This is a genomic window from Enterobacter cloacae complex sp. 2024EL-00711, from assembly GCF_047529885.1.
Taxonomy (GTDB): Bacteria; Pseudomonadota; Gammaproteobacteria; order Enterobacterales; family Enterobacteriaceae; genus Enterobacter; species Enterobacter ludwigii.
In genome coordinates this window covers 574,441-631,413 of the sequence record NZ_JBLIZC010000002.1, presented here as the reverse complement: position 1 = coordinate 631,413, position 56,973 = coordinate 574,441, and the positions used below count along the sequence as shown (strand labels likewise).

General features: G+C 54.2%; 57 protein-coding genes and 1 riboswitch (1 of these 58 only partly in view). Of the genes, 26 read left to right on the top strand and 31 right to left on the bottom strand.

The genetic code is table 11. The annotated features are described in order from the left end of the window. Window positions 1–125, bottom strand: the 5' portion of a protein-coding gene (locus ACMVME_RS09410) for a YcgL domain-containing protein (protein ID WP_163304973.1). Its footprint begins 151 nt before the window's first position; only the first 125 of its 276 coding nucleotides appear in the window; its start codon is at window positions 123–125; its stop codon lies off the left edge, out of view. 124 nt (window positions 126–249) lie between these two features. Here ACMVME_RS09410 and minC point away from each other — a divergent pair, with 124 nt between their 5' ends. Genes minC through minE form a run of 3 tightly spaced genes read left to right on the top strand, consistent with a single transcriptional unit; the run spans window position 250 to window position 2,066 of the window. After that, a complete protein-coding gene (minC, locus tag ACMVME_RS09405) occupies window positions 250–957 on the top strand; it encodes a septum site-determining protein MinC (RefSeq protein ID WP_020883433.1) in 708 nt (235 codons plus the stop codon). A gap of 23 nt (window positions 958–980) precedes the next feature. After that, window positions 981–1,793, top strand: a complete 813-nt coding sequence (gene minD, locus ACMVME_RS09400) for a septum site-determining protein MinD (RefSeq protein WP_014170584.1) — start codon at window positions 981–983, stop codon at window positions 1,791–1,793. A gap of 3 nt (window positions 1,794–1,796) precedes the next feature. Continuing rightward, complete coding sequence (gene minE, locus ACMVME_RS09395; protein ID WP_008500504.1) at window positions 1,797–2,066, top strand: cell division topological specificity factor MinE; 270 nt, start codon at window positions 1,797–1,799, stop codon at window positions 2,064–2,066. A 78-nt stretch (window positions 2,067–2,144) separates the two neighbouring features. On the opposite strand, the gene rnd is transcribed toward minE, so the two are convergent. From rnd to ACMVME_RS09370, 5 genes are all read right to left on the bottom strand, one after another. Then, the gene (gene rnd, locus ACMVME_RS09390; protein ID WP_123266851.1) at window positions 2,145–3,260 is read right to left on the bottom strand and encodes a ribonuclease D; all 1,116 of its coding nucleotides are present in this window, start codon (window positions 3,258–3,260) and stop codon (window positions 2,145–2,147) included. An 83-nt stretch (window positions 3,261–3,343) separates the two neighbouring features. Then, the gene (gene fadD, locus ACMVME_RS09385; RefSeq protein ID WP_032669980.1) at window positions 3,344–5,029 is read right to left on the bottom strand and encodes a long-chain-fatty-acid--CoA ligase FadD; all 1,686 of its coding nucleotides are present in this window, start codon (window positions 5,027–5,029) and stop codon (window positions 3,344–3,346) included. 202 nt (window positions 5,030–5,231) lie between these two features. Next, window positions 5,232–5,813, bottom strand: coding sequence for a Slp family lipoprotein (locus tag ACMVME_RS09380; RefSeq protein ID WP_121339471.1), 582 nt, complete (start codon window positions 5,811–5,813; stop codon window positions 5,232–5,234). A 37-nt stretch (window positions 5,814–5,850) separates the two neighbouring features. Next, window positions 5,851–6,546 (bottom strand): tRNA (adenosine(37)-N6)-threonylcarbamoyltransferase complex dimerization subunit type 1 TsaB, encoded by a 696-nt coding sequence (gene tsaB / locus ACMVME_RS09375; RefSeq protein WP_251858743.1) that lies wholly within the window; start codon window positions 6,544–6,546, stop codon window positions 5,851–5,853. A 66-nt stretch (window positions 6,547–6,612) separates the two neighbouring features. Further along, window positions 6,613–8,523, bottom strand: a complete 1,911-nt coding sequence (locus tag ACMVME_RS09370) for an ATP-dependent DNA helicase (RefSeq protein WP_014170590.1) — start codon at window positions 8,521–8,523, stop codon at window positions 6,613–6,615. 131 nt (window positions 8,524–8,654) lie between these two features. Between ACMVME_RS09370 and ACMVME_RS09365 the strand changes: the two genes are divergently transcribed. After that, window positions 8,655–8,999, top strand: coding sequence for a RidA family protein (locus ACMVME_RS09365; protein WP_014170591.1), 345 nt, complete (start codon window positions 8,655–8,657; stop codon window positions 8,997–8,999). A gap of 6 nt (window positions 9,000–9,005) precedes the next feature. Here the strand turns inward: ACMVME_RS09365 and ACMVME_RS09360 are convergent, their stop codons facing one another. Then, a complete protein-coding gene (locus ACMVME_RS09360; RefSeq protein WP_020883426.1) occupies window positions 9,006–9,188 on the bottom strand; it encodes a YoaH family protein in 183 nt (60 codons plus the stop codon). Between the two features lie 61 nt (window positions 9,189–9,249). Here ACMVME_RS09360 and pabB point away from each other — a divergent pair, with 61 nt between their 5' ends. The 4 genes from pabB to ACMVME_RS09340 all read left to right on the top strand — a co-directional run bounded on the left by pabB (window position 9,250) and on the right by ACMVME_RS09340 (window position 14,470). Further along, window positions 9,250–10,596: an aminodeoxychorismate synthase component 1 gene (gene pabB / locus ACMVME_RS09355; protein ID WP_251858744.1), complete on the top strand. Its 1,347-nt coding sequence runs from the start codon at window positions 9,250–9,252 to the stop codon at window positions 10,594–10,596. A 6-nt stretch (window positions 10,597–10,602) separates the two neighbouring features. After that, a complete protein-coding gene (locus tag ACMVME_RS09350) occupies window positions 10,603–11,181 on the top strand; it encodes a CoA pyrophosphatase (protein ID WP_223399061.1) in 579 nt (192 codons plus the stop codon). Between the two features lie 184 nt (window positions 11,182–11,365). Next, window positions 11,366–12,730 carry an L-serine ammonia-lyase gene (gene sdaA / locus ACMVME_RS09345; protein ID WP_032680789.1) on the top strand — a complete coding sequence of 455 codons (1,365 nt, stop codon included), beginning with the start codon at window positions 11,366–11,368 and terminating at the stop codon, window positions 12,728–12,730. Window positions 12,731–12,871: 141 nt separating this feature from the next. Further along, on the top strand, window positions 12,872–14,470 hold the full coding sequence (locus ACMVME_RS09340) for an EAL domain-containing protein (protein WP_251858745.1): 1,599 nt from the start codon (window positions 12,872–12,874) through the stop codon (window positions 14,468–14,470). A gap of 6 nt (window positions 14,471–14,476) precedes the next feature. Here the strand turns inward: ACMVME_RS09340 and yoaE are convergent, their stop codons facing one another. Both yoaE and ACMVME_RS09330 read right to left on the bottom strand, forming a co-directional pair. Further along, on the bottom strand, window positions 14,477–16,036 hold the full coding sequence (gene yoaE, locus ACMVME_RS09335; RefSeq protein ID WP_014170597.1) for a CNNM family cation transport protein YoaE: 1,560 nt from the start codon (window positions 16,034–16,036) through the stop codon (window positions 14,477–14,479). Continuing rightward, window positions 16,024–16,182 (bottom strand): protein YoaL, encoded by a 159-nt coding sequence (locus tag ACMVME_RS09330; RefSeq protein ID WP_370874538.1) that lies wholly within the window; start codon window positions 16,180–16,182, stop codon window positions 16,024–16,026. The genes yoaE and ACMVME_RS09330 overlap by 13 nt, the downstream gene beginning before the upstream one ends. 316 nt (window positions 16,183–16,498) lie before the next feature. Here ACMVME_RS09330 and manX point away from each other — a divergent pair, with 316 nt between their 5' ends. The 5 genes from manX to mntP all read left to right on the top strand — a co-directional run bounded on the left by manX (window position 16,499) and on the right by mntP (window position 20,651). Next, window positions 16,499–17,461, top strand: coding sequence for a PTS mannose transporter subunit IIAB (gene manX / locus ACMVME_RS09325; protein ID WP_014170598.1), 963 nt, complete (start codon window positions 16,499–16,501; stop codon window positions 17,459–17,461). A 47-nt stretch (window positions 17,462–17,508) separates the two neighbouring features. Further along, window positions 17,509–18,309 (top strand): PTS mannose transporter subunit IIC, encoded by an 801-nt coding sequence (gene manY, locus ACMVME_RS09320; protein WP_414743414.1) that lies wholly within the window; start codon window positions 17,509–17,511, stop codon window positions 18,307–18,309. A gap of 12 nt (window positions 18,310–18,321) precedes the next feature. Further along, window positions 18,322–19,173: a PTS mannose transporter subunit IID gene (locus ACMVME_RS09315; protein WP_006810994.1), complete on the top strand. Its 852-nt coding sequence runs from the start codon at window positions 18,322–18,324 to the stop codon at window positions 19,171–19,173. A 54-nt stretch (window positions 19,174–19,227) separates the two neighbouring features. Then, entirely contained in the window at window positions 19,228–19,686 is a 459-nt protein-coding gene (locus ACMVME_RS09310; protein WP_414743413.1) for a DUF986 family protein, read from the top strand. Window positions 19,687–19,884: 198 nt separating this feature from the next. Further along, a riboswitch (yybP-ykoY riboswitch) is annotated at window positions 19,885–20,074 on the top strand. Between the two features lie 10 nt (window positions 20,075–20,084). Next, complete coding sequence (gene mntP / locus ACMVME_RS09305; RefSeq protein ID WP_014170601.1) at window positions 20,085–20,651, top strand: manganese efflux pump MntP; 567 nt, start codon at window positions 20,085–20,087, stop codon at window positions 20,649–20,651. On the opposite strand, the gene rlmA is transcribed toward mntP, so the two are convergent. From rlmA to mgrB, 7 genes are all read right to left on the bottom strand, one after another. Then, on the bottom strand, window positions 20,648–21,463 hold the full coding sequence (rlmA, locus tag ACMVME_RS09300) for a 23S rRNA (guanine(745)-N(1))-methyltransferase (protein ID WP_068794729.1): 816 nt from the start codon (window positions 21,461–21,463) through the stop codon (window positions 20,648–20,650). The genes mntP and rlmA overlap by 4 nt on opposite strands. A gap of 67 nt (window positions 21,464–21,530) precedes the next feature. Beyond that, entirely contained in the window at window positions 21,531–23,237 is a 1,707-nt protein-coding gene (gene ftsI / locus ACMVME_RS09295) for a peptidoglycan glycosyltransferase FtsI (protein WP_414743412.1), read from the bottom strand. A gap of 231 nt (window positions 23,238–23,468) precedes the next feature. Then, the gene (cspE, locus tag ACMVME_RS09290; RefSeq protein ID WP_001062678.1) at window positions 23,469–23,678 is read right to left on the bottom strand and encodes a transcription antiterminator/RNA stability regulator CspE; all 210 of its coding nucleotides are present in this window, start codon (window positions 23,676–23,678) and stop codon (window positions 23,469–23,471) included. Window positions 23,679–23,717: 39 nt separating this feature from the next. Then, window positions 23,718–23,834 (bottom strand): DUF2627 domain-containing protein, encoded by a 117-nt coding sequence (locus ACMVME_RS09285; protein WP_032611517.1) that lies wholly within the window; start codon window positions 23,832–23,834, stop codon window positions 23,718–23,720. 526 nt (window positions 23,835–24,360) lie between these two features. Then, window positions 24,361–25,350, bottom strand: coding sequence for an MBL fold metallo-hydrolase (locus ACMVME_RS09280; protein ID WP_068794730.1), 990 nt, complete (start codon window positions 25,348–25,350; stop codon window positions 24,361–24,363). Window positions 25,351–25,373: 23 nt separating this feature from the next. After that, window positions 25,374–25,664, bottom strand: coding sequence for a YebO family protein (locus ACMVME_RS09275; RefSeq protein WP_014170605.1), 291 nt, complete (start codon window positions 25,662–25,664; stop codon window positions 25,374–25,376). Between the two features lie 74 nt (window positions 25,665–25,738). Beyond that, window positions 25,739–25,882, bottom strand: a complete 144-nt coding sequence (mgrB, locus tag ACMVME_RS09270) for a PhoP/PhoQ regulator MgrB (RefSeq protein WP_014170606.1) — start codon at window positions 25,880–25,882, stop codon at window positions 25,739–25,741. A gap of 159 nt (window positions 25,883–26,041) precedes the next feature. Between mgrB and ACMVME_RS09265 the strand changes: the two genes are divergently transcribed. Continuing rightward, the gene (locus ACMVME_RS09265) at window positions 26,042–26,281 is read left to right on the top strand and encodes a YobH family protein (RefSeq protein ID WP_020883418.1); all 240 of its coding nucleotides are present in this window, start codon (window positions 26,042–26,044) and stop codon (window positions 26,279–26,281) included. A 64-nt stretch (window positions 26,282–26,345) separates the two neighbouring features. Here the strand turns inward: ACMVME_RS09265 and kdgR are convergent, their stop codons facing one another. After that, entirely contained in the window at window positions 26,346–27,137 is a 792-nt protein-coding gene (gene kdgR, locus ACMVME_RS09260) for a DNA-binding transcriptional regulator KdgR (RefSeq protein WP_014170608.1), read from the bottom strand. Window positions 27,138–27,315: 178 nt separating this feature from the next. Between kdgR and ACMVME_RS09255 the strand changes: the two genes are divergently transcribed. Then, complete coding sequence (locus ACMVME_RS09255; RefSeq protein WP_068794731.1) at window positions 27,316–28,689, top strand: MFS transporter; 1,374 nt, start codon at window positions 27,316–27,318, stop codon at window positions 28,687–28,689. A 48-nt stretch (window positions 28,690–28,737) separates the two neighbouring features. On the opposite strand, the gene htpX is transcribed toward ACMVME_RS09255, so the two are convergent. From htpX to ACMVME_RS09235, 4 genes are all read right to left on the bottom strand, one after another. Further along, window positions 28,738–29,619 carry a protease HtpX gene (gene htpX, locus ACMVME_RS09250; protein WP_014170610.1) on the bottom strand — a complete coding sequence of 294 codons (882 nt, stop codon included), beginning with the start codon at window positions 29,617–29,619 and terminating at the stop codon, window positions 28,738–28,740. Between the two features lie 193 nt (window positions 29,620–29,812). Beyond that, a complete protein-coding gene (gene prc, locus ACMVME_RS09245) occupies window positions 29,813–31,861 on the bottom strand; it encodes a carboxy terminal-processing peptidase (protein WP_044858513.1) in 2,049 nt (682 codons plus the stop codon). Between the two features lie 19 nt (window positions 31,862–31,880). Continuing rightward, window positions 31,881–32,567, bottom strand: a complete 687-nt coding sequence (gene proQ, locus ACMVME_RS09240; protein WP_032680784.1) for an RNA chaperone ProQ — start codon at window positions 32,565–32,567, stop codon at window positions 31,881–31,883. Between the two features lie 96 nt (window positions 32,568–32,663). Next, a complete protein-coding gene (locus ACMVME_RS09235) occupies window positions 32,664–33,161 on the bottom strand; it encodes a GAF domain-containing protein (RefSeq protein ID WP_014170613.1) in 498 nt (165 codons plus the stop codon). Window positions 33,162–33,293: 132 nt separating this feature from the next. Between ACMVME_RS09235 and yebS the strand changes: the two genes are divergently transcribed. The 4 genes from yebS (at window position 33,294) to ACMVME_RS09215 (ending at window position 39,043) form a co-directional block, all read left to right on the top strand. Next, window positions 33,294–34,577, top strand: coding sequence for a membrane integrity lipid transport subunit YebS (yebS, locus tag ACMVME_RS09230; RefSeq protein ID WP_068794732.1), 1,284 nt, complete (start codon window positions 33,294–33,296; stop codon window positions 34,575–34,577). After that, window positions 34,546–37,179 (top strand): PqiB family protein, encoded by a 2,634-nt coding sequence (locus ACMVME_RS09225; protein WP_020883414.1) that lies wholly within the window; start codon window positions 34,546–34,548, stop codon window positions 37,177–37,179. Before yebS ends, ACMVME_RS09225 begins: the two co-directional genes overlap by 32 nt. Window positions 37,180–37,255: 76 nt before the next feature. Continuing rightward, window positions 37,256–38,698, top strand: a complete 1,443-nt coding sequence (gene rsmF, locus ACMVME_RS09220) for a 16S rRNA (cytosine(1407)-C(5))-methyltransferase RsmF (RefSeq protein WP_068794733.1) — start codon at window positions 37,256–37,258, stop codon at window positions 38,696–38,698. Window positions 38,699–38,803: 105 nt separating this feature from the next. Next, window positions 38,804–39,043, top strand: a complete 240-nt coding sequence (locus ACMVME_RS09215; protein ID WP_020883412.1) for a YebV family protein — start codon at window positions 38,804–38,806, stop codon at window positions 39,041–39,043. A 34-nt stretch (window positions 39,044–39,077) separates the two neighbouring features. On the opposite strand, the gene pphA is transcribed toward ACMVME_RS09215, so the two are convergent. Next, on the bottom strand, window positions 39,078–39,722 hold the full coding sequence (gene pphA / locus ACMVME_RS09210; protein ID WP_068794734.1) for a protein-serine/threonine phosphatase: 645 nt from the start codon (window positions 39,720–39,722) through the stop codon (window positions 39,078–39,080). A 167-nt stretch (window positions 39,723–39,889) separates the two neighbouring features. Between pphA and ACMVME_RS09205 the strand changes: the two genes are divergently transcribed. Next, on the top strand, window positions 39,890–40,831 hold the full coding sequence (locus tag ACMVME_RS09205) for a VirK/YbjX family protein (protein WP_014170619.1): 942 nt from the start codon (window positions 39,890–39,892) through the stop codon (window positions 40,829–40,831). A gap of 406 nt (window positions 40,832–41,237) precedes the next feature. Here ACMVME_RS09205 and ACMVME_RS09200 read toward each other — a convergent pair whose 3' ends face one another. Genes ACMVME_RS09200 through yobA form a run of 3 tightly spaced genes read right to left on the bottom strand, consistent with a single transcriptional unit; the run spans window position 41,238 to window position 42,835 of the window. Next, a complete protein-coding gene (locus ACMVME_RS09200; RefSeq protein ID WP_014170622.1) occupies window positions 41,238–41,576 on the bottom strand; it encodes a YebY family protein in 339 nt (112 codons plus the stop codon). Between the two features lie 16 nt (window positions 41,577–41,592). Further along, the gene (gene copD / locus ACMVME_RS09195; protein WP_068794735.1) at window positions 41,593–42,462 is read right to left on the bottom strand and encodes a copper homeostasis membrane protein CopD; all 870 of its coding nucleotides are present in this window, start codon (window positions 42,460–42,462) and stop codon (window positions 41,593–41,595) included. Between the two features lies 1 nt (window position 42,463). Next, entirely contained in the window at window positions 42,464–42,835 is a 372-nt protein-coding gene (gene yobA / locus ACMVME_RS09190) for a CopC domain-containing protein YobA (protein ID WP_063215247.1), read from the bottom strand. Between the two features lie 137 nt (window positions 42,836–42,972). Between yobA and ACMVME_RS09185 the strand changes: the two genes are divergently transcribed. The 3 genes from ACMVME_RS09185 (at window position 42,973) to exoX (ending at window position 44,650) form a co-directional block, all read left to right on the top strand. Beyond that, window positions 42,973–43,203, top strand: a complete 231-nt coding sequence (locus ACMVME_RS09185) for a DNA polymerase III subunit theta (protein WP_013096102.1) — start codon at window positions 42,973–42,975, stop codon at window positions 43,201–43,203. Window positions 43,204–43,312: 109 nt separating this feature from the next. Next, a complete protein-coding gene (locus tag ACMVME_RS09180) occupies window positions 43,313–43,963 on the top strand; it encodes a carbon-nitrogen hydrolase family protein (protein ID WP_148576286.1) in 651 nt (216 codons plus the stop codon). Between the two features lie 24 nt (window positions 43,964–43,987). After that, window positions 43,988–44,650 carry an exodeoxyribonuclease X gene (exoX, locus tag ACMVME_RS09175; RefSeq protein ID WP_251858748.1) on the top strand — a complete coding sequence of 221 codons (663 nt, stop codon included), beginning with the start codon at window positions 43,988–43,990 and terminating at the stop codon, window positions 44,648–44,650. On the opposite strand, the gene ptrB is transcribed toward exoX, so the two are convergent. Both ptrB and ACMVME_RS09165 read right to left on the bottom strand, forming a co-directional pair. Continuing rightward, complete coding sequence (ptrB, locus tag ACMVME_RS09170) at window positions 44,647–46,707, bottom strand: oligopeptidase B (protein WP_251858749.1); 2,061 nt, start codon at window positions 46,705–46,707, stop codon at window positions 44,647–44,649. The genes exoX and ptrB overlap by 4 nt on opposite strands. Window positions 46,708–46,792: 85 nt before the next feature. Next, window positions 46,793–47,443 (bottom strand): tellurite resistance TerB family protein, encoded by a 651-nt coding sequence (locus tag ACMVME_RS09165; RefSeq protein WP_414743411.1) that lies wholly within the window; start codon window positions 47,441–47,443, stop codon window positions 46,793–46,795. Between the two features lie 170 nt (window positions 47,444–47,613). On the opposite strand from ACMVME_RS09165, the gene purT reads away from it, so the two are divergent. Then, window positions 47,614–48,792 carry a formate-dependent phosphoribosylglycinamide formyltransferase gene (gene purT / locus ACMVME_RS09160; protein WP_251858750.1) on the top strand — a complete coding sequence of 393 codons (1,179 nt, stop codon included), beginning with the start codon at window positions 47,614–47,616 and terminating at the stop codon, window positions 48,790–48,792. Between the two features lie 41 nt (window positions 48,793–48,833). On the opposite strand, the gene kdgA is transcribed toward purT, so the two are convergent. From kdgA to zwf, 3 genes are all read right to left on the bottom strand, one after another. Next, window positions 48,834–49,475, bottom strand: a complete 642-nt coding sequence (gene kdgA, locus ACMVME_RS09155) for a bifunctional 4-hydroxy-2-oxoglutarate aldolase/2-dehydro-3-deoxy-phosphogluconate aldolase (protein ID WP_032680776.1) — start codon at window positions 49,473–49,475, stop codon at window positions 48,834–48,836. A gap of 39 nt (window positions 49,476–49,514) precedes the next feature. Then, window positions 49,515–51,326 carry a phosphogluconate dehydratase gene (gene edd / locus ACMVME_RS09150; protein ID WP_251858751.1) on the bottom strand — a complete coding sequence of 604 codons (1,812 nt, stop codon included), beginning with the start codon at window positions 51,324–51,326 and terminating at the stop codon, window positions 49,515–49,517. Between the two features lie 234 nt (window positions 51,327–51,560). After that, window positions 51,561–53,036 (bottom strand): glucose-6-phosphate dehydrogenase, encoded by a 1,476-nt coding sequence (zwf, locus tag ACMVME_RS09145; RefSeq protein ID WP_020883401.1) that lies wholly within the window; start codon window positions 53,034–53,036, stop codon window positions 51,561–51,563. A 357-nt stretch (window positions 53,037–53,393) separates the two neighbouring features. On the opposite strand from zwf, the gene ACMVME_RS09140 reads away from it, so the two are divergent. Both ACMVME_RS09140 and pyk read left to right on the top strand, forming a co-directional pair. Further along, window positions 53,394–54,263 (top strand): MurR/RpiR family transcriptional regulator, encoded by an 870-nt coding sequence (locus ACMVME_RS09140; protein ID WP_025203851.1) that lies wholly within the window; start codon window positions 53,394–53,396, stop codon window positions 54,261–54,263. A gap of 124 nt (window positions 54,264–54,387) precedes the next feature. After that, a complete protein-coding gene (gene pyk, locus ACMVME_RS09135) occupies window positions 54,388–55,830 on the top strand; it encodes a pyruvate kinase (protein ID WP_020883399.1) in 1,443 nt (480 codons plus the stop codon). Window positions 55,831–55,885: 55 nt separating this feature from the next. On the opposite strand, the gene lpxM is transcribed toward pyk, so the two are convergent. Further along, window positions 55,886–56,857 (bottom strand): lauroyl-Kdo(2)-lipid IV(A) myristoyltransferase, encoded by a 972-nt coding sequence (lpxM, locus tag ACMVME_RS09130; protein WP_068794739.1) that lies wholly within the window; start codon window positions 56,855–56,857, stop codon window positions 55,886–55,888. Between the last annotated feature and the right edge of the window lie 116 nt (window positions 56,858–56,973).

Below are 56,973 nucleotides of genomic sequence, written 5' to 3'. Positions count from 1 at the left end.
ATCGCCAGCTGAGGTCGGCCAAAGTTCTTCATTAATTCTTCAGGTACGCGCGAAAAATCGTCTTTCTTTTCGACATAAAGATAGGTCTGGTCACGACTTGTACTTCTGTAGATCACACAAAACATGTTTTTACTCTGAATTAATGGGTGGTTGCTTGCCTCAATATACTCCTGACTATAACATGCCTGATACTCTTCGGAATATCGCAACGGCGGTGTTGCGGTTAATAGCAAATTGAGTAAGGCCAGGATGTCAAACACGCCAATCGAGCTTAAAGGCAGTAGCTTCACCTTATCAGTGGTACATTTGCATGATGCAAAACCCGAGGTTATTCGTCAGGCGTTAGAAGACAAAATTGCGCAGGCTCCCGCTTTTCTGAAACATGCCCCCGTCGTCGTGAATGTCAGTGGTCTGGATGCACCGGTTAACTGGAAACTTCTCCAGCAAGCCGTGGCCGCGACCGGGCTGCGTATCGTCGGTATCAGCGGCTGCAAAGATGCTGAGCTGAAAGCAGAAATTGACCGGGCAGGTCTGCCCATTCTGACCGAAGGCAAAGAAAAAGCCGCGCGTCCTGCCCCTGCGGCAGTCCAAACGCCCCCTCCTCCGGTGCAAAACGTTACACCTGTCACAAAAACGCGATTGATTGATGTGCCGGTTCGTTCCGGTCAGCGCATTTATGCACCAAACTGTGATCTGATTGTTACAAGCCACGTCAGCGCTGGCGCAGAGCTGATTGCAGATGGCAATATTCACGTATACGGTATGATGCGTGGGCGTGCGCTCGCGGGTGCAAGTGGTGACAGGGATGCGCAAATATTTTGTACTCATCTGACGGCGGAACTGGTGTCCATCGCAGGTGAATATTGGCTGAGCGACAAGATCCCAGCCGAATTTTATGGCAAAGCGGCTCGTCTGCGACTGGCAGACGACGCGTTGACCGTTCAACCGTTGAATTGATCCCTTTTTAACAAGGAATTTCTATGGCACGCATTATTGTTGTTACTTCGGGTAAAGGAGGCGTTGGCAAGACCACCTCCAGCGCGGCCATCGCTACTGGTTTGGCCCAGAAGGGAAAGAAAACCGTCGTTATCGATTTCGATATCGGTCTGCGTAACCTCGACCTGATCATGGGATGTGAACGTCGCGTGGTCTATGACTTCGTGAACGTCATTCAGGGCGACGCCACACTGAACCAGGCGCTGATTAAAGACAAGCGCACCGAAAACCTCTACATCCTTCCGGCTTCTCAGACTCGTGATAAAGACGCCCTGACCCGTGAAGGCGTGGAAAAGGTGCTCGACGAGCTGAAAAAAATGGAGTTCGACTTCGTTGTCTGTGACTCCCCTGCCGGCATCGAAACGGGCGCCCTGATGGCACTCTACTTCGCTGATGAAGCCATCATCACCACCAACCCTGAAGTCTCATCCGTGCGTGACTCGGACCGTATTCTGGGGATCCTCGCCTCCAAATCGCGTCGTGCGGAAAATGGCGAAGAACCCATTAAAGAGCACCTGCTGCTGACCCGCTATAACCCGGGTCGCGTGAACAAAGGTGACATGCTTAGCATGGAAGACGTGCTGGAGATCCTGCGCATCAAACTGGTCGGCGTGATCCCGGAAGATCAATCCGTATTGCGCGCCTCTAACCAGGGCGAGCCAGTGATCCTGGATACAATGGCAGATGCAGGTAAAGCGTACGCGGATACCGTTGACCGTCTGCTGGGAGAAGAACGTCCTTTCCGCTTCATTGAAGAAGAGAAGAAAGGTTTCCTCAAACGCCTGTTCGGAGGATAAGTTATGGCATTACTGGACTTTTTTCTCTCGCGGAAAAAGAACACCGCCAACATCGCAAAAGAACGACTGCAAATCATCGTTGCGGAGCGTCGTCGTAGTGACGCCGAGCCACACTACCTGCCGCAGCTGCGTAAGGACATCCTGGAAGTGATCTGTAAGTATGTGCAGATTGACCCGGAGATGGTCACGGTGCAGCTGGAGCAAAAAGACGGGGATATTTCGATTCTGGAGCTGAACGTTACGCTCCCGGAAGCCGAAGAGTCACGTCCGTAGTTCGGGATTGTGTATCCCCGGTAAGCGTATGCCGCCGGGGAAATGTGCCGGGCATGTCAGCATGACCCGGCATTTTCATTATCGCGGATAACCTTCCAGCACAGTATTCAGGCGATCGGCCATCAATTCCCCGCGCCAGCCCGCCATCATTTCCGGCAAACCATTCTGAGGTTTCAGCTTCCAGTGCCAGTTCAGCAGCTGGTTAATCTGACGGCGTGACGCCAGCAGTTCCGCGCCCAGTTTGCTTTGCGTCGCGACGTCCTGCACCAGCGCTTTGATATCCTTGAACGCCTTGCGATAGCCCGGCATATCCATCAGATTCAGCAGTGGCTCCGGCAGTGCTTCGTCCGGCATTTCCTGCGCTTTTGCCACCAGCGCAAGCAGGGTTTTACCGTGGAAACGGATCTCGCTGCCGGAAAGCCCGATGCTGTCCAGTTCGCCCATGCTGCCCGGCATATACCGCGCGACCGCCCAGAGGTGTTCTTCGCGTACCACAAAGTTAACGGCCAGATCGCGCTCGCGTGCTTTACGCAAACGCCAGTCCGCTAACAGCTGCAGACACGCCAGCTGACGCGTACGCAGCTGCCAGGCGTTACTGATATCGCGCCAGGCCTCTTTCGGATCAACCACTTCCTGACGACGCTGCTGCGTCATTCGGCACTCATCCAGCGCAGCGGGCAACCAGCCTGACGCTTCCGCCTCTTTCATCAGCTGGCCGGCAATCGGCAGGAGGTAAAACACGTCTGCCGCCGCGTATTCCAGTTGACGCTCGGTTAATGGGCGTGCCAGCCAGTCGGTGCGGGATTCGCTTTTATCCAGCGTCAGGCCCGTATACTCCTCAACCATGGCGGCAAAGCCCCATGAGAGCGGTCGATTACTGAAGGCCGCGAGGATCTGTGTATCAATCAACGGTTGTGGCATGACGCCAAAAGTATTCAGAAAGACTTCCAGATCTTCACTGCCTGCGTGCAGGTATTTCGTTACCGCAGTATCGAGCAGCAGGTCACGCATCGGCGTCCAGTCGGTAATGCCGAGCGGGTCGATCAGCGACACGTGTTTACCGTCGTACATCTGAATCAACCCCAGCTGCGGATAGTAGGTCCGGGTGCGGACAAACTCGGTATCCAGGGCAATGGCAGGAAAGTCGCGCGTCACTTCGCACAGCGAAGCCAGCTCGTCGTTGGTCGTGATCATCTGGTAATTCAAAACGGATTCTCTTTTGTTTGCGCCCATAAAAAACGCCGGCTTAACCGGCGTCTGGGCGATTAGCGTGAAGCTCAGGCCTTATTGTCTACTTTGCCACGGGCTTCGTCACGTAATTCTCGTCGTAATATCTTTCCGACATTCGATTTCGGCAGTTCCTCGCGAAACTCAACCAGCTTCGGCACCTTGTAGCCAGTCAGCTGACGACGACAGAAGGTGATCAGCGCCTCCTCCGTAAGAGAAGGATCTTTTTTGACCACAAAAATCTTCACCGCCTCGCCGCTGCTCCCGGAAGGGACGCCTACGGCAGCCACTTCGAGCACGCCGCTGTGCTGCATCACCACATCTTCGATTTCATTCGGGTAGACGTTGAAACCGGAAACCAGGATCATGTCTTTCTTACGATCGACAATACGCAGGAAGCCCTCTTCATCCATCACGGCAATATCACCGGTGTGCAGCCAGCCGTCTTTGATAATTTCATCGGTCGCATCGGGACGTTGCCAGTAGCCCAGCATCACCTGCGGCCCTTTGACACAGAGTTCGCCCGGTTCACCTGGCGCCACTTCGTTATCGTCATCATCAACCAGTTTGGCTTCGGTCGACGGAACCGGCAGGCCAATGCTTCCGCTGTGATAGTCGATATCGTGCGGGTTCACACTGACCAGCGGGGCGCACTCCGTCAGGCCATAGCCTTCCAGTAAATACTGACCCGTCAGTTTCATCCAGCGTTCGGCAACGGCCTGTTGAACCGGCATACCGCCACCCGCAGAGAGGTGCAGCGTGGAGAAATCGAGCTTCTGGAACTCTTTGTTGTTGAGCAACGCGTTAAACAGCGTATTCACCCCGGTCATGGCGGTGAACGGATATTTCGCCAGCTCTTTCACCAGCCCCGGAATATCGCGCGGGTTCGTGATCAATACGTTTTGACCACCCAGCTCAATAAACAGCAGACAGTTCATGGTCAGCGCGAAGATGTGATAAAGCGGAAGCGCGGTGATCACCAGCTCTTTTCCGTGGTGCAGCAACGGTCCGTAGGTGGCATTCACCTGTTCAAGGTTTGCCAGCATGTTACGGTGGGTCAGCATGGCGCCTTTAGCCACACCCGTTGTGCCGCCGGTGTACTGCAGAAACGCGAGGTCTTCTGATACCACTTCCGGTTTAACGTATTGCATGCGGTAGCCCGCCTGCAGCGCACTGCGGAAGGAGATCGCGTCCGGCAGGTGGTATTTCGGCACCAGACGTTTGATGTATTTGACGACAAAGTTAACCAGTGTCCCTTTGGCGGTTGAGAGTTGATCCCCCATACGCGTCAGGATGACGTGTTTGACCTGGGTTTTGTCGACCACTTTTTCCAGCGTGTGGGCAAAGTTAGAGACAATCACAATGGCGGCGGCACCGCTGTCGTTTAGCTGATGCTCCAGCTCCCGCGGCGTATACAGCGGGTTAACGTTGACAACAATCATCCCGGCACGCAGGACACCGAACAGCGCCACCGGGTATTGCAGCAGGTTCGGCATCATCAGCGCGACGCGGTCCCCTTTTTGCAGCCCCAGCCCTTCCTGCAGATAGGCGGCGAACGCCCGACTACGCTCCTCAAGTTTACGGAACGTCATGACCTCGCCCATATTCACAAAAGCAGGCTGGTCTGCGTAACGCCTTACCGAGTGTTCAAACAATTCAACCAGGGATTGATAACGGTCAGGATTGATCTCGGCAGGAACATCTGCGGGATAACGGTTAAGCCAAACCTTCTTCAATGCATCACCTCTGAAATGAGTGTTCGTCGTCATCACAACCCCGATAATAAACAGTTTGTTAACATTATATTAACTCAGCGTACCAGTTTATTAATTGTTCAGATTTAAGGTTGCGAAGCGCGTCACTCTTTTTTTTCGTTTTATTCGTAAAAAACAGAGACAGCGGCTGAGCCGCTGTCTCTTTTCTAACAATTACAGGGAGTTACTCAGTAACGATTGTCTGAACCTGTGCAGGCCCCGGGTTATACCAGCCCCAGCCCGGGTAGCCATACCGATAAGGATGTGGACCCCACATCCACGGATCCATCGGCTGAGGTGGCATGATGACCTGCTGTGTCAGCCGCCAGCGCTTATACCCGTTGACCTGCATGGTCATAAATTTATACGGCGTGTTGCCGACTTTGCCCTCTACCGAACCGGTAATCGGGCCGACGACGGTGACCAGCTGTCCGCGAAAATCGACCGGGTCGAGAAAACCGCCAACGTCGGCATAAATACGCCCGCGGGAAGGTTCGCCAAGGATCGGCCGCGCACCGCTATCCAGCGGAACGGTGGCAATCTCCAGACGGGTTTTCCCCTGCTGGTTTTGCACCTCGATAACCTTGCCGCCAAAGCGCGCTTCCTGGCCGACGTAAAGCTCAGGCGCATTCATCACGCGAACCAGATCCTGCTGTGGCGTGGGGCTGCTGCCCTTAATCGCATCAGGAACGGAAACGCATCCGCTCAGTGCTATGGCCACTGCGCCTGCCATATAAAGGCGTACAACTTTAGACTGAACCGCCATGATGCGACTCCTTTTTCTCAGTTCCTGTTACTGAGATTCATTCCCGGCCTGGAAGTTTCTTCCACGCGACGGTGTTTCGCAAATAAACCGGCTCCGCATGTTCAACGGCCACGGTTTTGCCCGCCTCAAGCAGTTGGCAGGCGATGGGAAGCATATCCTCTGCGGCGGGCAGAAGCATGTTGCCGTCTGTCAGCGTGATCCCGGTGCCGTTAGCCATCTCTGGCCATGCCGGCCAGCCGGTGCCTACTGTCGCCCACTCGCCGGACAGCTGTTTCAGCCGCTCGGTCACCGCTTCCGGCTTGAGGACAGCCTCGGTCTCTTCACCGTGCCAGATGCCGTTTTCATCGCGGGTGAATTCTGCCCAGTAAACTTCTCCCATTCGGGCGTCAATGGCCGCCAGAACGCGCGTTGCCCCGGTCATACGCCATGCGCCCTGCGCCATGGTTGCCAGCGTGGAAACACCGATCATCGGCAGTTCTGCGCCCAGCGCCAGCCCCTGAGCAATGCCAATTCCAATGCGTACGCCCGTAAAGCTGCCGGGGCCACGGCCAAAGGCCAGTGCGTCGAGGTCGGTTAAGGTGGTGTTGCCCCGGGTTAAAATCTCTTTAACCAGAGGCAGAATGCGTTGGGTGTGTTCTCGTGGGCACTCTTCGAAATGAGCAGAGATAGCACCGTCGTTCAACAGAGCAACAGAACAGGCCTCTGTCGCGGTATCAATAGCCAGAATTCGCATCAGTCGTCGCGCTCTCGCAATGGTCAGTCACAAAATGGCGCGCATCTTAGCATACTCACGGGCAAATTACTCCGCCGTTGGGTTTGCCAGGAAGCGAACCGCGCGTTTAATGTCCCGCGTGCGCGGCGCGGGCGGCAAGCTGGCAAGGAAGGTCGCACCGTAAGGGCGCATCACCAGCCGGTTATCGCATATGACCAGCACGCCGCGGTCGTCTGTGTCGCGAATCAGGCGCCCTACCCCTTGTTTAAGGGTGATCACCGCGTCCGGTAGCTGGACCTCATCAAAAGGATCGCCGCCGCGCAAACGGCAATCTTCCATACGTGCCTTCAGCAGCGGATCGTCCGGTGAGGTAAACGGCAGTTTATCGATGATCACCAGCGACAGGGTATCTCCCCGCACGTCCACCCCTTCCCAGAAGCTGCTGGTGGCTACCAGCAGGGCGTTACCGGCACTGACAAACTGCTGTAACAGTTGCCCTTTGCTGGTCTCACCCTGAAGCAGAACCGGCAAAGTCATGGTGGCGCGGAACTGCTCCGCCAGATCGCGCATCATCGCGTGGGAGGTGCAGAGCATAAAACAGCGGCCGTTGTTGGCCTCGATCATCGGCCTGAGCATTGCCGCCAGCAGGCGCGCCGCGCCGGGCTGGTTAGGCAGAGGCAGATTACGCGGAACGCAGAGCAACGCCTGTTTTTCATAATCAAACGGGCTGGGCAGCAGCAGCGACTCCGCCTCCTCAATCCCCAGACGCCCGGTAAAGTGGTGTAGATCGTCATTCACCGAAAGGGTTGCCGACGTGAAGATCCAGCTTCCCGGTTTTTGCGCCATCACCTCTTTGAATTTATCCGCCACCGTCAGCGGCGTCAGGGCCAGCGTGAAATGGCGGGAGGTGCATTCATACCAGTAACTGAACCCCGGCTGGTTTATCTCTTTCAGCCGTTTGAGGCGTGCCCGATAGAGCGTGGCGCGCTCAAAGGCGGCATCCAGCAGTGCGGAACGGCCGAGCGATAGTTTCGCCACGTCGTAACAAAGCTCAAGGGCATCATCGAGCAGCAACAGCGCGCGCTGGATATTTTTGTCTGCCAGCAGCTCACGCAGATTACCGCGATAGCCCGGCTCACCCAGTTGCAGGCGAAAATCCTGCGCACTTTGCGCCAGGCGGTCAGCACACTTCTGCAGCTGTTGGGTATCTTTTAACTCGGTGCGGTAGGCAATGGTGAAATCTTTCGCTAAGTCCTGCAGCTGGCGGCTGGAGAGCGACTGGCCAAAATACTGGCTGGCGATGTCAGGAAGCTGGTGGGCTTCATCGAAGATCATCACGTCCGCTTCCGGGATCAGTTCGCCAAAGCCGCTATCTTTAACCACCATATCGGCAAGGAAGAGATGGTGGTTGACCACCACGACATCCGCATCCATGGCGGTTTTACGCGCTTTCACCACAAAACAATCTTTATACAGCGGGCAGTCGCTCCCCAGGCAGTTGTCGTTGGTACTGGTGACCAGCGGCCAGGCGGGAGAGTCTTCCGGCACGCTCGCGCAGGTGCTGATATCCCCCTCCTCCGTCTGATTGGCCCAGGCGCGAAGAATAATGACATCGCTGAGCGTCTGCACCGGCAGATCACCGCCCGCCAGCGCCTGCTGCTCAAGCCGTTCAAGGCAGAGGTAGTTGGAGCGGCCTTTCAGCAACGCCAGGCGGCCTTTATACTTCAGGGCGTTGGCGACCGTGGGCAGATCGCGGCTGTAAAGCTGGTCCTGCAGCGCTTTAGACCCGGTGGAGATGATCACTTTCTTTTTAGCCCGCAGCGCTGGCGCCAGGTAGGCATAGGTTTTGCCCGTGCCGGTACCGGCTTCCACCACCAGCGGCTGCGCGGTGTCGATTGCGCGGGCCACGGCATGCGCCATCTGCCGCTGGGGTTCACGCGGTTTAAAACCGGGAATCGCCTGTGCTAACTGACCTTCTGGGGAAAAATCGTCTGCCACGTTGCTCTCTCACTGTATTTTTGCACAGGGATTATGTCAGCCCATCCTCTCCAGTGCCACCCCAAATAGTGACGAGGGGAACACAATATGGCAGTCTTGCCGACTGACATGAAAATAACGAGGAAACGTTTATGACAATTGTGCGCATTGATGCCGAAGCACGCTGGTCTGATGTGGTCATCCATAACCAGACGCTCTACTACACCGGTGTACCGGAAAATCTCGACGCAGATGCCTTTGAACAGACGGCGAATACGCTGGCGCAGATTGACGCCGTGCTGGAAAAGCAAGGCAGCGACAAATCACGCATTCTGGATGCGACCATTTTTCTTGCCAGTAAAGACGATTTTGCGGCGATGAATAAAGCCTGGGATGCCTGGGTTGTGGCGGGACATGCGCCCGTACGGTGTACCGTACAGGCGACGCTGATGAAGCCGGAATACAAAGTCGAAATTAAGATTATCGCGGCGGTTTAAGCCGGATTACTCCTCTTCATCATCCTCAAAACGCGCCACGATCCGCTCGCCGGTGTGGGTGGCGCGAAGTTCATTAGCAACTTGCGTGATCGCCTGTCCGCTGCTCATCCCCTGGGACATCAGTTCCTGAATACGCTCAACCGCTTTCTGCTGCTGGTCATGGCTCAGAGAAGGTAAACCTGCAAACATTGTCAACTCCTGCTAAATTATCCGCGCTAATTATTTCACGCTGCCCGGTAGTATGCCACACATGAACCCGTTACCCCCTACAGTCATTTCATTACCCTGGCGTTCAGACGCCGCGGAATTCTGGTTTGCCCGTCTCAGCCATCTTCCTTTTGCGATGTTGCTGCACTCCGGTTATGCGGATCATCCCTATAGCCGCTTTGATATTCTGGTCGCCGACCCTCTGCAGACCCTGATAACACAAGGGAATGTGACTACGACGGGCGAAACGCATTCAACGGACGATCCGCTGTCATTACTTCAGCAGGCGCTGGACGCACTGGGCTTAACCGTTCCGCAAAATCCCGACCTTCCCTTCCAGGGAGGTGCGCTGGGCTTGTTCGGCTATGATTTAGGTCGCCGCTTCGAAACCTTGCCGGAGACTGCACAGGACGACATTCCGCTGCCGGATATGGCGGTGGGGCTTTATGACTGGGCAATAATCGTCGATCACCACAAGCAGGCGGTCTCTCTGCTCAGCCATCAGGATGTGTCCGCCCGGCTTGCCTGGCTTGAGGCACAGGTTCCCGTCGCGACAGCGGATTTCCATCTGACCTCTGCGTGGCGCGCCAACATGACCGCGCGGGAGTACGCCGCGAAGTTTGAGCAGGTTCAGGGCTATCTGCAGAGCGGTGATTGCTATCAGGTCAACCTTGCCCAGCGTTTTCAGGCAACCTGTGAAGGCGATGAGTGGCAGGCATTTACCCGCCTCAACGCCAGTAACCGGGCACCGTTCAGTGCATTTCTGCGCCTGGAACAGGGCGCTATCCTGAGCCTCTCGCCCGAGCGTTTTATTCATCTTGCCGATGGCACTATTCAGACGCGACCGATTAAAGGCACGCTTCCCCGGCTGGCCGATCCTGTTGCCGACCGCCAGCAGGCGGAAAAACTGGCGGCCTCGTTAAAAGATCGCGCTGAAAACCTGATGATTGTCGACCTCATGCGTAACGACATTGGCCGGGTCGCCGTGCCGGGAAGCGTGCGTGTCCCTGAACTGTTTGTCGTCGAGCCGTTCCCCGCGGTGCATCACCTGGTCAGCACCATTACCGCGCAACTGCCCGCCTCGCGCACGGCCTGCGATCTGCTTCGCGCCGCGTTCCCGGGGGGCTCGATAACCGGCGCGCCTAAAGTGCGGGCAATGGAAATAATCGATGAGCTGGAACCGCATCGTCGAAACGCCTGGTGCGGCAGCATTGGCTATATCAGTCTCTGCGGTACGCTGGATACCAGCATCACCATTCGAACGCTGACCGCCTGTAACGGGAATCTGTACTGTTCTGCAGGGGGCGGAATTGTTGCGGATAGCCAGGTCGATGCGGAATATCAGGAAACCTTTGATAAAGTTAACCGTATCCTGAAACAACTGGAGTAATGACGGGTGGAAAAAGAGAACCTGACGCTGGATGATTTTCTGTCGCGCTTTCAGCTTTTGCGGCCCAACGTGAGCCGCGAAGCCCTCAATCAACGTCAGGCAGCGGTGTTGATCCCGGTGGTCCGTCGTGAGCAGCCGGGCCTGCTGCTCACCCAGCGTTCGCCACATTTACGTAAGCACGCCGGTCAGGTCGCCTTTCCGGGCGGCGCCGTGGACAGTTCTGACACCTCGCTGATTGCTGCCGCGCTGCGCGAAGCGCAGGAAGAGGTCGCCATTCCGCCTGAAGCGGTTGAGATCATTGGCGTGCTGCCGCCGGTCGACAGCGTGACCGGTTTTCAGGTCACACCGGTGGTCGGCATTATCCCACCGGATCTGCAATATCACGCCAGCGTCGATGAAGTGTCTGCGGTGTTTGAGATGCCACTGGAAGAGGCTCTTCGGCTCGGGCGTTATCATCCGCTGGATATCCAGCGTCGGGGTCATGCGCACCGGGTGTGGTTGTCCTGGTATCAGCATTATTTTGTCTGGGGCATGACGGCGGGCATCATTCGTGAACTGGCGCTGCAAATCGGCCTGAAGCCTTGACTATACTTTACATTCCACCCTCTTCTGCCAGGTTTGCGATCGGCGTCGCGCTATTAGCAAAACCATCGTTAACCATTAGTTTAATTCATGTGAATAGTTAAGCCGAGGTCGGTCTTCCCTCTTACACTATGCGCAGTTATAACATCGTTACTGGAACCCCGGTAACCCTGTCAGGAGTGTGAAAGTGATTAGTATATTCGACATGTTCAAAGTGGGAATTGGCCCTTCGTCTTCCCATACTGTTGGCCCGATGAAGGCCGGTAAACAGTTCGTCGATGATCTGGTCGAAAAAGGATTACTGGAAAGCGTTACCCGTGTCGCCGTGGATGTTTACGGCTCACTGTCATTAACGGGTAAAGGCCACCACACCGATATCGCCATTATTATGGGTCTGGCGGGCAATATGCCGGATACCGTAGATATTGATGCCATTCCGGCATTTATCCGCGACGTGGAAACGCGCGGCCGCCTGCTGCTGGCAAACGGTCAACATGAAGTGGATTTCCCGCATGATGACGGCATGCGTTTTCGTAGCGATAACCTCTCCCTGCATGAAAACGGTATGCAGATCCACGCCTTTAGCGGCGACAAAGTGATCTACAGCAAAACCTATTACTCCATTGGCGGTGGTTTTATCGTTGATGAGGAACACTTCGGCAAAGATACAACGGGTGATGTGAACGTACCTTACCCGTTCAAGTCCGCCAAAGAGATGCTGGACTACTGCCATGAAACCGGTCTGTCACTTTCCGGCATGGTGATGCAGAACGAACTGGCGCTGCACAGCAAAAAAGAGATTGAAGACTATTTTGCGAACGTGTGGCAAACCATGCAGGCCTGTATCGATCGCGGCATGAACACCGAAGGCGTACTGCCTGGGCCACTGCGCGTACCGCGTCGCGCCTCTGCACTGCGCCGTATGCTGGTCACCACAGACAAATTCTCTAACGACCCGATGAACGTGGTCGACTGGGTGAACATGTTTGCGCTGGCGGTGAACGAAGAAAACGCCGCGGGTGGCCGGGTGGTGACTGCACCAACGAACGGCGCGTGCGGTATCGTTCCGGCGGTACTGGCCTACTACGATCACTTTATTGAACCCGTAACGCCTGATATCTACATTCGCTACTTCCTGGCAGCAGGGGCGATTGGTGCGCTGTACAAGATGAATGCGTCAATCTCTGGCGCTGAAGTGGGCTGTCAGGGTGAAGTGGGCGTGGCCTGTTCTATGGCCGCGGCCGGTCTTGCAGAGCTGCTGGGCGCCAGCCCGGAGCAGGTCTGCGTGGCGGCTGAAATCGGTATGGAACATAACCTCGGTCTCACCTGTGATCCGGTTGCGGGTCAGGTGCAGGTACCGTGCATTGAACGTAACGCTATCGCGTCGGTAAAAGCGATCAACGCCACGCGTATGGCCATGCGCCGTACCAGCGAGCCACGCGTTTCGCTGGACAAGGTTATCGAGACCATGTACGAAACCGGTAAAGACATGAACGCCAAATATCGTGAGACCTCCCGCGGCGGCCTGGCGATAAAGGTGCAGTGCGACTAACCGTTTCGCCTCAACGCCTCTCTCGCCCATCTTCCACGGATGGGCGAATTTTTGTCCCTTTCTCGTCGACTTAATATTTCCCCACTACACTTGCTGTGTTGCCTCGGCTTTTGGTGCTGAAGGCGTATTGGGCGGCCTCCCATGCAAACAGCACAGAGGATCATAAAAAAGTATCGCCGAAAACGCGTCATCGTCTGCGTGATGGTTGCGCTTTTTACGCTCATCATTACGCTGGGTATACGCTTTATTTCACAGCGTAACGTAAATCAGCAAAACACCCTGAACTTTGCGGCGCACTCCGTCAACGTGCTGGATAACGTCTTATTGCCGCTGGAAAAAGGGCGCAGCCCGCTGTTGGCGCTGGTCGGAGCGCCCTGCTCGCAGGCGCATTTAGTGTTACGAAAACAGGCGGCCTCACTGCAAACGGTGCGCTCAATTGCACTGGTCAAAGACGGTATCCTTTACTGTTCAAGTATTTTCGGCAATCGCGACGTCCCGTTGCGAGAGATTCAGCCTGCCCTGCCCTCCGCCGAAACAAAACTGGTGCTCTCCACCGATAAATCCTTGCTTAAGGGAAGCCCGATCCTGATCCAGTGGTATCCGGTTTCTGATAGCGGAGAAGATGGGGTGATGCAGATTGTGAATATCGATCTCATCACTCGCCTGATGCTGGAGCCACAGCGCCCGCTTATCACCGACGTGGCCCTGACCGTAGGGGATAAATACCTGCGCTACGGTGAAAATGTCTCCGACTCGCTGACAATAAACGATGATGAGAGGGTTCTGCGCCAGCAATCCAGCCATTTCCCGTTCACCATTACCATCAGTGGCCCGGGAGCCAGCGAGCTGGCGTTGATATATTTGCCCTCTCAGCTGCCGCTGGCGCTGATGCTCAGTCTGCTGATGGGTTACGTCGCCTGGCTTGCGACCGCGAACCGCATGAGCTTTACCTGGGAAATTAACCTTGGCCTGGCCGCACGTGAATTCGAGCTGTTTTGCCAGCCGCTGCTGAATGCCCGCACGCAGAAATGCGTGGGGGTGGAGATCCTGCTGCGCTGGAACAACCCCCGTCAGGGATGGATCTCCCCGGACGTTTTTATTCCGCTCGCCGAAGAGCACAACCTGATTATCCCTCTCACACGTTACGTCATTAACGAAACGGTGAGTCAGATTGGCTATTTTCCGGCAACGCCCGGCTTCCACATTGGCATTAACGCCGCCGCCAGCCATTTCCGGCATGGAACGCTCATTCAGGACCTGAACCGCTACTGGTTCAGTGCGCATCCCACCCAGCAGCTGATTGTGGAGCTGACGGAGCGTGACGCGCTGCAGGACGTGGATTATCGCATTGTAAGAGAGTTACACCGTCAGGGCGTGAAGCTGGCCATTGATGATTTTGGCACCGGCAATAGCTCACTCTCGTGGCTGGAAAAGCTGCATCCGGACGTGCTGAAAATTGATAAGTCCTTTACCAGCGCTATCGGCACTGATGCCGTGAACTCCACGGTGACGGACATCATCATTGCGCTCGGACAACGGCTTAGCATTGAGCTGGTGGCTGAAGGGGTAGAAACGCCCGAGCAGGCGCGGTATTTGCGTCATCACGGGGTAGAGGTACTGCAAGGATTTTTGTTTGCGCAGCCTATGCCGCTGAGGGAATTTCCGCAATGGCTGGCGGAGAGTTCGTCTCCGCCAGCACCGCGTAACGGGCATATCGTTCCGCTGATGCCGTTACGCTAGGCTCAGTTACTCTTCTTCGTCGTGGGCTGACTGCTCTTTAACAATGCGCACCATATCGACGCGATAGTCATTCGCTTCGATTATCGTGATCTGCAGCGGAGGCAGTTCAATGATATCGCCGGTCCGCGGGATTTGTCCGTTAACGGCAATAACCAGCCCAGCCACAGTCGCAATGTCCTCTTCATCGTTGATGATGTTTTCCAGACCCAGCGTGTGCTGTAGCGCGTGCAGATCGGTGGTGCCTTTCACCAGCCAGCCGTCACCGTCGGAGACAATTTCCGGGGTTTCATCCGCATCCGGGAATTCACCGGCAATGGCTTCAAGCACGTCGAGCGGCGTCACCAGACCCTGCACCACACCAAATTCATTGGTGACGATAACAAAGCTACCGCGTGCGCGGCGCAGGACGCCAAGCAGGTTGATAGGATCCAGCGTTTCCGGCACCACAATCGCCGGTGATGCGGCGGCGACAGCTTCGACGTTAATCCCCTCTTCCAGCGCCACCAGCATCTCTTTCGCACGCACCACGCCGATGATCTCGTCCAGTTCACCCCGGCATACCGGGAACAGGCTATGCGGTGAAGAGAGCAACTGCTGGCGAATCTCATCAACGCTCAGGCGGGAATCGACCCAGCTGATTTCACCGCGCGGGGTCATGATGCCGCGCAGCGAGCGGGAGGCCAGGGAGAGCACGCCGTTAATCATATAGCGCTCTTCTTCCACAAATGCCCCTTCCGGGACGGGAACCGGGTTACGGCTTTCATTGTCATTCTGCACGTTGACCTGACGGCGACCGCCCATCAGACGCAGAATCGCATCAGCCGTACGCGCACGCAGCGGCTGGGTAGACTGCTGCTTGATAAAGTTATGTCGTGCAATCTGGTTAAACAGCTCGATGAGGATCGAGAAGCCAATGGCTGCGTACAGGTAGCCTTTTGGTATATGGAAGCCAAAACCTTCCGCCACCAGGCTCAGACCAATCATCAGCAGGAAGCTAAGGCAGAGCACCACGACCGTCGGATGCTGATTCACAAAGCGCGTCAGTGGCTTAGACGCCAGCAGCATCACCGCCATCGCGATAACCACCGCAGCCATCATCACCGGGAGGTGGTTCACCATGCCGACAGCCGTGATCACCGCATCCAGCGAGAAGACCGCATCAAGCACCACGATCTGCAGTACCACGACCCAAAAGCTGGCATAGCCTTTACCGTGTCCATCATCGTGCTGGCGATTTTCCAGCCGCTCGTGAAGCTCTGTCGTCGCTTTGAAAAGCAGGAATATCCCCCCGAGCAGCATGATCAAATCACGGCCGGAGAAAGTGAAATCCATGACGGAAAAAAGCGGCTTCGTCAGCGTAACCATCCACGAGATCACGGACAGCAGTGCCAGACGCATGACCAGTGCCAGAGAGAGGCCGATCAGACGCGCTTTATCACGTTGTTTTGGCGGCAGTTTGTCCGCAAGGATGGCAATAAACACCAGGTTATCAATGCCGAGAACAATCTCAAGCACGACCAGCGTGAGCAATCCCACCCAGATTGACGGGTCCATTAAGAATTCCATGAAACGCTCCTGCTAACGGAATGACCAAACGGTGCCCCACTCAACGTGGGCAAAACAGAGGCAGACAGAGTCGATACGTGGCGAGGATCGCCGGTGAAACAGGCGCGGAATGGCCTGGAGGATGACTGACGTCGGTGACGGTCCATATAGTGGGCTTTAGCCCTATACTCCTGAACAATTAAACGGAGGCTAAACATATCAGAGACAATGCGTTTTTAGCAAAGATTTACGTTCCTTTGCAAAGATCTGTAACACAGCTGCTTTACCTTACAGATAATTCTGTAACCCATAGCTAAATTACGGATCTTCATCACATAAATTATTTTTTCACTATCTAAAATAATTCGCGGAAGTCTTAGTTTTTTAACTCTAACCCTTTTCTGAATCGATTCGGTTGGCCAGATACGATTCACAGTGCGACTGCCTGGCAGGCGTATTAATGATAATAAAAGGAGGTAGCAAGTGACCATTGCTATTGTCATAGGCACACATGGTTGGGCTGCAGAGCAGTTACTCAAAACGGCAGAGATGCTGTTGGGTGAGCAGGAAAACGTCGGCTGGATCGATTTCGTTCCCGGTGAAAACGCTGAAACGCTGATTGAGAAGTACACTGCTCAACTGCAGAAACTGGATACCAGCAAAGGCGTGCTGTTTCTCGTTGATACATGGGGAGGCAGTCCGTTCAATGCTGCCAGCCGCATTGTCGTCGATAAAGAGCATTATGAAGTTGTCGCCGGGGTGAATATCCCCATGTTGGTGGAAACCTTCATGGCACGCGACGACAATCCGAGTTTCGATGAACTGGTCGCTCTGGCAGTTGAAACCGGTCGCGAAGGCGTGAAAGCGCTGAAAGCACAACCGGTTGAGAAGCCTGCTCCAGTGGCCGCGGCGCCAAAAGCCGCAGCCCCGGCGAAGCCCATGGGCCCGAATGATTACATGGTGATCGGCCTTGCCCGTATCGATGACCGTTTAATCCACGGCCAGGTGGCAACGCGCTGGACCAAAGAGACCAACGTTCGACGCATTATTGTCGTCAGCGACGAAGTTGCTGCTGATACCGTACGTAAAACCCTTCTGACACAGGTTGCTCCTCCTGGCGTTACCGCGCACGTGGTGGATGTCGCCAAAATGATCCGCGTTTATAACAACCCGAAATATGCGGGCGAGCGCGTGATGCTGCTGTTCACAAACCCGACAGACGTTGAACGCCTGGTTGAAGGCGGCGTGAAAATTACCTCCGTAAACATTGGTGGTATGGCATTCCGTCAGGGCAAAACGCAGGTCAACAACGCCATTTCAGTCGATGCGAAAGATATCGAGGCATTCAACAAGCTGAATGCACGCGGTATCGAACTGGAAGCCCGTAAGGTTTCCACGGATCAGAAACTGAAAATGATGGATCTGATCGGTAAAGTTGGGAAATAAGCCCGCGCCGGTTTTTCACATAAAGCTTATGTAATAGGAGAAGTACAATGGAGATTACCACTCTTCAGATTGTGCTGGTGTTCATCGTCGCGTGTATTGCGGGTATGGAATCCGTACTTGATGAATTTCAGTTCCACCGCCCTCTGGTGGCCTGTACGTTGATTGGTGCCGTTCTGGGTGATATGAAAACCGGGATCATCATCGGTGGTACCCTGGAAATGATTGCCCTGGGCTGGATGAACATCGGTGCGGCAGTTGCGCCTGATGCCGCGCTGGCGTCCATCATTTCTACGGTTCTGGTTATTGCCGGTCACCAGAGTATCGGTGCAGGTATTGCCCTGGCCATCCCGCTGGCAGCAGCAGGTCAGGTACTGACCATCATCGTGCGTACTATCACCGTGGCCTTCCAGCACGCGGCGGATAAGGCGGCCGAAAATGGCAACCTGACGGCGCTCTCCTGGATCCACGTCTCGTCCCTGTTCCTGCAGGCGATGCGTATCGCGATCCCGGCCGTTATCGTTGCGATCTCCGTCGGTACCAGCGAAGTACAGAGCATGCTGAACGCCATTCCAGAAGTGGTCACCGGCGGTCTGAACATCGCAGGCGGTATGATTGTGGTGGTTGGTTATGCGATGGTTATCAATATGATGCGCGCAGGCTACCTGATGCCGTTCTTCTACCTCGGCTTCGTTACTGCTGCGTTCACCAACTTCAACCTGGTTGCGCTGGGTGTGATTGGTGCAGTGATGGCGATTCTCTACATCCAGCTCAGCCCGAAATATAACCGCGTTGCGGGTGCCCCAGCGCAGGCTACTGGTAATAACGATCTCGATAACGAACTGGACTAGCAGGTGAGCGAAATGGTTGATATGACAAAAACTACCACCGAGAAAAAACTCACTCCGGGTGATATTCGTGGCGTGTTCATCCGTTCTAACCTGTTTCAGGGTTCATGGAACTTCGAACGTATGCAGGCGCTGGGCTTCTGTTTCTCCATGGTACCGGCTATCAAACGCCTGTATCCGGAAAACAACGAAGCGCGCCGTCAGGCGATTAAGCGTCACCTGGAATTCTTTAACACCCATCCTTATGTGGCGGCTCCGGTTCTGGGCGTGACGTTGGCGATGGAAGAGCAGCGTGCAAACGGCGCAGAAATTGACGATGGTGCCATCAACGGTATCAAAGTCGGTCTGATGGGCCCGCTGGCAGGCGTCGGTGACCCAATCTTCTGGGGTACCGTGCGTCCGGTCTTCGCGGCGCTGGGTGCCGGTATCGCCATGAGCGGAAGCCTGCTTGGGCCACTGCTGTTCTTCATCCTGTTCAACGCGGTGCGTCTGCTGACCCGTTACTACGGTGTGGCTTACGGTTACCGTAAAGGGGTGGACATCGTTAAGGATATGGGCGGCGGCTTCCTGCAGAAACTGACTGAGGGGGCGTCAATCCTCGGCCTGTTTGTCATGGGGGCACTGGTTAACAAGTGGACGCACGTGAACATCCCGCTGGTGGTGTCCACCATCACCGGTCAGGATGGTCAGACCCGTGTTACCACCGTGCAGACGATTCTGGACCAGCTGATGCCGGGTCTGGTACCGCTGCTGCTGACCTTCGCCTGTATGTGGCTGCTGCGTAAGAAAGTTAACCCGCTGTGGATCATTGTTGGCTTCTTCGTCATCGGTATCGCGGGCTACGCTGTCGGTCTGCTGGGCCTGTAAGACATCACGTAATACGCCGGGGGCTTGCCCCCGGTTTTTTTATCTGGAGGATGAATGACTGTCACGGACATCGTACTGGTTTTGTTTATTGTGGCCCTTCTGGCATATGCGATCTATGACGAGTTCATCATGCCCCGCCGCCACGGCGAAACGCTGCTCTCCCTGCCCCTTCTGCGACGCGGCCGCGTGGATGCGTTTATCTTCGCCGGTCTCATCGTCATTCTTATATACAACAACGTGACCGGTCATGGTGCATTATTAACCACATGGTTATTATGTGCGCTGGCATTAATGGCGATTTATCTGTTCTGGATCCGTGTTCCGAAAATCATTTTTAAAAGCTGCGGGTTTTTCTTTGCCAATGTATGGATAGAATATAACCGTATTAAAGAGATGAATTTATCGGAAGACGGTGTACTGGTGATGCAATTAGAGCAACGCCGGCTGCTTATTCGGGTCAAGAATATTGACGACCTGGAAAGAATATACAAACTTATGCTTAAAACTCAGTAAGTTAACCACATAGCTTTGGCTATATTCTGCGTTTATTTTGCGCACCTGATATAGCCAAAGCTATATTCTATTCTGTCATTTCTCTTATATTTATTAACGTTATTTTCACGCATAAATCTAAATGAAAATCGTTATCAACACCTTGGAGAAATAATGCCGTTTCATTGTTGTTTTATATTCTCAAAATATGTTAAGGTTGCGCCCGTCGTTGGGGAGTAGCTGATTTCCTGTTCGCAGGAAATGTACGTGTCAACATACTCGTTGAAAAACGTGGCACGTACGGACCGTTTGCCGCACAGATTTGTGCAAGGCGGTCAGGCGAGACCATAGATACATCAACTGCTGTTTACTGGGGGCAGTGATGTGTCATATGGATATCTCCCGGTCTGGACGCTTTAATGAATATCTCCGCAACCCTTCTTCTTGCTTTCGGTATGTCCATGGACGCTTTTGCCGCTTCCATCGGTAAAGGTGCCTCGCTGCACAAACCCAAATTCTCTGAAGCGCTACGCACAGGCCTTATCTTTGGTGCTATCGAAACGCTGACACCTCTCATCGGCTGGGGTCTTGGTATGCTGGCAAGCCAGTTCATACTGGAGTGGAACCACTGGATCGCTTTCGTGCTGCTCGTATTTCTGGGGGGGCGAATGGTGATTGAAGGTTTTCGTGGCAATGGCGATGAGGAAGACGAGCCGCAGCACCGCCACGGTTTCTGGCTGCTGGTGACCACTGCCATCGCCACCAGTCTCGACGCCATGGCCGTCGGTGTGGGCCTGGCATTCCTGCAGGTCAATATTATTGCGACCGCGCTGGCCATTGGTTGTGCCACGCTGATTATGTCGACGCTGGGAATGATGGTTGGCCGGTTTATTGGCCCTCTGCTGGGCAAACGCGCCGAGATCCTGGGCGGTATCGTGCTGATTGGCATTGGTGCCCAGATCCTCTGGGCACACTTCGCCGGTTAATCTTCGCGCTGCCAGCAGTGGATACTGAAATCTGTCTGGCAGCGAAACGTTGTTTGCTTCGCTAAGGTTTCCCACACGTCCGGTTTCGCCCGCCATGCAAATGGCGTCATCTGCAACAACGCTACAGCTTCTTCCCCTGCCAGGTTCATCTCGTAGGCCAGCGTCTGCTCCTGCTTCAGCGTAAAGCCCGCCAGTTGCTCAGAATGTGGCGCATGCAGCCGAACATCATCATAGATAAGCCCTTTAAGCTCCATCAGATGTCGGGGACCTGGCGTGACGGTAATGACCCATCCGCCCGGTTTGATAACGCGTGCCAGCTCCTGCGCCTTACAGGGCGCATAGATGCGGATAACCGCATCCATGCTGGCATCGTCAAATGGCAGTCGGTGGCTCGATGCCACGCAGAACGTCACGCCGGAGTAGCGTTTTGCCGCCGCGCGGATAGCCACTTTGGAAACATCCAGACCAAATGTCTGCGCGCCCTTCTCTTGTGCAACCTCAGCAAACCGCGCGGTGTAATACCCTTCCCCGCAGCCAATATCCAGCACGCCTGCTGCACTGTCAGTCAGATTATCTTCCAGCAATTGCGCGACGGCCTCTCTGAGTGGCTGATAGTGCCCGGCGTCGAGAAATGCCCGACGTGCCTGCATCATCTCAGCACTGTCACCCGGATCGCGCGAGCGCTTATGCTGCACCGGCAGAAGATTCACGTAGCCTTCTTTCGCCATATCAAACTGATGTCCGTGCGGACAGGCATAACTTTTTTCTGATCGCGTCAGACGCGCGTGGCAAAGGGGACAACTGAAGGACATGGCAGCTCCGGGGCGTAAATCAAAGGGCGAAGTGTACCGCTATTCGCCCCGGTATAAAACGCCTGGGTTAACGCATGACGATAAGGTGCGAGGAATCAGGCGCCAGACCATCGGGTTTGACGTTCTCAAGACGCAATACGTTACCCATAATCTCGCTGAATACCGGTGCGGAGACGGCGCCGCCATAGTACGCTCCGTTTTGAGGATCGTTAATCACGACCACCAGCGCAAAACGCGGATCGCTGGCAGGCGCGACGCCCGCGGTATAGGCGACATATTTATCGACATATTTGCCGCTGTCATCGATTTTCTTCGCCGTACCGGTTTTCACCGCCACACGGTAATCACGCACCGCAGCCTTAACGCCGCCCCCGCCCGGCAGCGCAACGCTCTCCATCATATGCTCGACCTGATGAGCAATCTCTTCCGGCATGACTCTGTGCCCGATAACGGGTGGATCGATACGGGTAATTGAGAGGGGCCGTTCCAGCCCGAAGCCGCCGATGGTGGCATAGACGTGCGCCAGTTGGAGGGGGGTGACCATCAGGCCATAGCCAAAGGCGAAGGTCGCCCTGTCGAGCTGGCTCCAGTATTTACGCTGGGGTAACAGACCGGCGCTCTCGCCGGTTAAGCCAAGCCCGGTGTTTGTACCAAAACCAAAGTTCCGGTAGGTATCAATCAGGTGCTGAACAGGCATCGCCAGCGAGAGGCGCGATACGCCAGTGTCGCTCGATTTTTGCAGGATCCCGGTCATCGAGAGTTCAGGGTAGTAACCCACATCCCGAATGCGGTGCCCGTCAAGCATATACGGATGGGTGTCAATGACGCTGTCAGGCTGCACCAGCCCCTGTTGCAATGCCGTCATCAGCACAAGCGGCTTCACGGTTGAACCTGGCTCGAACGTATCGCTGATGGCACGGTTACGAAAATCGTCTATTGTCGCGCCCTGGCGGTTATTGGGGTTGAAATCCGGATAGCTCGCCATCGCGAGGATTTCACCGGCGGGGATATTAATGAGCACTGATGCCCCCGACTCCGCCTTGTTCCAGGCCACTGCGTTATCAAGCGCATCTTCGGTGATGGTTTGCAGGCGCTCATCAATACTGAGCTGAATATTGTGCGCAGGCACCGGCGCGACTTCCGTCAGATTTTCCACCACACGACCGTAACGGTCTTCCCTGACCTGCCGGACGCCCGGCTTGCCTGTTAACTGGGTGTTGAAACTTTTCTCCACCCCCTCAATACCCTGACCGTCAATATTGGTGAAACCAATCAGGTTTGCCGCCACATGCCCGGCAGGATAAAAACGGCGTGATTCATCGCGTAAATTGATACCCGGCAAATTCAGCTTATCGATCCATTTTGCCTGAGCAGGATCCACCTGCCGGGCAAGGTAGATGAACCTCCCCAGTGGATTCGCGTTAATCCGTGATGACAGGGTGTTCAGGGAGAGATGTAACGCATTCGCCAGCGCCTGCCAGCGATCGTCAAAGCCCACGCCCCCTTTTGCCAGCACCGTTTTTGGGTCGGCCCACACGGCCCTGACCGGGACACTGACCGCCAGCGGCCGGCCCTCACGATCCATGATCATTCCGCGGGGAGCATCAATCGGCAGTTCGCGCAGCGATCGCATATCCTCCTGCTTGACCAGGTTATCAGGTTTAATAATTTGCAGCCAGGCAACACGGCCCAGCAAAAACGCCAGACTGCAAAAAATGGCTAAACAGAGCAGCGCAAAACGCGCCGGCGTGAAATTGCCGGCGGTCGTTATCATTTTCTTCTTCACCTGAACCCCAGGACTGTTAAACAACGCCCTGATTTAACGGGAAAAGACGGCCAGAGGGAGGGAAAACAGTGCTACTAACCTCGTAGCTTTGCAACAAGTTACTAACAAGAGCGGGGATGGTAATATTTTGAAAGATAAGGCACATAAAAAAGCCCCGCTATATGCGAGGCTTTATGTCTGAGAGTGAAGTACTACGTGCTTCAGTCAGCAGTGGTTCGATCAGATAGCAGTTACGTTAACTGCAGCTGGGCCTTTCTGGCCGTCCTGAATTTCGAACTCAACGTTCTGGCCTTCAGCCAGAGTTTTGAAGCCGTTACCCTGGATTGCAGAGAAGTGTACGAACACGTCTTTGCTGCCGTCAGCAGGAGTAATGAAACCAAAACCTTTAGACTCGTTGAACCACTTAACTTGACCTTTAATCTTTGCCATTTGCAAAATTCCTTAGAGTGTTTTCTTAGCCCGCAGGCATTACTGAGATAAAACTGAGACATTACTGCATGAGGCACTAATATAAGGTTCGGCAGAGAAGCGGTATTCAACGACAACGTGTTTACTCAGGACTTCTTTACTGAAAATGCCACACATAAACAGAACTGTACCTCGTTTGACCCAAAACGTGTTATCACACACTATGTTTAATATGGCAAGCCATTTTTAAACATGTCTCGATCCGCCGCACAAATTCGAACTGTGCCGGTATGCTTTTACACAATTATGCGCATGACATATGGACAGCCCTGCTCACTTACACAGACTCGCCGTTGGTTTCACAACCGCTGTTATCTAAGACTTTTTTAACATAGCTCAATCATTCCAGTGCGTCCAGCAACCCGCTAAGAAAAAACCCCTACATTGATTGAGTTAGAACAATTTGTGAAAACTTATGCTTAAATCATTGTAACGCCCCTGTATTGTTACAGTGGAAATACAATGTTAATCCTTCACGCTAAACTGTATTAAAAAGCACCAGCTAATAAAGAATGTTATGCACCAAAATAATGAAATTTTTATGACTCTGCATCAAAACAAGGCAAGCAAAACGTTTCGATAAAAATAAAACATTCTTTAGACCTTAGACATACAGAATATATGCAACAATCCAGCGCTTCGTTTATAAGGATAAATATTCACCAATTTTCAGTATCCTGAAGGAATTATTAACCGGTGCTAAATTATCGAGGACTGCAGTTAACTCTCGCACTGGGTCATCAAGCGATTCATCAGCCAGTTCAAACACGCCCCAGTGAATGGGAAACGCCAGTGGGCATCCCAACTGTTGCCACAACGCAACGGCAGATTGCGGATCCATATGATGTATGGCCATGAACCACCGTGGTGCATAAGCGCCAACGGGCAACGCCGCGGCGTCAATTTTACCCAGCCTTTCCGGTATTAGGAGCAGTTCAGGTGAATAGCCCGTGTCGCCGCTAAACCAGAAACGATGATGCCGCCCTTCAAACACCCAGCCACACCACAGGGAGCGATTGCGGTTCCAGAGCGTGCGCATACTCCAGTGCTGCGCCGGTACGGCGGACAGCGTTATCCCCTGCCAGGTGAAACTCTGCCACCAGTCGAGCTCAACAATGCGTCTTGCCCCCCGGCGGCGAAACCAGTCTGCCAGACCTAAGGGAACAAACAGAGTGACGTCGGGGAAGCGTTTAAGGATCCGGCGAATGGTCGCGTCATCCAGATGATCGTAATGATTATGGGAGATAACCACTGCATCGAGTTGCTGGAGCTGTTCGACAGACAGAGCGGGAGGCGTTTTACGTTGTGGTCCGAGGAAAGGTAAGGGAGAGGCGCGGCGAGAAAAAACGGGGTCGGTCAGCAGGGTGTTGCCATCAATGTGCAACAACAGGCTTGCGTGTCCGAGCCACCATACCCCATTTTCCTGCGGCGGCTTAAGCGTTGCCGGCTGCCACCACTGGCGGATAAAGTCCTCATATCCGTTTGCCGGGGGGCGGGGTAAGCCAGCTTCTTTGCGCGCTTTTCGCCAGCGATCAACGTCACCGGGCTGATGCCCGACGGGGTCAGTATTACGAAAACCGTTCGGTGTGTGATGTTTCAGGGAGGGGTCATACCAGGGATTTTTCCAGACCACAGCCACCTCCCGGATAAGACAAATTAACGCTCAGCCACCAGGCGGATAAAGTCATCCTGCTCAGTGTTGTCTTCAGCAACCGCGTCTTTCGCCGACTCTTTCTCTTCTGGTTCGTTAGCCTCACACAGACGACGTAACAGCGCGTTCTGACGTTTTTGTTGGTCAAGCAGCGCTTCCAGCAGTTCGATCTGCTCGTTTGTACGGGAACTGGCACGGTTTACGAAAAACCAAATGACAAGCCCCACCAGCAGAACAACCAACGAGATCATCAGGGATGCCATATTTAGCAGCCCTGAATTCAGTAACTCACCCATTTCACCACCTCAATAAAAACGTCTATCTTACCACTGGTGTGAAGGAAGGAAATCACCTTGAGAAAAAATGCGTGTTACCACGGAATAAACTTATTGATTGCGCAAACGCCGCTAAAAAACTGTACATCCTGATCGCACATCACATTGATAGTCTGCGTCCACAACACCACACAGGCTACCAGCACAATAATCAGAATCACCCAGCGTATTTTTTTCACTCCACACTCCGTCTAAAGGCCCGATATAACCAGGTTATCACGGCTATCTTAAACAAGGACTAACTGTACCGCCATCTGGTCGTTTTCAGAATCATGCACTTGTTTCATAGAGTAAACCGTTTAGGCTTACTGCATGACAACAAAGATAAAGAGGCAATGATGCATTTAATCATTCGTACAATTATTGCACTGGCCGTAGTATGGGTTGGCCTTCTGTTAACCGGCTATGGCGTGCTTGTGGGAAGCACCGAAAACGCCGCTGGATTAGGGATTCAATGCAAATACATGACCGCTCAGGGCATGAGCACGGCACAATATATTCATTCAGACAGCGGGATCATTGGTTTAACCAACTGCCCGGTTCTGCGTAAAACATCCGTCGTCATTGATAACGGCTAATCACCCCGATTGATACTGATAAAAAACGCCGCACTGTGTGCGGCGTTTTTTGTGCCCGTAAGGATCAGAACGGGTAGTCGTTATAGCCCATTTGTTCAGAAATCTTGCGTGCGGCTGTATGGAGAATCGCCACATACTCATGCAGACGTTCTTCAGAAAAGCGCAGGGTCGGGAAAGAGATACTCAGCCCGGCAATGACAACGCCAAAGCGGTCAAATACCGGCACACCGATACAGCGCAGCCCTTCTTCCTGCTCTTCGTTATCTTCGCCATACCCCTGCTCACGTACTTTGTCGAGCACGGCCAATAACTCGTCAGTGCTGGTAATAGTGCGTTCAGTACTGCGCTTATATTCCACGCCTTCGAGGATCTGCTTCACTTCTTCGCGATCGCGCCACGCCAGCAGCACTTTGCCAATCGCGGTACTGTAAAGCGGATTACGACGACCGATACGTGAATACATGCGCAGGTTGTACATGGAGTCGATTTTATGGATGTAGACAATGCTGTCTTCATCCAGTGCCCCCAGGTGGATAGTCTCTTTGGTCAGGCGAGAGATCTCACGCATCTGGATATCTGCGCTGCGGATCAAATCCACGTTTTGCAGCGCACGGGCCCCAAGCTCGAACAGTTTCAGTGTCAGAGAATACTTTTCAGACTCGCCTTCCTGTGCGACGTAACCCAGTGACTTCATGGTTTGCAAAAAGCGATAAACGGTGCTTTTCGACATCATCACACGCTGCGACAACTCTGTAATACCAATTTCACGCTCTTCTCCGAGCGCCTGTAAGATGCCAAACACCTTCAGCACGGAAGAAACAGAATCTGGCTGTTTATCCAAATCTGCAATTGCCATTTACCACCTCATAGAGAGTGTTTTATAAAAATCAGAACCGGTTTTTATTATAAATTCCCGTCATGTTACCTGCAATCGATCCTCGTTTACTTCGTTACAAATCTGCGACATAAAACTGAAATAACGATGCTAAAATAGTTACCCTGAGAATAATTTCACACTGAGCTTTTCATCCCTAATGGAAAAAAACCTGTCCGATGGCCTGCCTTTGCCCCAGCGGTATGGCGCTATCGCCACGATTGTTATCGGTATTTCAATGGCCGTCCTTGACGGTGCAATCGCTAACGTTGCCCTGCCAACCATTGCCAGCGACCTGCATGCCTCCCCTGCCAGTTCTATATGGATAGTCAATGCCTACCAGATAGCGATCGTGGTTTCACTGCTCTCGTTCTCTTTCCTGGGCGATATGTTCGGTTACCGACGGGTGTATCAATGTGGCCTGCTGGTGTTCACCTTTACTTCACTTTTCTGTGCCCTTTCTGATTCGCTGCATACTCTGACGCTTGCGCGCATAGCGCAGGGTTTTGGGGGGGCGGCACTGATGAGCGTCAACACGGCGTTGATCCGCTTAATCTATCCGCAGCGTCATCTGGGACGCGGTATGGGGATAAACTCGTTTATTGTCGCCGTCTCGTCTGCGGCCGGGCCAACCCTTGCGGCGGCCATACTCTCTGTCGCGTCCTGGCAGTGGTTATTCGCCATTAACGTACCGCTGGGTATTGTGGCCCTCTTCTTTGCTCTGCGCTATCTTCCCGCGAACGGTCCCAAAAGCACGATGCCACGCTTTGACCTTATCAGCGCAGTGATGAATGCCCTGACCTTTGGCCTGCTGATTACTGCCCTGAGCGGCTTTGCACAAGGTCAGTCCCTTTTACTTACCGCCGCGGAGCTCATTGCGTTGCTGGTGATTGGCTTCTTCTTTGTACGCCGCCAGCTCTCGCTCCCTGTCCCTTTATTGCCTGTCGACCTGCTGCGTATTCCTCTTTTTTCTCTCTCGATTTGTACCTCTGTTTGCTCGTTCTGCGCCCAGATGCTGGCCCTGGTCTCTCTGCCCTTCTTCCTGCAAAGTGTGGTCGGACGCACTGAAGTCGAGACCGGACTGCTGTTAACGCCGTGGCCACTGGCGACGATGGTAATGGCGCCGCTGGCAGGGTATTTGATTGAGCGCGTCCACGCCGGATTGCTTGGCGCGCTGGGGCTTGCCGTCATGGCCACGGGGCTGTTCGCACTCGCACTACTCCCCTCATCACCCACCGATCTGGATATCATCTGGCGCATGATCCTGTGCGGTGCAGGGTTCGGTCTGTTCCAGTCGCCTAACAACCACACCATCATCACCTCAGCGCCGCGCCATCGCAGCGGTGGTGCCAGCGGTATGTTGGGCACCGCACGTCTGCTGGGACAAAGCACCGGCGCGGCCCTGGTCGCGCTGATGTTTAATCTTGCCGGGCAAAATGGCAACCACGTTGCACTTTTCACCGCAGGCGCCCTTGCCACTCTCGCCGCCATCATCAGCGGGCTGCGCATTACCCAGCCCAGAGTACAGGCATAAAAAAAGCCGGGCGGATATCACCAGCCCGGCTCATTGCTCTTCTTGGCGTTACTTCAGGTATTCACCACTGCGCAGCGCTTCGATACGTTTATCCAGCGGCGGGTGACTCATAAACAGCTCGCTCAGCGATTTTGATTTACCATTAATGCAGAATGCCATAATGCTGGTCGCTTCCTGCGGTTCATAGCTGGTTTTCAGACGCTGCAGCGCGGCAATCATCTTCTCACGGCCAACCAGTTTCGCCGAGCCGGCATCCGCGTGGAACTCACGATGACGGGAGAACCACATGGTGATGATGCTGGCCAGAATACCGAATACCAGCTCCAGTACCGTCGCAACCGCGAAATAGATCAGCGGGTTGCCGTTGCTCTCTTCCCCTTCATCGCGGTTCCCGCCCATAAAGCCTGCCGCGATCTGCGCCAGAATACGGGAGATGAAGATAACAAAGGTGTTCACTACGCCCTGGATCAGGGTCATGGTGACCATGTCGCCGTTCGCGATATGGCTGATTTCGTGAGCGATAACCGCTTCGGCTTCGTCACGGCTCATGTTCTGCAACAACCCGGTGCTGACGGCAACCAGCGACGCATCACGACGGGCACCTGTGGCAAAGGCGTTAATATCTGGCGCGTGGTAAATGGCCACCTGCGGCATGGCGATACCCGCCTGCTGCGATTGCTGAGCCACGGTATTCATCAGCCACTGTTCCATATCGTTACGCGGTTGCTCAATGACTTCACCACCTACCGATTTCAGTGCCATCCATTTCGACATCAGGAGTGAAACGAATGAGCCACCAAAACCAAACAGCAGCGCCATAATCAACAGACCCTGAACGCTGCTCGACTGAATTCCTGTCAGGCTTAGCACGAGCCCGAAAACCACCATCACCGCAAGGTTGGTGAGCAGGAAGAGCGCGATTCGCATCATAATTTTCTTTTAACCTCAGTTTAACAAAGCGCACTATGCGATTACCCACATCGTATGGGTATTACGGCTATTTTCAAGCATCCATCGGGCGTAAGTCACCAGAAAGACACAACTTTACACAATTGGAAATTTGCCTGACGGGAGAATGCGGAACAAAAAGAAACAGGCACAATTTCTTGTGCCTGTTGGGGGATTATTTTGCCGGTGCGGGTTGCACGGCGGGCTTCGCCTTTTCCTGATTCGCCAGGTCAAGAGCGATATGCACCGTCTCGTCGAGGTAAGGATCCGGCTCCTGGTAATCTTTTGGCAGATCGTCCAGTTTCTTGAGCAGAGGCTTACCTTCACGCTTGAAGCGATCGTTGATACGCGCCAGACGCGTTGCATCATCTTCGTTGTTCTCTTTCTCACGCTGAGCGTAGTTGAGAGAAACAATATTCCGCTTATCTTTCAGGGCATTGAAACGAGCAATATCCTTCAAGATGTACTGGAATTCCGGATCTTTGGCGATGCGATCGTTGTGCGCTTTCAGCAGTTCAGGACCAAACTGCGTCATATCACCCGCTTTCACGTAGGTCGCGGCGTTAATGCTATCCCACGGCAATGCGTTATCTTCAAACTTCTCGCCGGTTTCAGTCTCTTCCGTGCCCGTCGGCATCATGATATCCGGCGTCACGCCTTTACGCTGCGTACTGCCACCGTTCACACGATAGAATTTCTGAATGGTGTACTGAACCGAACCCAGTGCAGGCCATTCCGGACGCAGCATCTGATCGTAGATACGATTCAGAGAACGATACTGCTGTACGGTACCTTTACCAAATGTCGGCTCACCGACAATCAGCGCACGGCCATAGTCCTGCATAGCGGCGGCAAAGATTTCAGACGCGGAAGCACTGAAGCGATCGACTAAGACCACCAGCGGGCCTTTGTAATAGACCACACCATCGTTGTCGGCATCTTCACGTACTTTACCGTTGTTATCGCGCACCTGAACCACCGGACCAGACGGGATAAACAGCCCGGACAATGAAACCGCTTCGGTCAGCGCCCCACCACCGTTGCTGCGCAGGTCGATGATGACGCTGCTCACGTTCTGCTTTTCAAGCTTCTGCAGCTGGACTTTTACATCATCAGTCAGCCCGACGTAGAAGCCCGGGATATCCAGAACACCCACCTTCTCTTTACCCACGGTCTTCACCGACATTTTCACCGCGCGGTCTTCCAGGCGGATACGCTCACGCGTCAGGGTAACGATACGGGTTTTGGTGCCTTTACCGGCTGGCAGAATTTCAAGGCGAACTTTGCTGCCTTTCGGACCTTTGATCAGCGCAACCACATCATCCAGACGCCAGCCGATCACATCGACCATGTTCTGTCCGGTTTGACCCACACCAACAATGCGATCGCCTACGCTTATCGCTTTGCTTTTCGACGCCGGGCCACCGGCGACCATTGAGTTGATCACGGTGTAATCATCGTCCATCTGCAGCACCGCACCGATACCTTCCAGAGACAGGCTCATTTCGGTATTAAACTGTTCGGTATTGCGAGGCGAGAGATAATTGGTATGCGGATCGATTTCGTGAGCGAAAGCGGTCATTGCCAGTGAGAAAACATCTTCACTGTTGGTCTGAGCCAGACGACGAATAGCGAATTTGTAACGACGCGTCAGCGTGTCACGGATCTCTTTTTCATCTTTGCCGGTCAGCTTAAGGCTCAGCTCGTCGTATTTTACTTTTCCATCCCACAGCGCATTCAGCTCGGCTTCGTCTTTCGGCCAGGGCGCTTTGCTGCGGTCCAGATTAAAGGTGTCGTTGCCGGTGAAGTCCATCGGACGTTCCAGCACTTTCAGCGCATACTGATAGCGTTCAAAGCGGCGCTTTTGCGACAGGTTATAGAGATCGTAGAACAGATCCAGCTTGCCTGAACGCAACTCGTCACCCACCCCGGATTTACGCTTAGCGAACTGCTCGACATCGCTGGCGAGCAGTACGTTATGGCTGTAATCCAGCAAGTTCAGATAGCGGTCAAAGATTTTGGCCGAAAAGGCCTGATCGAGATCGAACTGACGATAGTGCGAACGGGTGAAGCGTGAGGTCACACGCTCGCTCACCGTCGCGTGCTGCGTCTCTTCCTTGAGGACCGGAATTTGATCAACACGCGTGATATCGTCCACTGCGAAAGCATGGCCCGTTATAGCAAACAGGCCCGCCAACGCGGTGAGCTTAAAAAAAGTGTTCATGCCAGGCTTGGCCTCCGTTTCAGAACAACAAGTGTTCTGCGCGTACAATCATTGACATACCAGAAGTCAGCTGTACACGAACGCCATCTTTGGTGATTTCCAGTACGGTGGCGTCCATTGCGTTGTTACCCGCTTTCACCTTCAGTGCCTGACCCACGCTCAGGGCGTTAATGTCAGAAACCGGCGTATGGCGCGGCTCTTCACGAGGGGCGCGCGTGGCTTTAGCTGCTGGTTTGTCAGCACGCGGTTTGCGATCGTTATTATCGTTACGACGCGGCGCTGGGCGTGGTTTACGCTCACGACGAGGCGCTTCTTCCTGGCCGTTTGCCGCTGCGGCTTCGCGTTTTTTCGCTTGCTGTTCTGCACGTTGTGCCTGAACGCGTGCTTTGGCTTCTTCCAGCTGTTTACGTGCGTGCTCAACGTGCTGCTCGTCCAGCTCACCACAAGGGTTGCCGTCAAGATCAACACGCGTCGCGCCCGCTTTGATACCGTACAGGTAACGCCAGCTCGAAGTATAAAGACGTAAGGCGGAACGAAGCTGAGTTTTGCTGAGGTTCATTTCCCCCTCAACGCGTGCCACCAGATCCTGAAAAATACCGACTTTCAGGGGACGAGCTTCACCTTCAGCACTGAAGCACTGTGGGAAACGCTCGGCCAGAAATGCGATAACTTCTTTACTGCTATTCAACTTAGGTTGATTTTCCATGAAATTTCCTGATTACAACGGACGTTGCCAACAAGCGCAGGCATGAACAGGCGTCATTATAATGACGCTATCAGTAAATGCTACGTTATCCGTTGATTATCCTGCTACGCTCGCAAAGAATTTTTGATAATCGGTTGCGGCGAGAACGTTTTCGAGGTTCGCCACCAGCTCGCGCAGCCCTTGTTCGTCCTCGGTTGTGAAGCGACTGAAGACCGTGCTGTCGATATCCAGAACGCCAATAATCTGATTTTTTACCACCAGAGGCAGAACGATTTCAGAATTACTGGCTGCGTCACAGGCAATGTGTCCGTCAAACGCATGGACGTCTTCGACGCGCTGTACCTGATTAGTCGCGACCGCTGTACCACAAACGCCGCGTCCTACGGGAATACGCACGCAGGCAATTTTCCCCTGGAACGGGCCAAGCACCAGCGTTTCACCTTCCAGAAGGTAAAAACCGGCCCAGTTAACGTCAGATAGCCGTTCAAACAGCAATGCGCTAGTATTTGCCAGAGTGGCTAAGAAGCTGGTCTCACCCGCCATCAATGCCTTAAAATCGCGGTTAAGATCCGCGTAGAATTCTGTTTTGTTCATTATTCAATCACTTAGTTGTCTTACAAAATTACCGCATAGCCTATTAAAATAAGCATTAAATGCGCTCATGCTCAAGATGAATCCGTTCATGAGTTAATATAACGTTCAACAATACTTATTTGTGCGCAGCTGATGGCCTTAAAAACAACCAAAATTACGCCGACAAAAAAGATAACTGTCCATACGGTAAGCGAAGCTTTGCCTCGTGCACATTATCAGCGTTGCCCGCAGTGCGATACGCTTTTTATGTTGCCGAAGATGAAATCGCATGAAAGTGCTTTTTGCCCCCGCTGCGACGCTAAAATTCGCGACGGCCGCGACTGGTCGCTGACCCGCCTCGCCGCGATGGCCATCACCATGCTGCTTCTTATGCCGTTTGCCTGGGGCGAACCGCTGCTGAAGCTGTACCTGCTTGGTGTGCGTATTGATGCCAACGTACTGCAGGGGATCTGGCAGATGACGCGCCAGGGTGACCCGCTCACCGCCGCCATGGTGCTGTTCTGTACGGTCGGCGCGCCGCTGGTGCTGGTCGCCGCCATTGCCTATCTTTGGTTTGGTAACATTCTGGGGATGAATCTCCGCCCCGTGTTGCTGATGCTGGACAAACTGAAAGAGTGGGTCATGCTGGATATCTACCTGGTGGGCGTCGGCGTGGCGTCCATAAAAGTGCAGGACTATGCATTCTTGCAGCCCGGGGTCGGACTCTTTGCATTTATTTGCCTCGTCTTGCTCAGCGTCCTCACACTCATTCATCTGAACGTCGAACAGCTCTGGGAGCGCTTTTACCCTCAGCGTCCGGCCACGCGACCGGATGAAAGTCTCCGGGTCTGTCTGGGGTGTCACTATACTGGCTTGCCCGACCCACGTGGCCGTTGCCCGCGGTGTCATATTCCCCTGAGACTGCGGCGCAACAACAGTCTGCAAAAATGCTGGGCCGCGCTGATTGCCTCGCTGGTCTTTTTGATCCCGGCCAATATGCTGCCGATTTCCATCATTTACGTGAATGGTGGGCGCCAGGAGGATACCATCCTCTCCGGGATCATCTCCCTCGCCCACAGCAACGTGGGGGTGGCAGCAATTGTGTTTATCGCCAGTATTCTGGTGCCGTTTACCAAAGTGGTGGTGATGTTTACCCTGCTCCTGAGTATTCACTTCAAATGTGAGCAAGGTTTACGTACCCGAATTCTGCTTTTGCGATTCGTCACCTGGATTGGCCGCTGGTCGATGTTGGATCTGTTCGTGATTTCGTTGATGATGTCGCTGATCAATCGCGACCAGTTATTAGCTTTTACAATGGGACCCGCAGCTTTTTATTTCGGCTCCGCGGTGATATTGACTATTCTTGCTGTGGAATGGCTGGATAGCCGCTTACTTTGGGATGCACATGAGTCAGGAAACGCCCGCTTCGCCGACTGAAGCGAGAATTAAAACAAAACGCCGCATTTCTCCATTCTGGTTGCTGCCTGTCATCGCCCTGATGATTGCAGGCTGGCTTATCTGGACGAGCTATGAAGATCGCGGAAGCACCATCACCATTGACTTCCAGTCTGCCGACGGCATTGTGGCCGGGCGAACCCCTGTCCGCTTCCAGGGGGTTGAGGTAGGTACCGTTCAGGACATCAGCCTGGGAAAAGGGCTGAATAAAATTCAGGTCCGCGCCAGCATTAAGTCCGATATGCAGGATGCGCTGCGCAGCGAAACGCAGTTCTGGCTGGTAACGCCTAAGGCCTCTCTGGCGGGTGTTTCAGGGCTGGATGCACTGGTTGGCGGTAACTACATCGGCATGATGCCGGGTAAAGGTGAACCGCAGGATCACTTTGTTGCGCTGGATACCCAACCAAAATACCGACTGAATAACGGCGATCTGATGATCCATCTGCAGGCACCGGATTTGGGTTCCCTCAACAGTGGCTCACTGGTTTATTACCGTAAAATTCCGGTAGGTCGCGTTTATGATTACGCCATCAACCCGAATAAACAGGGCGTGACGATTGATGTGTTAATCGATCGCCGCTTCACTAACCTGGTGAAAAAAGGCAGCCGTTTCTGGAACGTCTCCGGCGTGGATGCTGACCTCAGCCTGAGCGGTGCCAAAGTGAAGCTCGAGAGCCTGGCCGCACTGGTCAACGGCGCCGTTGCCTTCGACTCTCCGGAAAACTCCAGCCCGGCCACGGCAGATGATACCTTCGGATTGTATGCTGACCTGGCGCACAGCCAGCGCGGCGTGATCGTCAAACTCGCCCTGCCCGATGCTAAAGGGCTGAAAGCGGGTTCCACACCGCTTATGTATCAGGGATTGCAGGTTGGGCAGCTCACCAAAATGACGCTCAATCCAGGCGGTTCCGTGACCGGTGAGATGACCGTCGACCCGAGCGTGGTTGATCTCCTGCGTGAAAAAACGCGCATCGAGATGCGCAGCCCAAAACTGTCTCTGAACGATACCAGCCTGAGCAATCTTCTGACCGGCAATACGTTTGAACTGATCCCCGGTGAAGGTCAACCCAGCAACAGTTTCGTTGTTGCGCCGGCAGATAAAGCGCTACTTCAAAAACCGGGCGTCGTAACGGTAAAACTGACCGCGCCTGAAAGTTACGGTATCGAAGCCGGCCAGCCGCTGATTCTGCATGGCGTCCAGGTGGGCCAGGTGCTGGAGCGTACGCTCTCTGAAAACGGCGTGAGCTTCTCGGTGGCTATCGATCCGCAATACAGCGACCTTGTCCATGGCGACAGTAAATTTGTGGTGAACAGCCGCGTCGACGTGAAGGTTGGCCTCGACGGTGTTGAGTTCCTCGGTGCCAGCGCCAGCGAATGGGTTAACGGTGGGATCCGCATTTTACCGGGTAATAAAGGCCCGGTGCGCGACAGTTATCCGCTGTATGCCAACCTGGACAAAGCGATTGAAAACAGCATGAGCGATCTCCCAACCACGACACTGACGTTAAGCGCCGAGACGCTTCCTGATGTCCAGGCTGGCTCCGTCGTGCTGTACCGGAAGTTTGAGGTTGGGGAAGTGATTGCCGTACGCCCTCATGCGGACGCGTTTGATATCGAACTGCATATCAAACCGGAGTATCGCAAGTTGCTGACCCCGAATAGCGTGTTCTGGGCCGAAGGTGGTGCGAAAGTGCAGCTTAACGGTAACGGGCTGACCGTGCAGGCCTCCCCGCTTTCACGTGCGCTGCGCGGAGCGATCAGCTTCGATAACCTCAGCGGTGCGGGTGCAAACCTGCGTAAAGGCGATAAGCGTATTCTCTTCCCGTCTGAAACCGCTGCCCGTGCCGTTGGCGGACAGATTACCCTGCATGCTTTTGATGCAGGGAAGCTGGCGGAAGGGATGCCTATCCGTTATCTGGGTATTGATATCGGGCAGATCCAGAAGCTGACGCTTATCACCGCGCGTAACGAGGTGCAGGCCACCGCCGTGCTCTACCCGGAATATGTTCAAACCTTCGCCCGCTCAGGCTCCCGCTTCTCGGTGGTGACGCCACAGATTTCGGCCGCTGGCGTTGAGCACCTCGACACTATCCTGCAGCCTTATATCAACGTCGAACCCGGTAAGGGGAATGCTCGCCGTGACTTTGAACTGCAGGAAGCCACGATCACTGACTCTCGCTATCTGGATGGCCTGAGCATTGTGGTGGAAGTGCCGGAAGCAGGCTCGCTGAACATCGGCACACCAGTGCTGTTCCGCGGGATTGAGGTGGGTACAGTGACGGGCCTGACGCTCGGTACGCTCTCTGACCGCGTGATGGTGGCATTACGCATCAGCGATCGTTACCAGCACCTGGTGCGTAATAACTCGGTGTTCTGGCTGGCCTCCGGCTATTCACTGGACTTCGGTCTGACGGGCGGGGTGGTGAAAACCGGCACCTTCAACCAGTTCATTCGTGGCGGTATTGCTTTCGCTACACCACCGGGGACGCCGCTGGCGCCGAAAGCGCAACCGGGCAAACACTTCCTGCTGCTCGAAAGCGAGCCGAAAGAGTGGCGTGAATGGGGCACTGCCCTGCCGCGTTAATCTCAGGGCTCCGGTGTCAACGCACCGGAGCCTTTATGTTACACTGCGCCCCTGAACTTTTCCCTGTGGTGTGCACGTGGCTCAAAACTCCGTATTTCTTCCTGAACAATTCCTGGCGCAGATGCGCGAGGCGCTTCCTTCTCACCTCTCGTTAGACGATTTTATCGCCGCCTGTCAGCGGCCGTTGCGCCGGAGTATTCGCGTCAACACGCTGAAAATAAGCGTCGCCGATTTTCTGGCGCTGGTCTCGCCGTATAACTGGCAACTGACGCCAGTACCGTGGTGTGCAGAGGGTTTTTGGATTGAACGGGATGACGAAGCGTCGTTGCCATTGGGCAGTACCGCAGAACATCTGAGTGGTCTGTTTTATATCCAGGAAGCCAGCTCGATGCTGCCGGTTGCCGCCCTGTTTGCGGATGATAATACGCCAGAACGCGTCATGGATGTCGCTGCCGCGCCGGGCTCCAAAACCACGCAGATTGCCGCCAGGATGGGAAATCGCGGGGCCATTCTCGCCAACGAGTTCTCAGCCAGTCGCGTTAAAGTTCTGCACGCTAACATCAGCCGCTGCGGGATCCATAACGTTGCCCTGACGCACTTCGATGGCCGCGTATTTGGCGCAGCCCTGCCAGAAGCGTTTGATGCCATCCTGCTGGACGCGCCCTGCTCCGGCGAAGGGGTGGTGCGTAAAGATCCTGATGCGTTAAAAAACTGGTCTGTAGAGAGTAACCTTGAGATTGCCGCCACCCAGCGCGAACTGATCGACAGCGCCTTCCATGCCCTGCGTCCCGGTGGCACATTGGTTTATTCGACCTGCACCTTAAACCGTGACGAGAACGAGGACGTCTGTCTGTGGCTTAAGACGCAATACCCTGATGCCGTCGAGTTCCTGCCGTTAAACGGTTTGTTCGCTTCAGCCAATGAAGCCGTCACGCCTGAAGGATTCCTGCACGTTTTCCCTCAGATTTATGACTGCGAAGGTTTTTTTGTCGCTCGTCTGCGTAAAACGCAGGCGGTTGAGCCACTGCCAGCCCCAACGTTTAAGGTCGGCAATTTCCCCTTCGCCCCCATGAAAAGGCGTGAGGCGGAGCAAGTCACTACCGCCGCCGCTAAGGTCGGGCTGGCCTGGGATGACACATGCCATCTTTGGATTCGCGATAAAGAGATTTGGCTTTTCCCGGCAAATATTGAGCCGCTTATCGGCAAGGTACGTTTTTCCCGCATCGGGATCCGCCTGGCGGAAGTGCACAATAAAGGCTATCGCTGGCAGCATGAGGCTGTTATCGCCCTCGCCGGCAGCGAGAATACGTTCGCCCTGACGCACCAGGAAGCCGAAGAGTGGTACCGGGGCCGTGATGTATATCCGGACAACACGCCATCGCATGATGAAGTGGTGGTGACCTATCAGGATTATCCGTTAGGGCTGGCGAAAAAGGTAGGCTCGCGACTGAAAAACAGCTATCCGCGAGAGCTGGTTCGTGATGGGCGATTGTTTACCGGTAACGATCGCACCGGCTGAAAAAAGCGCATTTTTTTACTGGCGATTTTGCTCTCCTTGTCTACGATCAAAAATGGATGCCCATACTGGTCATACCAGATTTTGATAACACACCCGGAGAGCAATATGACGAAAACCAGCGTGCGTATTGGCGCTTTCGAAATCGACGACGCAGAATTGCGCGGCGAAGCACAGGGCGAACGAACGTTAAGTATTCCCTGCAAATCCGATCCAGATTTGTGCATGCAACTGGATGCCTGGGACGCCGATACCAGCGTACCGGCAATACTTGATGGCGAACACTCAGTCCTTTACCGTGAGCATTACGATAGTCAATCCGATGCCTGGGTCATGCGTCTTGCCTGACCTAAAGAGAACCCGCCCGAAGGCGGGTTATTTATTACTGAAGCTGCGCCAGCGTAAAGTAACCATCGAAAACGGCGCCGGTATCAATGTAGTGCAGGTTATTAAAATCATACCGCCGGTCAAGTGGCGTATGTCCGAACCAGAAATGGTCCGCACCGCCGATCCCCTGCCCTTTCCCGACCATAAACCCCATCAGCCGGTCGCGATCCCATAGTACGTGCCGGGCGCTTACGGGTTTTTGCCAGCGGTATTCCGCTGCGGGATAGTCAGCGTGAGCAATCACATTCAAACCGTTTGCACAGGTTATCTCGATAATGTGCGGCAGTTCCCGACACGCATTAAGTAACGTCAGCGCCAGCTGCTGCTGTGTGTGCTCAAGGCGGGTAAACCAAATTCCACCATTCATTGTCCAGAGTGCAAAATCATTATTATCAAGGCTGTCTATAGCCATTTGTTCATGGTTGCCCCGTACTGCACGAAACCATTTTTCATTCATGAGCTGTAAACATTTAATACTGTCAGGGCCACGGTCAATTACATCCCCTACGGAAATAAGCAAATCCTCATAAGGATTAAAATGCCGGCGTTTCAGTTCATCCATGAGCCACTGATAACAACCATGTATGTCGCTGACAACCCAGACGTGCCGCCACTTCCCACCATCGATTCGCTGATACATAAAACCTCCTTGCTTAAGTATAGACGCAGCAGAAATTGCAGCTGACACGTGCAGCATTCACAAAGCCAAACGAACGGTAAACCAAATGGAAATAAAGATCCGCGCGCTATTAATCCCTTTTTGCTGACTCTTTAGAATAAGGCATGAATTAAACGAGAGGTCTTAACGTGTCTAATATGCACCTGCACAACGATGTGTTCTATCCGCATCGCACAAATATCATTTCCGAGCTGGTGAAAGGAAAACGCGTTCCGGGTCCAATCTGGCAGAAGCGCGAGTATCGTCTGAAGTTCCTGCTGCGCTCGCTCCTGTTCTGGTCTTCCACCCATCGCGTGCTGGAAACGCTCTCTGGACGTGATGATTTTGACCGTCTGCTGGCCTCTCAAATTACCTTACCGAGTAAAACCCATCGGCAGTATCTGATGCGTGGCCTGACGGCCGGCGATCGGGCTGACGCTATCATCAGCCATTATCACTGGGTCGATAGCCTGAAAAATATCACCCTCGCCAACGCGCTGACCAGCCCGCAAGAGCAGACGATAGTGCAATTTCAGGCAAAAAACGACGCGACGTATACCGTGAGTGCCTCCTCTGCCGGCAAAGCCGAGCGGGAAGGTGAAAGTACGCTGTGGCTGCGCGACAGCGAGAATACCGTGCTAGCAAGCCTGACGTTTAGCGTCGCACGCAGCAACGGGCAGCGAGTGCTGGTGATTGGTGGGCTTCAGGGGCCACGTCGCAACGTCTCGCATGACGCCATTAAACTGGCGACCCGCGCCTGCCATGGCCTGTTTCCAAAACGCGTGCTGATGGAAGTTGTTTTCCAGCTGGCCGCACATTCATCCGTCCGGGCGATTTTTGCTGTCGGTGATGAGGGGCACGTTTTCCGCGCACTGCGTTACCGCCTGAGCAAAGGCCGTCATTTCCATGCCAGCTATGACGAATTCTGGGCGAGTCTGGACGGTAAGAAAATCTCCCCCTTCTGCTGGCAACTGCCGTTACAGATGGAGCGTAAATCCCTGGAAGATATCGCCAGTAAAAAACGGGCGGAATATCGCCGTCGCTTTGAACTGCTTGACTGCATTGAGGCTGAGGTGAAATCACGCTTTTAAGCGCGCTGAGAGCTTTCTTCAACTCTGCACAAAAATTTAACAAAACCGGCAAAAAGGGCTGGACTTACGCCTGCCGTTTTGTGATATGGTTGAAGGCGGATCACTGAACGTGTCCCTTCTGAGAGAGCCAGTGAAAGGAATAAATCGTTTGCTTTCAATCAGATAAAAAGAGACCGAATACGATTCCTGTATTCGGTCCAGGGAAATGGCTCTTGGGAGAGAGCCGTGCGCTAAAAGTTGGCATTAATGCAGGCTAAGTCGCCTTGCCTTTTAAGAATAGATGACGACGCCAGGTTTTCCAGTCCTCAGTTAAAGCGGCCGGAAAAAAAGCGTATGAGCATCATTAAAAGTAAAAAACCGCAGTGCTTTCGCAAGCATCTGCGGTTTTTTATTGGAAACCCGAAGATTAACAAAGCGTGTCTGCACGCTCGATAAACGGTGCCAGGCTCATCTTCTGACCTGGATGTGCGGGATCATCAATCTGAATAACGCTGATTGGCTGTCCACTGCTTTTGCCACTGGCGACCTGCTGCTCTGCGACATCATTTAAAGGGTATTGCACCAGCGTGCTTGGGTTAATCGCATACAAGGCGTGCCCCGGACGGCAGGTCAGCATCACCTCTTCACGATTAAACGCCCATTTGTCCTTACCCACTTCAAAACGGCTGACGGTAATGACCTGTGGTGCGGCCAGGGCACTCCCCGTGCAGGCCAGCAAGATGAGAGAAAGTAGTGTCTTTTTCATAGGATAGTTAACCTTGTCAGAAGGGTTCCCAGGTCGCGAACAGACTGACTGTAGCCAGCACCAGCGCACCCAGCACCACTTCTGCTTGTGTCATTCTGATAAATATTTGTTGTTCTCGCCCGCTTTGCGCACGAAACCGTGGCACCAGAAAATACCGATTTGCCAGCGCAATTACCACCATCAAAGCCACCAGCGCACATTTGAACAACAAAAATTGCACGTAACGGGCCTGCCAGGGAATATCGATACCCAGAATAAACAGCGCATTGAAAACGCCGGTAAGCACCACGCCTGCTACGGCGTAATGCCCCACGCGTGAGAAGCGCATCATGGTGTAGATTGCGGCAGGCTGCCACTGCCCTTTCGCCAGACGCATGCAAAACAGCAGCGGCAGTAATCCGCCAAGCCAGGTTGCGGCACATAACACATGAAGAGCGTGATTAAGACGCTGCAATGCGCCCACCGCGCCTTCGTTCATTGTCGCATGCCCTACTCCCGCCAGCAGGACGAACTGTCCCATGGCGAGCAGTAACAGCCGTGAGCCTTTATGCGGAGCCAGCCATGCTGTACCGGCAGTAAGGGCCGCGAGAATAATTTGCCACAGCCAGACGCTTCCAAACTGCGTGCCCAGCACGCTACGCCAGATGTCGGGGTTGACGACATCGCCCCAGCCATTCCCCATTAACCCGCCCTGAAGCGTAAACATCAGGAGCGCTGTCATCAGGCTGATTAACGCCGCCATTCTCTGCTGCGACTGAAAACGCCGGGACATGAGCCGTTGCAGAGAGGAAGGAGCAAACCAGACACTATACAGCGCATTGCCAAAAATAAGCATTAACGCGCCGAAATGGAGAAAGCGCAGCCCTACGTAGCACATCGCCAGCATGCTATTTCACGCTAAAGTGATAACTGCCTTTTGTCTTGTGGCCGTCTACCGACACCACATGCCAGTCAACCTGGTAGGTTCCGGGCGTCAACTCGCCATCCAGCGGCACATTCAGCTGCGTCTTGTCTTTCTCATCGCGTTTAACGGCACCGGTCCTGATGGTCTGCTTTTGTGCATCCGTCACCACCACACCGCTAAAACCGGGCTCAATACCTTCTGAAAATGTCAGCGTCAGCGTCCGCGGTGCCGTCACGAGGCTATCTGCTGCCGGAGTCTGTTGTTTAAGGTGAGCGTGCGCCAGCACGGAGGGTGACATCACGCAAGAGGCCAAAAAGACCAGTGCGCCTGCCGCGCGGGAAGAGGATAAACCCATCGCAATCATTCCTTTTTGTTATGCCTGTATGGCAAAGAATAACTCTGTATAATAAGCGAGTCGAGGATCATCCCACCTCTGCTTGTCATCGTCGAGCAATCGCGGTAACGTTGCCGCCGTCTAAAAAGGAGAAGGTAATGAAGATCAATCTGGCCGCCCTTCCTCAGGACGAGATGGATAAAGTGAATGTCGATCTCGCTGCCGCTGGCGTCGCATTTAAAGAGCGTTACAACATGCCCATCGTGGCTGAAGTGGTCGAACGTGAGCAACCTGCTCATCTGCGCGACTGGTTTCGCGAACGCTTAATTGCGCATCGTCTCGCCTCAGTTAACCTCTCTCGTTTACCGTACGAACCTAAAGTTAAATAAGCTTAACGAGTCGTTACACTTCCTTACGCGGAATATGGCAGGATAAGAAAACCCTGATTAAATTAGGTGTATTCTTAAATCACTGCGACTCTGTGTAAAGGAAGTCACGATGTCACAATGGAATATTGCTGCGGCCCAGTATGCCGGGCTGCACCACAATGTAGATGAACATGTCGCGCACCATCTCCGTTTCATTGCCGAAGCGGCACGCCAGCAGTGCGATTTGCTGGTATTCCCGGAGCTCTCATTAACTGGCCCAGGGACAACGACGCTCCCTGCCCCTCCCGATGATAAACAGCTGGCCCCGTTGCTAAACGCCGCGAAATTATACCGGATCACTATTATTGCCGGGCTTCCGCTCGACGTGAATGGCCGTCGTCAGAAAGGCCTTGCTCTGTTTACCCCTTCTCGCCATAGCATCCTGCGCTACCCTCAGGGTCGTGGTGCAAGCCTGATCCCGGGTGATAAACAGCTGACGATCATCGATGCACATGCTGATTCGCCAAATCTCGACCCACAGGCGACGCTGTTTACCAGCTGCCAGTCAGTGGGAGATAGCCGCTGGCGGCAATCCATCAGTACCCTGCAGCGATTCGCACACAAATATGCCATTGCGGTGTTAATGGCGAACGCACGCGGCGGCAGCGCGTTATGGGATGAAAAAGGTCAGTTGATCGTCCGCGCGGACAAAGGTGAACTGCTATTGACCGGATCTCTTGGCAGACAGGGTTGGCAAGGCGATATCATTCCTTTAGGCTAGGCGTTTTAGGCTCAGGAGAGTTCAATGCTGCGCGTCATCGATACCGAAACCTGCGATCTTCAGGGCGGAATAGTGGAAGTGGCTTCTGTCGACGTGATTGATGGAAAAATAGTCAACCCAATGAGCCATCTGGTACGTCCCGATCGCCCGATCAGCCCGCAGGCAATGGCTATTCATCGCATTACAGAATCGATGGTGGCGGACAAACCGTGGATAGAAGAGGTGATACCCCACTATTACGGTAGCCCGTGGTACGTCGCGCACAACGCCAGTTTTGACCGCCGGGTGCTCCCCGACATGCCCGGAGAATGGATTTGCACGATGAAACTGGCGCGTCGTCTCTGGCCTGGGATTAAGTACAGCAATATGGCGTTGTACAAATCCCGTAAGCTGAGCGTCAGAACGCCGGAGGGTCTGCACCATCACCGCGCCCTGTATGACTGCTACATCACCGCCGCGTTACTCATTGATATTATGAATAACTCCGACTGGACCCCTGATGATATGGCGACCATTACCGGGCGTCCGGCGTTGCTGACTACCTTCACCTTTGGCAAATACCGCGGTCGGGCGGTTTCCGATATTGCGGATAAAGATCCGGGCTATCTGCGCTGGCTCTATAACAACCTCGATAAGATGAGCCCGGAACTGCGTTTAACGCTTAAGCACTATCTTGGCGAAGCTTAACGCTCCGCACGGCCTGGCAGCGTCTCCTGCGCCAGGCCAATCAAAAACGCATACTCCAGTGCCACGCCTTCGTAAGATTTAAATCGTCCCGATTTCCCGCCGTGACCGGAGTCCATATCCGTGCACAGCAGCAACAGGTTGTCGTCGGTTTTCAGTTCCCGCAGTTTCGCCACCCATTTTGCAGGCTCCCAGTATTGCACCTGTGAATCGTGCAATCCGGTGGTCACCAGCATGTGCGGATACGCTTTCGCTTCCACATTGTCGTACGGGCTGTACTCTTTCATGTAGCGATAGTAGATCTCATCCTGCGGGTTGCCCCACTCTTCAAACTCTCCGGTCGTCAGCGGGATGGATTCATCCAGCATGGTCGTTACCACATCGACAAACGGCACCTGCGCAATAATCCCTTTAAAGCGTTCGGGACGCTGATTGATGACGGCCCCCATCAATAATCCTCCCGCGCTGCCGCCCATACCAAAGCAAAGCCCAGGATCGCCATAGCCCTGCTCAATCAACGCATCGCAGACGTCGAGATAATCATTGAAAGTATTTTTCTTTTTCAGGAATTTCCCGTCTTCATACCAGTGCTGTCCCAACTCCCCGCCGCCGCGAACATGCGCAATGGCGAACACAAAACCGCGATCCAGCAGACTTAACCGGCTGCTGCTGAAATCAGCGTCCATGCTTGAGCCGTAGGAGCCGTAGCCGTAAACCAGAATCGGATTCTTACCTTTCTGGAAATGCGCCCGATGATAAACAAGCGAGACCGGCACCTCGACACCATCGCGGACGGTAACCCACAGGTGTTCGCTTCGGTAGTTGTCGGAATCGAACCCTTTCACTTCGGACTGTTTAAGCACCTGACGTTGCCCGGTGTCCATATCCAGCTCAAAGAGCGTATCGGGCGTGGTCATAGACGAGTAGCCGTAGCGCAGACGCGACGATTCCGGCTCAGGATTAAACCCTATCCACGTGACATAGGCCGGGTCGTCAAACGCAATCCCGATCACTTCCCGCGTTTTGCGGTTAATTTGCCGCAGGCTGGTCAGCCCCCGCTGGCGCTCCTCAACCACCAGCCAGTCGGTGAACAGCGTAAACCCTTCGAGCATCACCTGCTCCCGGGCGGGGATTAACACTTCCCACTTGCGTTCATCGCGTACTTTGGTTTTGTAGAGGCCAAAGTTTTTACCCTCCCGATTAGAGCGCAGGTAAAAGCTGTGCTGGAAGTGATCGAGGCTGTATTCATGATCTTTACGCCGCGGCAGGAAGCACAGCGGCTGCGCATCAGGTAGCTCGGCGTCCAGAAGCAGAACTTCAGAGGTGGTGGCGCTGGCCAGGAAGATAATCACATAGTGGCGGGACGAGGTTTTGTGCAGGCTGACATAAAACGTTTCATCTTTCTCTTCGTAAACCAGTTCGTCGTCAGCAGAATCCGTCCCAACGGTATGACGCCACACCTGGTAAGGCAGCAACGTGGAGGCATGCTTTTTGACGTAGTAGACCGTTTCGGAATCATTTGCCCAGACAAAGTCCGGCGAAACGTTATCCAGCATTTCCGGATACCAGTTACCGGTTTCCAGGTTGCGAAAACGCAAACCGTACTGACGACGGGAGAGGTAATCCTCCGCCAGCGCCATAATGGTGTTATCGGGGGAGATGGACATGCCGCCGAGGGTATAAAACTCGCTATGGGCGGCGCGCTGGTTGGCATCCAGCAAGATATCCCACTCATCCCATTCGGCGCATAACACCGACTGTCGCTGGTAGATGGGATACTCGTTACCAGGTTCGTAGATATGGCGATATCGATAGCCATTTTTGGTCCATGGCGCGGAAATATCGCGCTGGGGGATTCGCTGCACCATTTCATTTAACAGCTGGTCCTGCAACGCCTGCTGGCTGGACATGACCTTGCGGCCATAGTCGTTTTCCTCGTGCAGGTAGTCGAGCACTTCTGGCCGGGAACGGGAGTCGTCCCGCAGCCAGTAATAGTTATCTATACGCGTATCGCCATGCGTGGTGATCGCATACGGAGTACGTCGGGCTTTCGGTGGCATGTCATCATTCTTTTGAGTTTTACACCCTATAAGGTTGGCAAAACCCACGCATGATGCAAGCGAAACATGGCTGCGACGGCGGCAGTTAGCCCTGTAACGCCCGTTTTTGCTCCTGAATATCCTTCTCGATCCCGTCCCGGACACCTTGTGGGATCTTCAGGGCATCACCCAGCGCATTGAGATAGCTGCGCTCCATAAAGTGATCGATATCGATGGCGGCACAGCTCAGAAAATAGAGCTCAAGCGCCTCTTCCTCATTTTTCACGCTTTGCGCCAGACGCTGCGGTTCGAGTGGCTGTTCGATGGCCTGCGCCACCAGCGCTCTGCCCTTTTCTTCGACACCGGCCTCGCGCAGTTGCTGCTCAATCGCCGATCGTTCCTGGTCATCAATGTGCCCGTCGCTTTTCGCCGCGAACACCAGCGCCAGGATGAGCCGTTCGGTACGCAGATCCAGCGGCGAGGTCTGCTCACCAAAGTGGGGTTCGTCGCTGTGCGCGGTCCGCACTCTGTCCTTGTATTTGTTCCACAGTACGGTACCCGCAATAGCGCCGCCGCCCGCCAGCAGCGCGCCGGTACCATACTTTGCCAGTAACTTACGCGAGGATTTATTGGCAACCAGCAGTCCAGCCAGCCCGCCAAGCGCCCCCGGCACCAGGAGTTTGCTCAGCCCCTGCTCGCCGGATGACGACGTTTTCTGCCCCAACATGGATTGCAATTGATTTAGCCAGCCTGACATGGTTTCCCTCACTTAACGGTGAATATGTCTCCCAGCGTAAGCGAGCAGGCGTCAGGAAATGTCTGCCACGGCTAAAGAAGCGCAAATTTCTTAACCGCTCTCGGGCCCTGAACAAGACAGACGCAAACGTTTACGTTTATAATGCGCGCAACTTTTTCAGGGGGATTGTTATGACTCGTTTAGGAACCGCGCTGCGACCTGCGGCGACGCGTGTGATGCTGTTAGGATCGGGCGAACTGGGTAAAGAGGTCGCCATTGAGTGCCAGCGTTTGGGCGTGGAAGTCATTGCAGTGGATCGTTACGCTGACGCACCTGCCATGCATGTCGCCCACCGTTCTTATGTGATCAATATGCTGGATGGCGATGCCCTGCGTACGCTCATTACGCAGGAGAAACCGGATTTCGTGGTACCCGAAATTGAAGCCATTGCTACCGATACGCTGATCGCCCTTGAGCAGGAAGGCCAGCGCGTGGTGCCCTGCGCAAAAGCGGCCAAACTCACCATGAACCGCGAAGGCATTCGTCGTCTGGCGGCTGAAGAGCTGGCCTTACCTACCTCAGGCTACCGTTTTGCCGGCGATAAAGCCGCTTTCCTGCAGGCTGTCGACGAAATTGGCTACCCGTGCATCATTAAGCCCGTCATGAGTTCCTCCGGTAAAGGACAGAGCTTTATCCGCGACAGCAGCACTCTGGATAAGGCGTGGGAGTATGCCCAGCAGGGAGGACGTGCCGGTGCCGGTCGCGTGATTATCGAAGGCGTCGTAAAGTTTGATTTCGAAATCACGCTGCTGACGGTCAGCGCCGTTGATGGCGTCCATTTCTGCGATCCGATTGGCCACCGCCAGGAAGATGGCGACTATCGTGAATCCTGGCAGCCGCAGCAGATGAGCGACCTGGCGCTGGCACGTGCGCAGGAAATTGCCCGTAAAGTGGTTCTGGCGCTGGGCGGTTACGGATTGTTTGGCGTGGAACTGTTTGTCTGCGGCGACGAGGTAATTTTCAGTGAAGTCTCCCCTCGCCCTCACGATACCGGGATGGTCACGCTGATTTCACAGGACCTTTCTGAATTCGCCCTGCATGTGCGCGCCTTCCTCGGCCTGCCCGTTGGCGGCATTCGTCAGTACGGCCCGGCGGCTTCGGCGGTGATCCTGCCGCAATTAACCAGCCAGAACGTCACCTTTGATAACGTCGAAGGGGCTATGGGTGCAGGCTTGCAGGTTCGTCTGTTCGGGAAACCGGAGATTGACGGCACGCGCCGCCTTGGCGTGGCGCTAGCGACCGGTGTAAACGTGGATGAGGCTGTGGCAAGAGCCAAAACAGCCGCCGCGAACGTGAAGGTTGCAGGATAAAAAAAACGGGCCAGCAGGCCCGTTTTTCATACTGTCTTCGCTTACTGCTTCGCGCCTTCAACCGCTTCGCGAGCCAGTTTAGTGATGCGTTCCCAGTCGCCTGCTTCCAGCGCATCCGCAGGAACCAGCCATGAACCGCCGATGCACAGGACACTTTTCAGCGCCAGGTAGTCACGGTAGTTTGCCGGAGAGATACCGCCCGTCGGGCAGAAGCGAACCTGAGAGAATGGACCCGCAATAGCCTGCAGCGCTTTGGTGCCGCCGTTAGCTTCAGCCGGGAAGAATTTGAACTCTTTCAGGCCGTAATCCATACCCATCATCAGCTCAGATACGGTGCTGATACCCGGGATCAGGGGGATCGTGCCTTCGGTTGCAGCTTTCAGCAGCGGCTCGGTCAGGCCAGGGCTGATAGCAAACTGCGCGCCCGCTTCGGTCACGTCAGCCAGCTGCTGTGCGTTCAGTACGGTACCCGCACCGATGATCGCGTCCGGCACTTCTTTGGCGATAGCGCGAATAGCGTCCATCGCGCAGGCGGTACGCAGGGTCACTTCCAGAACACGAACACCACCCGCGACCAGGGCTTTCGCCATCGGGACAGCATGTTCCAGCTTATTCACCACGATTACCGGCACGACAGGGCCAGTGGTCAGGATTGCTTCTGCACTTGTTTTCCAGTTTTTCATCAGAGTTTTCTCTCGCCAGATCGATAAAATCAAGTCGTCTTAAAACGTAATACAGGTTGCGCCCTGCTCCGCACCGGAGAGTTTCTCACGCAGCGCGCCAAACATTTCGCGTCCGGTTCCCACGCGCGATGCGCTCAGGTCAGGAATATGTGGCTTACGTGCCGCCAGTTCAGCGTCATCCACCAGCAGGGTTAACTCACCTGTCTGACCGTTAACGCGGATCATGTCTCCATCACGAACTTTCGCCAGCAAACCGCCGTCGTAAGCTTCCGGGGTCACGTGGATAGCAGAAGGCACTTTACCTGATGCGCCAGAGAGGCGTCCATCGGTCACTAACGCAATTTTGAAACGGCGGTCCAATAATACACCAAGTGGCGGCATAAGTTTATGTAATTCTGGCATCCCGTTCGCTTTTGGCCCCTGATGGCGCACCACAACGACGCAATCTTTGTCGAGCAGACCGGCATCAAACGCAGGCAAAACGTCATGCTGGCTTTCAAACACCACGGCCGGCGCTTCGATAATCTGGTTCTCTTCCGGTACGGCGGAGGTTTTCATCACCGCACGCCCCAGGTTACCGCTGAGCACTTTGGTGCCGCCGTGACGAGAAAACGGTTGTTCAAAGGTGGCAATAACCTGTGCGTCAAGCGAGGCGGTGGCGCCTTCACGCCAGTCAAGCTCACCATTATTGAGCCACGGCTCATGGGTATAACGCTGCAGACCAAAGCCCGCCACGGTGTTCACATCTTCATGCAGCAGACCGCCTTTCAGCAGCTCGCGCATCAGCACCGGCACGCCACCGGCAGCCTGGAAGTGGTTGATGTCAGCCGGGCCGTTCGGGTACAGGCGCGCCATCAGTGGCACCACAGACGAGATATCCGAGAAATCATCCCAGTTAATCAGGATGCCCGCCGCGCGCGCCATCGCCACCAGATGCATGGTGTGGTTGGTTGAGCCGCCGGTTGCCAGCAGCGCAACGATACCGTTGACGATCACTTTCTCGTCGACCATTTTACCCAGCGGCATCCACACGTTGCCGTTACCGGTCAGACGCGTTACCTGGCGGGCAGCTGCTTCAGTCAGGGCCTTACGCAGTGGCGCATCCGGCTGAATGAAAGAGGACCCAGGAAGCTGCATCCCCATAAATTCCACCACCATCTGGTTGGTGTTGGCCGTACCGTAGAAAGTACAGGTGCCCGGCGCATGGTAGGAGGCGGCTTCCGCTTCCAGCAGTGCCTGACGGTCTGCTTTACCTTCCGCATACAGCTGACGGATACGCACTTTTTCTTTGTTTGGCAGACCGCTTGCCATCGGACCTGATGGCACGAAGATCGCAGGCAGATGACCAAACGACAGCGCTGCCATGGCCAGCCCCGGGACGATTTTATCGCACACGCCGAGGTACAGCGCGCCATCAAACATATTGTGAGACAGGCCCACTGCGGCCGACATCGCAATCACTTCGCGGCTCAGCAGAGAGAGCTCCATCCCATCCTGACCCTGCGTCACGCCATCGCACATGGCCGGCACGCCGCCCGCGACCTGGCCTACCGCATTGACGCTGTGCAGCGCTTTACGGATGATCTCCGGATACACTTCGTACGGCTGATGCGCAGAAAGCATGTCGTTGTAGGAGGTAATGATGGCGATATTGTTACGCAGCATGCTTTTCAGCGAGGCTTTATCGTCGGGCTGGCAGGCGGCGAAACCGTGCGCCAGGTTACCGCAGGCGAGTTGTGAGCGATGAACGGTATTACTTTTGGCCTGTTCAATCCGGGCGAGGTAGGCAGAACGGGTCTCTTTCGAGCGCTCAATAATGCGTTGTGTTACGCGTAACAATGTCGGATTCATAAAAGCTCCTCTAATTTATCTGTCCGGGCTCGGGAGTTTACAAAGTCGCTGGCGATTATTAACAACGCTGAAACGCTTGCTGTCCGGAGCTCAGGGGCAAAATCACTTCCGGCAGTGTAATAAAAAAAGCTCCGCGGGTGAATCCACGCGGAGCTTAAAAGTTTATAAATTGTGCCACTAGCTGTGTTAGATCATGTTACCGGTAAAATAACACCTAAGAGGCAGCTGATTATTTTACTCAAACTCATTCCAGGAGCGTCCATCACGGGTGATCATCGCGACGGACGCGACAGGCCCCCAGGTGCCCGCCTGATACGGTTTCGGCGCATCCTGATCCGCAGCCCAGGCTTCGGTGATGGAGTCGACCCATTTCCACGCCTCTTCCACTTCATCACGACGCACGAACAGCGCCTGGATACCGCGCATGGTTTCCAGCAGCAGACGCTCGTAAGCATCGGCAAGGTGCGTCTGATTGAACGTTTCGGAGTAGCTCAGGTCCAGCTTGGTGGTCTGCAGGTTATGTTTATGATCCAGGCCCGGCACTTTGTTCAGGATCTGGATGTCCACCCCTTCGTCTGGCTGCAGACGAATGGTCAGTTTGTTCTGCGGCAGCTCCTGCCAGGACTCTTTGAACAGGTTGAGTTCAGGGTTTTTGAAGTAAACGACCACTTCAGAGCATTTGGTCGGCAGACGTTTACCGGTACGCAGGTAGAACGGAACGCCCGCCCAGCGCCAGTCATCGATATCCACGCGGATCGCCACAAACGTCTCGGTATTGCTCGCCTTGTTGGCGCCCTCTTCTTCCAGGTAGCCCGGCACTTTTTTACCCTGAGCAAACCCTGCGGTGTACTGGCCGCGTACCGTTTTCTCACGCACGTTTGAGCGATCGATGCGACGCAGTGACTTCAGCACTTTCACTTTAGCGTCACGGATGCTGTCCGCCGTCAGGTCAGACGGTGGAGACATGGCAATCATGCAAAGGATTTGCAGCAGGTGGTTCTGGATCATGTCGCGCATCTGACCGGCCTGGTCAAAGTAACCCCAGCGGCCTTCGATACCTACCTCTTCGGCCACGGTGATTTCCACATGGTCGATGGTACGGTTGTCCCAGTTATTCACAAACAGGGAGTTGGCAAAACGCAGCGCCAGCAGGTTCAGTACCGTCTCTTTACCGAGATAGTGGTCGATACGGTAGACCTGGCACTCTTCGAAGTACTCGCCGACCTGGTCGTTAATTTCGCGGGAGGTTGAAAGAGAGGTCCCCAGCGGTTTCTCCATCACCACGCGTGCCGGTTTAGCGTTCAGCTTCGCTTCGCCCAGACCTTTGCAGATTGCACCGAAAGTGCTTGGTGGCATGGCGAAGTAGTTAATGGTGACACGGTTTTTCTGATCCAGCATCGCGCCTAAACGGTTAAACGCGCTGACGTCGTTCACGTCCAGGTTACAGAAATCAAGACGTCCGCTCAGGGTATCCCACAAACTTTCATCAATCTTTTCCTTCATGAAAGTTTCGAGCGCCTCGCGTACGACCTTGGTATAAGCTTCCTTGTCCCAGTCGGCGCGCCCAACGCCCAGGATACGCGTATCCGGATGAATTTGGCCCGCTTTCTCCAGTTGATACAGGGAAGGCAGCAATTTCCGGCGTGCAAGATCGCCTTTCGCGCCGAAAATGACCAGGTCACATGCCTGGGCTGTTTGCGTTACCGCCATGTCATTCTCCTCAGTTGGATCACCTGGTACTTCTGCCAGGTATCGTTGTAATTTTATTACGTTGCACTGTACTGCTTTTACGTCATTCCCGAAACCATTAGCGCTTAACCTCGCGTGCGATACCGCGATTTTTTCGCCGTCAGACGCGTGTGGTGGCGGAATCACGCAAAAAGCGTTGATTCTTTGAACTACAGGGTCATAACAAAACCCGACACCGATCAAGTAATGAAAAAAAACAACAACATTATCTTGTCGACTGTTACCCTTTATGGAAGCCACAGGGGTAATATCGGCTAAATCGAATCATGATTTCATGAATTAATGAAATCGTTTCCACCCATGAGCGCCCTGTTAACAATGAACATGCTGGAAAAAATCCAGTTCCAACTGGAACACCTTAGCAAATCCGAGCGAAAAGTGGCCGAAGTCATTCTTGCCGCTCCTGCTCAGGCGATTCATTCAAGCATCGCCGCTCTGGCGCAGGAGGCAGGCGTCAGCGAACCGACGGTTAACCGCTTCTGCCGTAGCCTTGAAACGCGCGGCTTTCCTGATTTTAAACTGCATCTTGCACAAAGTCTGGCAAACGGCACGCCTTATGTTAATCGCAATGTGGATGAAGACGACAGTGTTGATGCCTATACGGCGAAAATATTTGAGTCGGCCATGGCTACGCTGGACCACGTTCGCCAGTCCCTGGATATGAATTCCGTGAACCGCGCGGTGGATTTACTGACCCAGGCCAAGCGCATTGCGTTCTTTGGCCTCGGCTCGTCGGCGGCCGTGGCGCATGACGCCATGAATAAGTTCTTCCGCTTTAACGTCCCGGTCATTTATTCCGATGACATTGTCCTGCAACGCATGAGCTGTATGAATTGCAGTGAAGATGATGTCGTGGTACTCATTTCGCACACCGGGCGCACCAAAAGCCAGGTGGAGCTGGCGCAACTGGCGCGTGAAAACGATGCCATGGTTATTGCCCTCACGACGGCGGGCACGCCGCTGGCAAGAGAAGCAACGCTCGCCATCACCCTTGACGTCCCGGAAGACACCGACATGTATATGCCGATGGTCTCCCGTCTGGCGCAACTCACAGTGATTGACGTGCTGGCAACCGGTTTCACCCTGCGTCGTGGCGCAAAATTCAGAGATAACTTGAAGCGTGTCAAGGAAGCGCTTAAGGAATCGCGTTTTGATAAAGAATTGCTTATGAAAAGCGATGTTCCCTAAATAGTTTAATAACTACGATGTAACGATTTACGGCATTCGGTCCTCTCTCTGTTGCCTTGCAGCAGATGAAGGCCGATTTAATGTTCACGCAACACCAAAGTTGTTTCAGTCAACGGAGTATTACATGTCCAGAAGGCTTCGCAGAACCAAGATCGTAACCACCTTAGGCCCGGCCACTGACCGCGATAACAATCTCGAGAAAATTATCGCCGCGGGTGCCAACGTGGTGCGTATGAACTTCTCTCACGGTACGCCAGAAGACCATAAATTACGTGCCGACAAAGTGCGTGAAATTGCGGCCAAACTTGGCCGTCATGTTGCTATCCTCGGGGACCTGCAGGGTCCAAAAATTCGTGTTTCAACCTTCAAAGAAGGTAAAGTCTTCCTCAATATCGGCGACAAATTCCTGCTCGATGCCAACCTGGGTAAAGGCGAAGGCGATAAAGAAAAAGTTGGGATCGACTATAAAGGTCTGCCGGCTGACGTCGTGCCTGGCGATATCCTGCTGCTCGACGACGGTCGCGTTCAGCTGAAAGTGCTGGAAGTTCAGGGGATGAAGGTATTCACCGAAGTCACCGTCGGGGGCCCGCTCTCAAACAACAAAGGCATTAACAAACTCGGCGGTGGCCTCTCAGCCGAGGCGCTGACCGATAAAGATAAAGCAGATATCGTGACCGCTGCGCTGATTGGCGTTGACTACCTGGCCGTCTCCTTCCCACGCTGTGGCGAAGACCTGAACTACGCGCGCCGTCTGGCACGTGATGCGGGCTGTGATGCCAAAATCGTTGCTAAAGTGGAACGTGCGGAAGCCGTTTGCGATCAGGACGCGATGGATGACGTGATTCTGGCGTCTGACGTGGTGATGGTTGCCCGTGGCGATCTGGGCGTGGAAATTGGCGACCCTGAGCTGGTGGGGATCCAGAAAGCCCTGATCCGCCGTGCACGTCAGCTTAACCGCGCCGTGATCACCGCAACCCAGATGATGGAATCCATGATCACCAACCCAATGCCGACCCGTGCAGAGGTGATGGACGTGGCTAACGCCGTGCTGGACGGTACCGATGCCGTAATGCTTTCTGCAGAAACCGCAGCCGGCCAGTACCCTGCTGAAACCGTAGCCGCGATGGCACGCGTTTGCCTGGGTGCTGAAAAGATCCCAAGCATCAACGTCTCTAAACACCGTCTGGACGTGCAGTTCGACAACGTGGAAGAAGCGATTGCGATGTCTGCCATGTACGCCGCTAACCACCTGAAAGGCGTAACGGCGATTATCACCATGACCGAATCTGGCCGTACCGCGCTGATGACCTCCCGTATCAGCTCCGGTCTGCCCATCTTCGCCATGTCTCGCCACGAGCGTACGCTGAACCTGACGGCGCTGTATCGCGGTGTCACGCCGGTTCACTTCGACAGCACCAACGACGGTGTCGCAGCTGCCCACGACGCCGTGAACCTGCTGCGCGACAAAGGCTATCTGGTCTCCGGTGATATCGTGATTGTGACTCAGGGTGACGTGATGAGCACCATCGGCTCGACCAATACCACTCGCGTATTGACCGTCGAGTAAGCACGCCCCTGTTAAAAAGCCCGCTCTTTTCGGAGCGGGCTTTTTTTATTTCTGCTTATTTCTTCGGGAAAAGCTCTTTGCGTTTGTACGGCTCTGTTTCACCGGGCTTACGCGTTTTGAGCAACTTCAGTATCCACGTGTATTGCTCAGCATGCGGTCCCACCAGAATCTCGACCTCTTCGTTCATTCGGCGCGCAATGGTGTGATCGTCCGCCGTCAGTAAATCATCCATCGGTGGACGCACTTCAATGCTCAGGCGATGGGTTTTCCCGTCGTATACCGGAAACAGCGGAATAACGCGCGCACGGCAGACTTTCATCAGGCGGCCAATCGCCGGCAACGTGGCTTTATACGTCGCGAAGAAATCTACAAACTCACTGTGCTCGGGGCCGTGGTCCTGATCCGGCAGATAGTAACCCCAGTAGCCCTGACGCACGGACTGTATAAACGGTTTGATGCCATCATTACGCGCATGCAGACGGCCACCAAAACGGCGACGCACGGTGTTCCAGACGTAATCAAAGATCTTATTGCCCTGGTTATGGAACATTGCCGCCATTTTCTGCCCCTGTGACGCCATCAGCATCGCAGGAATATCCACGCCCCAGCCGTGAGGAACGAGGAAGATCACCTTCTCGTTGTTGCGGCGCATCTCTTCGATGATTTCCAGCCCTTTCCAGTCAACACGCGTCTGAACTTTCTCCGGCCCTTTGAGCGCCAGTTCGGCCATCATTGCCATGGCCTGCGGCGCGGTCGTATACATGTCGTCAATCAGCGCTTCGCGCTCGGCGTCACTCTTCTCCGGGAAACAGTACAGGAGGTTAATCTGCGCACGGCGACGGGCACTTTTACCAAACCGGCCCGCCAGGCGGCCTATTTTTCCCAGTACCGGATCGCGAACCGAGGCAGGTAACATCGCAATCCCCGCAAATGCGTAAACGCCAAACCAGGCACTCCAGTTGCGCGGGTGGCGAAAAGATTTTTCAAACTCAGGAATGTACTCAATATTGTTTTTTTGGGTTTCCATGCTGGTTCCAGGGTCTGGTGACGCAAAATTTCATTCAGATAGTGTAGCGAGGCAGCCGCTCGCGCACAAAACAAAAAGCCGGCACATACTGAGGCCGGCTTTTTCACAAAACAGAG

Bases quoted from the DNA above. Each gene is read 5' to 3' on its own strand.
- purT (WP_251858750.1), top strand. From the start codon at position 47,614: ATGACTCGTTTAGGAACCGCGCTGCGACCTGCGGCGACGCGTGTGATG.
- ACMVME_RS09285 (WP_032611517.1), bottom strand. From the start codon at position 23,834: ATGTGTGGCATTTTCAGTAAAGAAGTCCTGAGTAAACACGTTGTCGTT.
- edd (WP_251858751.1), bottom strand. From the start codon at position 51,326: ATGAATCCGACATTGTTACGCGTAACACAACGCATTATTGAGCGCTCG.
- ACMVME_RS09265 (WP_020883418.1), top strand. From the start codon at position 26,042: ATGCATTTAATCATTCGTACAATTATTGCACTGGCCGTAGTATGGGTT.
- ACMVME_RS09340 (WP_251858745.1), top strand. From the start codon at position 12,872: ATGCAAACAGCACAGAGGATCATAAAAAAGTATCGCCGAAAACGCGTC.
- ACMVME_RS09200 (WP_014170622.1), bottom strand. From the start codon at position 41,576: ATGAAAAAGACACTACTTTCTCTCATCTTGCTGGCCTGCACGGGGAGT.
- proQ (WP_032680784.1), bottom strand. From the start codon at position 32,567: ATGGAAAATCAACCTAAGTTGAATAGCAGTAAAGAAGTTATCGCATTT.
- ACMVME_RS09310 (WP_414743413.1), top strand. From the start codon at position 19,228: ATGACTGTCACGGACATCGTACTGGTTTTGTTTATTGTGGCCCTTCTG.
- rlmA (WP_068794729.1), bottom strand. From the start codon at position 21,463: ATGTCCTTCAGTTGTCCCCTTTGCCACGCGCGTCTGACGCGATCAGAA.
- lpxM (WP_068794739.1), bottom strand. From the start codon at position 56,857: ATGGAAACCCAAAAAAACAATATTGAGTACATTCCTGAGTTTGAAAAA.
- mntP (WP_014170601.1), top strand. From the start codon at position 20,085: ATGAATATCTCCGCAACCCTTCTTCTTGCTTTCGGTATGTCCATGGAC.
- kdgR (WP_014170608.1), bottom strand. From the start codon at position 27,137: ATGGCAATTGCAGATTTGGATAAACAGCCAGATTCTGTTTCTTCCGTG.
- yoaE (WP_014170597.1), bottom strand. From the start codon at position 16,036: ATGGAATTCTTAATGGACCCGTCAATCTGGGTGGGATTGCTCACGCTG.
- ACMVME_RS09140 (WP_025203851.1), top strand. From the start codon at position 53,394: ATGAACATGCTGGAAAAAATCCAGTTCCAACTGGAACACCTTAGCAAA.
- ACMVME_RS09275 (WP_014170605.1), bottom strand. From the start codon at position 25,664: ATGGGTGAGTTACTGAATTCAGGGCTGCTAAATATGGCATCCCTGATG.
- manY (WP_414743414.1), top strand. From the start codon at position 17,509: ATGGAGATTACCACTCTTCAGATTGTGCTGGTGTTCATCGTCGCGTGT.
- htpX (WP_014170610.1), bottom strand. From the start codon at position 29,619: ATGATGCGAATCGCGCTCTTCCTGCTCACCAACCTTGCGGTGATGGTG.
- yebS (WP_068794732.1), top strand. From the start codon at position 33,294: ATGGCCTTAAAAACAACCAAAATTACGCCGACAAAAAAGATAACTGTC.
- yobA (WP_063215247.1), bottom strand. From the start codon at position 42,835: ATGGGTTTATCCTCTTCCCGCGCGGCAGGCGCACTGGTCTTTTTGGCC.
- ACMVME_RS09255 (WP_068794731.1), top strand. From the start codon at position 27,316: ATGGAAAAAAACCTGTCCGATGGCCTGCCTTTGCCCCAGCGGTATGGC.
- ACMVME_RS09185 (WP_013096102.1), top strand. From the start codon at position 42,973: ATGAAGATCAATCTGGCCGCCCTTCCTCAGGACGAGATGGATAAAGTG.
- zwf (WP_020883401.1), bottom strand. From the start codon at position 53,036: ATGGCGGTAACGCAAACAGCCCAGGCATGTGACCTGGTCATTTTCGGC.
- copD (WP_068794735.1), bottom strand. From the start codon at position 42,462: ATGCTGGCGATGTGCTACGTAGGGCTGCGCTTTCTCCATTTCGGCGCG.
- ACMVME_RS09180 (WP_148576286.1), top strand. From the start codon at position 43,313: ATGTCACAATGGAATATTGCTGCGGCCCAGTATGCCGGGCTGCACCAC.
- pabB (WP_251858744.1), top strand. From the start codon at position 9,250: ATGAACCCGTTACCCCCTACAGTCATTTCATTACCCTGGCGTTCAGAC.
- kdgA (WP_032680776.1), bottom strand. From the start codon at position 49,475: ATGAAAAACTGGAAAACAAGTGCAGAAGCAATCCTGACCACTGGCCCT.
- ACMVME_RS09365 (WP_014170591.1), top strand. From the start codon at position 8,655: ATGACAATTGTGCGCATTGATGCCGAAGCACGCTGGTCTGATGTGGTC.
- ACMVME_RS09360 (WP_020883426.1), bottom strand. From the start codon at position 9,188: ATGTTTGCAGGTTTACCTTCTCTGAGCCATGACCAGCAGCAGAAAGCG.
- ACMVME_RS09330 (WP_370874538.1), bottom strand. From the start codon at position 16,182: ATGGACCGTCACCGACGTCAGTCATCCTCCAGGCCATTCCGCGCCTGT.
- rnd (WP_123266851.1), bottom strand. From the start codon at position 3,260: ATGATCACGACCAACGACGAGCTGGCTTCGCTGTGCGAAGTGACGCGC.
- prc (WP_044858513.1), bottom strand. From the start codon at position 31,861: ATGAACACTTTTTTTAAGCTCACCGCGTTGGCGGGCCTGTTTGCTATA.
- ACMVME_RS09235 (WP_014170613.1), bottom strand. From the start codon at position 33,161: ATGAACAAAACAGAATTCTACGCGGATCTTAACCGCGATTTTAAGGCA.
- cspE (WP_001062678.1), bottom strand. From the start codon at position 23,678: ATGGCAAAGATTAAAGGTCAAGTTAAGTGGTTCAACGAGTCTAAAGGT.
- ACMVME_RS09165 (WP_414743411.1), bottom strand. From the start codon at position 47,443: ATGTCAGGCTGGCTAAATCAATTGCAATCCATGTTGGGGCAGAAAACG.
- ACMVME_RS09225 (WP_020883414.1), top strand. From the start codon at position 34,546: ATGAGTCAGGAAACGCCCGCTTCGCCGACTGAAGCGAGAATTAAAACA.
- ACMVME_RS09380 (WP_121339471.1), bottom strand. From the start codon at position 5,813: ATGGCGGTTCAGTCTAAAGTTGTACGCCTTTATATGGCAGGCGCAGTG.
- tsaB (WP_251858743.1), bottom strand. From the start codon at position 6,546: ATGCGAATTCTGGCTATTGATACCGCGACAGAGGCCTGTTCTGTTGCT.
- minD (WP_014170584.1), top strand. From the start codon at position 981: ATGGCACGCATTATTGTTGTTACTTCGGGTAAAGGAGGCGTTGGCAAG.
- ftsI (WP_414743412.1), bottom strand. From the start codon at position 23,237: ATGATAACGACCGCCGGCAATTTCACGCCGGCGCGTTTTGCGCTGCTC.
- exoX (WP_251858748.1), top strand. From the start codon at position 43,988: ATGCTGCGCGTCATCGATACCGAAACCTGCGATCTTCAGGGCGGAATA.
- pyk (WP_020883399.1), top strand. From the start codon at position 54,388: ATGTCCAGAAGGCTTCGCAGAACCAAGATCGTAACCACCTTAGGCCCG.
- minE (WP_008500504.1), top strand. From the start codon at position 1,797: ATGGCATTACTGGACTTTTTTCTCTCGCGGAAAAAGAACACCGCCAAC.
- ACMVME_RS09215 (WP_020883412.1), top strand. From the start codon at position 38,804: ATGACGAAAACCAGCGTGCGTATTGGCGCTTTCGAAATCGACGACGCA.
- minC (WP_020883433.1), top strand. From the start codon at position 250: ATGTCAAACACGCCAATCGAGCTTAAAGGCAGTAGCTTCACCTTATCA.
- ptrB (WP_251858749.1), bottom strand. From the start codon at position 46,707: ATGCCACCGAAAGCCCGACGTACTCCGTATGCGATCACCACGCATGGC.
- pphA (WP_068794734.1), bottom strand. From the start codon at position 39,722: ATGTATCAGCGAATCGATGGTGGGAAGTGGCGGCACGTCTGGGTTGTC.
- ACMVME_RS09315 (WP_006810994.1), top strand. From the start codon at position 18,322: ATGGTTGATATGACAAAAACTACCACCGAGAAAAAACTCACTCCGGGT.